The organism is Arthrobacter phoenicis, from assembly GCF_047238215.1.
In the GTDB taxonomy this organism is placed as follows: Bacteria; Actinomycetota; Actinomycetes; order Actinomycetales; family Micrococcaceae; genus Arthrobacter.
In genome coordinates this window covers 2,322,031-2,377,502 of the sequence record NZ_JBDFMK010000001.1, presented here as the reverse complement: position 1 = coordinate 2,377,502, position 55,472 = coordinate 2,322,031, and the positions used below count along the sequence as shown (strand labels likewise).

53 protein-coding genes (2 of these 53 only partly in view) are annotated in these 55,472 nt (G+C 70.0%); 21 read left to right on the top strand and 32 right to left on the bottom strand.

Translation table 11 applies throughout. The features are described 5' to 3' along the window. Both ABC337_RS11190 and ABC337_RS11185 read right to left on the bottom strand, forming a co-directional pair. On the bottom strand, positions 1–795 hold the beginning of the coding sequence (locus tag ABC337_RS11190) for a PhoX family protein (protein ID WP_412883891.1). It extends 1,278 nt beyond the left edge of the window; 795 of the gene's 2,073 nt are visible here — the first part of the coding sequence; its start codon is at positions 793–795; its stop codon lies beyond the left edge, outside the window. Between the two features lie 115 nt (positions 796–910). Beyond that, on the bottom strand, positions 911–1,939 hold the full coding sequence (locus ABC337_RS11185; protein WP_412883892.1) for an o-succinylbenzoate synthase: 1,029 nt from the start codon (positions 1,937–1,939) through the stop codon (positions 911–913). A 97-nt stretch (positions 1,940–2,036) separates the two neighbouring features. Between ABC337_RS11185 and ABC337_RS11180 the strand changes: the two genes are divergently transcribed. Beyond that, on the top strand, positions 2,037–2,951 hold the full coding sequence (locus ABC337_RS11180; RefSeq protein ID WP_412883893.1) for a phosphatase PAP2 family protein: 915 nt from the start codon (positions 2,037–2,039) through the stop codon (positions 2,949–2,951). Positions 2,952–3,006: 55 nt separating this feature from the next. Here ABC337_RS11180 and ABC337_RS11175 read toward each other — a convergent pair whose 3' ends face one another. From ABC337_RS11175 to ABC337_RS11145, 7 genes are all read right to left on the bottom strand, one after another. Further along, positions 3,007–4,221, bottom strand: coding sequence for an MFS transporter (locus ABC337_RS11175; RefSeq protein ID WP_412883894.1), 1,215 nt, complete (start codon positions 4,219–4,221; stop codon positions 3,007–3,009). A 90-nt stretch (positions 4,222–4,311) separates the two neighbouring features. Then, positions 4,312–5,046: a GAF and ANTAR domain-containing protein gene (locus tag ABC337_RS11170; protein ID WP_412883895.1), complete on the bottom strand. Its 735-nt coding sequence runs from the start codon at positions 5,044–5,046 to the stop codon at positions 4,312–4,314. 16 nt (positions 5,047–5,062) lie between these two features. Beyond that, the gene (locus tag ABC337_RS11165) at positions 5,063–6,415 is read right to left on the bottom strand and encodes a MinD/ParA family protein (protein ID WP_412883896.1); all 1,353 of its coding nucleotides are present in this window, start codon (positions 6,413–6,415) and stop codon (positions 5,063–5,065) included. Positions 6,416–6,679: 264 nt separating this feature from the next. Then, positions 6,680–7,495 carry an MBL fold metallo-hydrolase gene (locus tag ABC337_RS11160; RefSeq protein ID WP_412883897.1) on the bottom strand — a complete coding sequence of 272 codons (816 nt, stop codon included), beginning with the start codon at positions 7,493–7,495 and terminating at the stop codon, positions 6,680–6,682. 73 nt (positions 7,496–7,568) lie between these two features. Then, the gene (locus tag ABC337_RS11155; RefSeq protein ID WP_412883898.1) at positions 7,569–9,179 is read right to left on the bottom strand and encodes a dihydrolipoamide acetyltransferase family protein; all 1,611 of its coding nucleotides are present in this window, start codon (positions 9,177–9,179) and stop codon (positions 7,569–7,571) included. Between the two features lie 2 nt (positions 9,180–9,181). Continuing rightward, complete coding sequence (locus ABC337_RS11150; RefSeq protein WP_290256071.1) at positions 9,182–10,294, bottom strand: alpha-ketoacid dehydrogenase subunit beta; 1,113 nt, start codon at positions 10,292–10,294, stop codon at positions 9,182–9,184. After that, positions 10,291–11,508 (bottom strand): thiamine pyrophosphate-dependent dehydrogenase E1 component subunit alpha, encoded by a 1,218-nt coding sequence (locus tag ABC337_RS11145; RefSeq protein WP_412883899.1) that lies wholly within the window; start codon positions 11,506–11,508, stop codon positions 10,291–10,293. Before ABC337_RS11145 ends, ABC337_RS11150 begins: the two co-directional genes overlap by 4 nt. 159 nt (positions 11,509–11,667) lie before the next feature. Here ABC337_RS11145 and ABC337_RS11140 point away from each other — a divergent pair, with 159 nt between their 5' ends. Continuing rightward, the gene (locus ABC337_RS11140; RefSeq protein WP_290256073.1) at positions 11,668–12,129 is read left to right on the top strand and encodes an Lrp/AsnC family transcriptional regulator; all 462 of its coding nucleotides are present in this window, start codon (positions 11,668–11,670) and stop codon (positions 12,127–12,129) included. Between the two features lie 19 nt (positions 12,130–12,148). On the opposite strand, the gene ABC337_RS11135 is transcribed toward ABC337_RS11140, so the two are convergent. From ABC337_RS11135 to paaA, 6 genes are all read right to left on the bottom strand, one after another. Beyond that, a complete protein-coding gene (locus tag ABC337_RS11135; protein WP_412883900.1) occupies positions 12,149–12,928 on the bottom strand; it encodes an enoyl-CoA hydratase/isomerase family protein in 780 nt (259 codons plus the stop codon). 39 nt (positions 12,929–12,967) lie between these two features. Next, positions 12,968–14,188 carry a 1,2-phenylacetyl-CoA epoxidase subunit PaaE gene (gene paaE / locus ABC337_RS11130; protein WP_412883901.1) on the bottom strand — a complete coding sequence of 407 codons (1,221 nt, stop codon included), beginning with the start codon at positions 14,186–14,188 and terminating at the stop codon, positions 12,968–12,970. A 15-nt stretch (positions 14,189–14,203) separates the two neighbouring features. Further along, positions 14,204–14,767: a 1,2-phenylacetyl-CoA epoxidase subunit PaaD gene (gene paaD, locus ABC337_RS11125; protein ID WP_412884943.1), complete on the bottom strand. Its 564-nt coding sequence runs from the start codon at positions 14,765–14,767 to the stop codon at positions 14,204–14,206. An 11-nt stretch (positions 14,768–14,778) separates the two neighbouring features. After that, a complete protein-coding gene (gene paaC / locus ABC337_RS11120) occupies positions 14,779–15,651 on the bottom strand; it encodes a 1,2-phenylacetyl-CoA epoxidase subunit PaaC (RefSeq protein WP_412884944.1) in 873 nt (290 codons plus the stop codon). 74 nt (positions 15,652–15,725) lie between these two features. Further along, the gene (gene paaB, locus ABC337_RS11115; protein WP_412883902.1) at positions 15,726–16,088 is read right to left on the bottom strand and encodes a 1,2-phenylacetyl-CoA epoxidase subunit PaaB; all 363 of its coding nucleotides are present in this window, start codon (positions 16,086–16,088) and stop codon (positions 15,726–15,728) included. After that, positions 16,085–17,140, bottom strand: coding sequence for a 1,2-phenylacetyl-CoA epoxidase subunit PaaA (gene paaA, locus ABC337_RS11110; protein ID WP_412883903.1), 1,056 nt, complete (start codon positions 17,138–17,140; stop codon positions 16,085–16,087). The genes paaB and paaA overlap by 4 nt, the downstream gene beginning before the upstream one ends. Before the next feature lie 219 nt (positions 17,141–17,359). On the opposite strand from paaA, the gene ABC337_RS11105 reads away from it, so the two are divergent. From ABC337_RS11105 to ABC337_RS11090, 4 genes are all read left to right on the top strand, one after another. Continuing rightward, positions 17,360–18,478 carry an LCP family protein gene (locus tag ABC337_RS11105; RefSeq protein WP_412883904.1) on the top strand — a complete coding sequence of 373 codons (1,119 nt, stop codon included), beginning with the start codon at positions 17,360–17,362 and terminating at the stop codon, positions 18,476–18,478. 25 nt (positions 18,479–18,503) lie between these two features. After that, positions 18,504–20,744, top strand: coding sequence for a S9 family peptidase (locus tag ABC337_RS11100; RefSeq protein ID WP_412883905.1), 2,241 nt, complete (start codon positions 18,504–18,506; stop codon positions 20,742–20,744). A gap of 122 nt (positions 20,745–20,866) precedes the next feature. Next, positions 20,867–21,535, top strand: coding sequence for a peptidoglycan-binding protein (locus tag ABC337_RS11095; RefSeq protein WP_412884945.1), 669 nt, complete (start codon positions 20,867–20,869; stop codon positions 21,533–21,535). Between the two features lie 7 nt (positions 21,536–21,542). Then, positions 21,543–23,954 (top strand): hypothetical protein, encoded by a 2,412-nt coding sequence (locus ABC337_RS11090; protein ID WP_412883906.1) that lies wholly within the window; start codon positions 21,543–21,545, stop codon positions 23,952–23,954. Between the two features lie 128 nt (positions 23,955–24,082). Here ABC337_RS11090 and ABC337_RS11085 read toward each other — a convergent pair whose 3' ends face one another. Next, a complete protein-coding gene (locus tag ABC337_RS11085; protein ID WP_412883907.1) occupies positions 24,083–25,243 on the bottom strand; it encodes an acetate kinase in 1,161 nt (386 codons plus the stop codon). 9 nt (positions 25,244–25,252) lie between these two features. Further along, on the bottom strand, positions 25,253–27,379 hold the full coding sequence (gene pta, locus ABC337_RS11080; protein ID WP_412883908.1) for a phosphate acetyltransferase: 2,127 nt from the start codon (positions 27,377–27,379) through the stop codon (positions 25,253–25,255). 91 nt (positions 27,380–27,470) lie between these two features. On the opposite strand from pta, the gene ABC337_RS11075 reads away from it, so the two are divergent. The 3 genes from ABC337_RS11075 (at position 27,471) to ABC337_RS11065 (ending at position 30,018) form a co-directional block, all read left to right on the top strand. Beyond that, positions 27,471–27,965, top strand: a complete 495-nt coding sequence (locus tag ABC337_RS11075; RefSeq protein WP_412883909.1) for a hotdog fold thioesterase — start codon at positions 27,471–27,473, stop codon at positions 27,963–27,965. Between the two features lie 15 nt (positions 27,966–27,980). Next, entirely contained in the window at positions 27,981–29,330 is a 1,350-nt protein-coding gene (gene paaK / locus ABC337_RS11070; RefSeq protein WP_412883910.1) for a phenylacetate--CoA ligase PaaK, read from the top strand. A gap of 85 nt (positions 29,331–29,415) precedes the next feature. Then, complete coding sequence (locus tag ABC337_RS11065) at positions 29,416–30,018, top strand: TetR/AcrR family transcriptional regulator (RefSeq protein WP_412883911.1); 603 nt, start codon at positions 29,416–29,418, stop codon at positions 30,016–30,018. A gap of 16 nt (positions 30,019–30,034) precedes the next feature. On the opposite strand, the gene ABC337_RS11060 is transcribed toward ABC337_RS11065, so the two are convergent. The 4 genes from ABC337_RS11060 to paaZ all read right to left on the bottom strand — a co-directional run bounded on the left by ABC337_RS11060 (position 30,035) and on the right by paaZ (position 33,483). After that, positions 30,035–30,403: a hypothetical protein gene (locus tag ABC337_RS11060; protein WP_412883912.1), complete on the bottom strand. Its 369-nt coding sequence runs from the start codon at positions 30,401–30,403 to the stop codon at positions 30,035–30,037. After that, positions 30,400–30,741, bottom strand: coding sequence for a hypothetical protein (locus ABC337_RS11055; protein WP_412883913.1), 342 nt, complete (start codon positions 30,739–30,741; stop codon positions 30,400–30,402). The genes ABC337_RS11060 and ABC337_RS11055 overlap by 4 nt, the downstream gene beginning before the upstream one ends. A 56-nt stretch (positions 30,742–30,797) precedes the next feature. Further along, positions 30,798–31,205, bottom strand: coding sequence for a VOC family protein (locus ABC337_RS11050; protein WP_412883914.1), 408 nt, complete (start codon positions 31,203–31,205; stop codon positions 30,798–30,800). Positions 31,206–31,371: 166 nt separating this feature from the next. Further along, entirely contained in the window at positions 31,372–33,483 is a 2,112-nt protein-coding gene (gene paaZ / locus ABC337_RS11045; protein ID WP_412883915.1) for a phenylacetic acid degradation bifunctional protein PaaZ, read from the bottom strand. A 187-nt stretch (positions 33,484–33,670) separates the two neighbouring features. On the opposite strand from paaZ, the gene ABC337_RS11040 reads away from it, so the two are divergent. Next, positions 33,671–34,087: a PaaI family thioesterase gene (locus ABC337_RS11040; protein ID WP_412883916.1), complete on the top strand. Its 417-nt coding sequence runs from the start codon at positions 33,671–33,673 to the stop codon at positions 34,085–34,087. A gap of 47 nt (positions 34,088–34,134) precedes the next feature. On the opposite strand, the gene ABC337_RS11035 is transcribed toward ABC337_RS11040, so the two are convergent. After that, positions 34,135–35,193 (bottom strand): LacI family DNA-binding transcriptional regulator, encoded by a 1,059-nt coding sequence (locus tag ABC337_RS11035; protein WP_412883917.1) that lies wholly within the window; start codon positions 35,191–35,193, stop codon positions 34,135–34,137. Between the two features lie 138 nt (positions 35,194–35,331). Here ABC337_RS11035 and ABC337_RS11030 point away from each other — a divergent pair, with 138 nt between their 5' ends. Then, complete coding sequence (locus ABC337_RS11030) at positions 35,332–37,329, top strand: adenylyl cyclase (RefSeq protein ID WP_412883918.1); 1,998 nt, start codon at positions 35,332–35,334, stop codon at positions 37,327–37,329. 58 nt (positions 37,330–37,387) lie between these two features. On the opposite strand, the gene ABC337_RS11025 is transcribed toward ABC337_RS11030, so the two are convergent. The 3 genes from ABC337_RS11025 to ABC337_RS11015 are packed head-to-tail and all read right to left on the bottom strand — an operon-like array spanning position 37,388 to position 41,418. Next, positions 37,388–40,072: a S1 family peptidase gene (locus ABC337_RS11025; protein WP_412883919.1), complete on the bottom strand. Its 2,685-nt coding sequence runs from the start codon at positions 40,070–40,072 to the stop codon at positions 37,388–37,390. A gap of 9 nt (positions 40,073–40,081) precedes the next feature. After that, a complete protein-coding gene (locus tag ABC337_RS11020) occupies positions 40,082–40,792 on the bottom strand; it encodes a tyrosine-protein phosphatase (RefSeq protein WP_412883920.1) in 711 nt (236 codons plus the stop codon). After that, positions 40,789–41,418 carry a GNAT family N-acetyltransferase gene (locus ABC337_RS11015; RefSeq protein ID WP_412883921.1) on the bottom strand — a complete coding sequence of 210 codons (630 nt, stop codon included), beginning with the start codon at positions 41,416–41,418 and terminating at the stop codon, positions 40,789–40,791. Before ABC337_RS11015 ends, ABC337_RS11020 begins: the two co-directional genes overlap by 4 nt. Positions 41,419–41,488: 70 nt before the next feature. Between ABC337_RS11015 and ABC337_RS11010 the strand changes: the two genes are divergently transcribed. Next, a complete protein-coding gene (locus ABC337_RS11010; protein WP_412883922.1) occupies positions 41,489–41,935 on the top strand; it encodes an SRPBCC family protein in 447 nt (148 codons plus the stop codon). A 49-nt stretch (positions 41,936–41,984) separates the two neighbouring features. Here the strand turns inward: ABC337_RS11010 and ABC337_RS11005 are convergent, their stop codons facing one another. From ABC337_RS11005 to ABC337_RS10990, 4 genes are all read right to left on the bottom strand, one after another. Beyond that, a complete protein-coding gene (locus ABC337_RS11005; RefSeq protein WP_412883923.1) occupies positions 41,985–42,872 on the bottom strand; it encodes a 3-hydroxyacyl-CoA dehydrogenase family protein in 888 nt (295 codons plus the stop codon). A gap of 2 nt (positions 42,873–42,874) precedes the next feature. Then, positions 42,875–43,705 carry an enoyl-CoA hydratase/isomerase family protein gene (locus ABC337_RS11000; protein WP_412883924.1) on the bottom strand — a complete coding sequence of 277 codons (831 nt, stop codon included), beginning with the start codon at positions 43,703–43,705 and terminating at the stop codon, positions 42,875–42,877. Then, the gene (locus tag ABC337_RS10995) at positions 43,705–44,916 is read right to left on the bottom strand and encodes a thiolase family protein (RefSeq protein ID WP_412883925.1); all 1,212 of its coding nucleotides are present in this window, start codon (positions 44,914–44,916) and stop codon (positions 43,705–43,707) included. The genes ABC337_RS11000 and ABC337_RS10995 overlap by 1 nt, the downstream gene beginning before the upstream one ends. Before the next feature lie 133 nt (positions 44,917–45,049). Further along, positions 45,050–45,712: a pentapeptide repeat-containing protein gene (locus ABC337_RS10990; RefSeq protein WP_412883926.1), complete on the bottom strand. Its 663-nt coding sequence runs from the start codon at positions 45,710–45,712 to the stop codon at positions 45,050–45,052. 100 nt (positions 45,713–45,812) lie between these two features. Here ABC337_RS10990 and ABC337_RS10985 point away from each other — a divergent pair, with 100 nt between their 5' ends. Together ABC337_RS10985 and ABC337_RS10980 are read left to right on the top strand one after the other, a co-directional pair. After that, positions 45,813–45,989, top strand: coding sequence for a CsbD family protein (locus ABC337_RS10985; protein ID WP_290256103.1), 177 nt, complete (start codon positions 45,813–45,815; stop codon positions 45,987–45,989). Positions 45,990–46,148: 159 nt separating this feature from the next. After that, on the top strand, positions 46,149–46,868 hold the full coding sequence (locus ABC337_RS10980; protein ID WP_412884946.1) for a dienelactone hydrolase family protein: 720 nt from the start codon (positions 46,149–46,151) through the stop codon (positions 46,866–46,868). Positions 46,869–46,964: 96 nt separating this feature from the next. On the opposite strand, the gene ABC337_RS10975 is transcribed toward ABC337_RS10980, so the two are convergent. Continuing rightward, entirely contained in the window at positions 46,965–48,425 is a 1,461-nt protein-coding gene (locus ABC337_RS10975) for an amino acid permease (protein ID WP_412883927.1), read from the bottom strand. 201 nt (positions 48,426–48,626) lie between these two features. Between ABC337_RS10975 and ABC337_RS10970 the strand changes: the two genes are divergently transcribed. From ABC337_RS10970 to ABC337_RS10950, 5 genes are all read left to right on the top strand, one after another. After that, the gene (locus ABC337_RS10970) at positions 48,627–49,376 is read left to right on the top strand and encodes a CPBP family intramembrane glutamic endopeptidase (protein ID WP_412883928.1); all 750 of its coding nucleotides are present in this window, start codon (positions 48,627–48,629) and stop codon (positions 49,374–49,376) included. A gap of 61 nt (positions 49,377–49,437) precedes the next feature. After that, on the top strand, positions 49,438–49,878 hold the full coding sequence (locus ABC337_RS10965) for a VOC family protein (RefSeq protein ID WP_412883929.1): 441 nt from the start codon (positions 49,438–49,440) through the stop codon (positions 49,876–49,878). Positions 49,879–49,899: 21 nt separating this feature from the next. Further along, a complete protein-coding gene (locus ABC337_RS10960; RefSeq protein ID WP_412883930.1) occupies positions 49,900–50,865 on the top strand; it encodes a 1,4-dihydroxy-2-naphthoyl-CoA synthase in 966 nt (321 codons plus the stop codon). Between the two features lie 7 nt (positions 50,866–50,872). Then, positions 50,873–52,033 carry an AMP-binding protein gene (locus ABC337_RS10955; RefSeq protein WP_412883931.1) on the top strand — a complete coding sequence of 387 codons (1,161 nt, stop codon included), beginning with the start codon at positions 50,873–50,875 and terminating at the stop codon, positions 52,031–52,033. Between the two features lie 64 nt (positions 52,034–52,097). Further along, positions 52,098–52,979 (top strand): 1,4-dihydroxy-2-naphthoate polyprenyltransferase, encoded by an 882-nt coding sequence (locus ABC337_RS10950; RefSeq protein ID WP_412883932.1) that lies wholly within the window; start codon positions 52,098–52,100, stop codon positions 52,977–52,979. Positions 52,980–53,110: 131 nt separating this feature from the next. Here ABC337_RS10950 and ABC337_RS10945 read toward each other — a convergent pair whose 3' ends face one another. Then, on the bottom strand, positions 53,111–53,425 hold the full coding sequence (locus ABC337_RS10945) for a DUF4229 domain-containing protein (RefSeq protein WP_412883933.1): 315 nt from the start codon (positions 53,423–53,425) through the stop codon (positions 53,111–53,113). Positions 53,426–53,529: 104 nt separating this feature from the next. Here ABC337_RS10945 and ABC337_RS10940 point away from each other — a divergent pair, with 104 nt between their 5' ends. Further along, positions 53,530–53,937 carry a PLD nuclease N-terminal domain-containing protein gene (locus tag ABC337_RS10940; RefSeq protein ID WP_412883934.1) on the top strand — a complete coding sequence of 136 codons (408 nt, stop codon included), beginning with the start codon at positions 53,530–53,532 and terminating at the stop codon, positions 53,935–53,937. A gap of 300 nt (positions 53,938–54,237) precedes the next feature. Then, positions 54,238–55,227, top strand: a complete 990-nt coding sequence (locus tag ABC337_RS10935; protein WP_412883935.1) for a hypothetical protein — start codon at positions 54,238–54,240, stop codon at positions 55,225–55,227. Positions 55,228–55,335: 108 nt separating this feature from the next. On the opposite strand, the gene ccsB is transcribed toward ABC337_RS10935, so the two are convergent. Beyond that, positions 55,336–55,472, bottom strand: the end of a protein-coding gene (gene ccsB, locus ABC337_RS10930) for a c-type cytochrome biogenesis protein CcsB (RefSeq protein ID WP_412883936.1). The gene runs 973 nt beyond the window's last position; only the last 137 of its 1,110 coding nucleotides appear in the window; the start codon falls outside the window, past its right edge; the stop codon is at positions 55,336–55,338.

The window sequence follows — 55,472 nt, the reverse complement described above, 5'->3', positions numbered from 1 at the left end:
CTTGATGGTCCGTCCGGCGGGATCCGCGGCGGTGCGGACCAGGGCCGAGCCGGCGGCGGGACCGGTCAGTGCGTACGCCGTGTCGGTCAGGAAGCGGCGGTTCCGGGGCGCGCCTTTGACGTAGGTCCACGGTTTGGTGGTGTTCTGGCGCTCGAGTTCGACGACGGTGAGTCCGTGGGCGGCGCGGCCGAGGGCGCGGGCCTCGGCGGGGTCGAAGCCGGCCGGGAGCATGATGTTTTCGTTGGTGTACTCGTGGTTGGTGAAGAGCACGGCCCGGCGATTCTTGGCGTCGATGGGCAGGATGTCCGTGTAGTCGTTGTTGTAGCCGAACTGGCGGGCCTGGGCCGCGGCGCTTTGGCGGTCCACGTCGAAGTCCGGCGCATCGGCGAAGAGCGGATCCCCCCACCGGATCACCGGCTGCCAGGTGAACCCGGCGGGGACGGTGAGGGCATCGACGGCGGCGTCCACCGGGGCGATGGCGGTGAACTGCAGCTTCGAGGGGCCGAAGCCTGCCTTCGCGGCGCCGGCGAGTCCGGCCCCCTTGCCTTCCGTCCCGCTGATGGCGGCGTTGCCGAAGACGACGGCGAGCGCACCGGCGGCCCCGAGTCCGAGGGCGGAGCGGCGGGACAGGGTGGCTGAGGCGATGTCGCGGAAGTAGGCGTTGGAGCTGGTGTTGCAGACTTCACCGGAGCACGCGTTGTCGCACTTCAGGGCGCAGGTGACGGGGCTTCGCTTGCCCTTGGTGTGGCCGAGCATCGGCAGCAGCGGGAAGGGGCGTCCGGGACGTTCAGGCATGGCGGACCTTTCGAGAGGGTGGGGGTGCGGTACCGCCCACCCTGTCACCGGGACGCAACGTCCCGGCGGCCCGGCAGTGAAGTTCCGGTGAACTTCCTCAGTGAACCCTGGGAGCCTACCGAGTGCCGGCCAGCTCCCCGTACACCCGGCGGAGGCGGTCCACCCACCAATCGCGGCGCTCCGGGGACGCGGCGTGCTCCTCCAGCAGGGCCGGGTCCGCGGCCACGTCGCGGAGGTCGATGGCGCCGTCGTCGGGCACCAAGGAGTCACGGGTGACGTCGGCGGCCAGCAGCGAGACGGTGCCCAGGCCGCAGGCGTAGGGCAGCTCCGGCAGGCTGGCGGCGAGCGCCAGGCCCGCGCGGATGCCGACGGAGGTGTCCAGGGCGGAGCTGACGACGGCGGGGAGCCCGGCGGCGGCGACGATCTCCAGGGCGCGGCGCACTCCCCCGAGCGGGGCCACCTTCACCACGATCAGGTCCGCGGCACCGGCCCGGGCGACCTTGAGCGGGTCCTCTTCCTTCCGCACGCTCTCATCGGCGGCGATCGGCACCGGCACGCCCGCGGCCTTGAGCCGGCGGCGCACCGCGGCGAGGCCGGCGATATCGGGGACGGGCTGCTCGGCGTATTCGAGGCCGACGCCGGCGAGCCGGGTCAGGGCGGCCACGGCGGAGTCGACGTCCCAGCCGCCGTTGGCGTCGACCCGGACCGCGGCCTCAGGCAGGGCGTCCCGCACCGCGGCCACCCGGGCGGCGTCGTCCTCGAGCGTCTGCCCGGCTTCCGCGACCTTGATCTTGACGGCATCCACGCGGCCGAAGCGGGCCAGGATCTCCGGGACCCGCTCCGCGGAGATGGCCGGGACCGTGGCGTTGACCGGGATACTGGTCCGCAGCGGCTCCGGGAAGCCGTGCCAGCCGGCTTCGATGGCGGCGGCGAGCCAGCGGGAGGATTCGGCGTCGCCGTACTCCGGGAACGGGGAGAACTCGGACCAGCCGGCGGGTCCGTGGAGCAGCAGGGCCTCCCGGGTGGTGATGCCGCGGAACTTCACCCGCATGGGCAGGCTGACCACCCTTGCCGCGGCGAGGAGTTCGTCGAACCCGCCGGGGTTGAGCGGGAGCGGGGCGGGGTCCGGGACGCTGGTGGGCATGGCTGTACTCTACCGGCGGCCACCACCCCGGGCCGTGCGTCACCGGGCACCTCCGCCCTACCGCCCAGCGGAGTCAAAGGGTTCTGTGGGAACCTGTATGACGATGAGTTTTCGGTTCAAGAGCACCAGCCACGCGCTGACGGCTGCCCTCTTCGTCGTCGGCACGCTCGGTTGCGCGGTGGCCCTGGCGGCGACCTATCTTTTCTTCGTGCGCACCACCACCGGGCAGTTCATCGACGAGTCCGCCCTCGTGGAGGCGGTGCAGCTGTACGGCACCGCCGGCAAGGCGGCCACGCAGTTCCTGGACTGGCTGCCCGCGCTCTCCCTGCTGATCGCCACGCTGGTGGTCCTGGTGGTCACCGTGGTGAAGCGGCGCTGGGCGGCGGCGGGCATCGCCGTCGCAGCCGCCGTGGGCGCGAACCTGACCACCCAGCTGATCAAGAACCTGGTGCCGGACCGGCCCTACCGCGGGATCGAGACGCTGGAGCTGAATTCGTTGCCGTCCGGGCACACCACGCTGGCCGCGTCCGCCGCGGCCGCGGTCTTCCTGATGTCCTCGCCGCGGTGGCGCCCGCTGGCCGGGTTCCTCGGCGGCACCTTCGCCGTCGCCACCGGAGTCTCGACGCTGATCAACCAGTGGCACCGCCCGGCCGACGTCGTGGCCGCCTTCCTGGTGGTGGGCATGTTCACGCTGCCGGCCGGTTGGCTGGTCATGCGGACGGGTGCGCGGTGGAACGGCTGGGAGGGGTACAACCGGCATTGGGCCTCGGTGCGGCTGTGGGTTGCCCTGCCGGTGCTCGCCGGGCTGGCCTCGGCGGTGGTGGCGGCCTACTCGCTGTTGAAGATCGCCCCCGGCCCGGGCCAGGAGGGCAGCACCACCAACTACTTCTGGGCGGGCACGGCACTGATCGTCATCACCGGCTACCTCGCCACGGTGGCAGGCGTGTGGCTCTTCGGCCACGCCGCGCTGCGCCTGCGGCCGCGGCGCCCCGCCCAACTGACTCGCAGCTAAGGCCGTTTTGAGACCTCATAACGGCCTCATCTGCGAGTCAGATGGGTAAGGGAAGTCAGTAGTTCCGGCGGTGCTTCAGCCGGGGAATGGTGATGGCGAAAACTATGGCGGCGGCGAAGCCCAGCACGCCCGTGGAGGCCACGCCGGCGCCGAGTGAGGCCAGGGCGGTGACGCCGGAGAGCAGCACGGGCCCGCCGGTGGATCCGGCGTCGGCCAGGAACCGCCAGATCCCCAGGAACTGGCCGCGGCCGTTGTCGGGCGAGAAGTCGGCGCCCAGGGTCATGTTCAGCCCGGAGCTGATGCCGTTGCCGAAGCCGATCAGCAGCGAGGCCAGCAGTAACCCGACGAACCCGGCGCTCAGGGGGATCAGCAGCATCGCGGTGCCCATGATGAGGGTGGACGGGATGGCCACCCATTGCCTGCCCTTGCGGTCCATGAGCCTGCCGGCCGGGTAGAACACCAGCATGTCGATCGCCCCGGAGATGCCGTAAATCAGCGACGCCTGGGTGGCGTCGAGGCCCAGGTGCTCGGACCAGAGCGGGATCACCACCTGCCGGGAGGCCCGCAGCGCGCTGAGCAGCAGCACGCCCATGCCGATGGTGAGGAAGACCCCGGCGTGGGAGGCCGCGACGCTGCGCATGGTGGCCGCCTGCACGGGGGCGCCGGCGTCGTCCGCGGCCGGGGCTTCGAGGTCGGGGATGGTCAGCGACAACGCGGCCGCGGCGGCCATGCCGACGACGCCGGCCCAGTACGCGGCGGGGATGCCGCCGAACTGCATGACGGCGGCACCAATGAACGGGCCGATGAAGATGCCGATCCGATTTACGCCGCCCAGGCTGGACAGGGCGCGGGCGCGCAGGACCACTGGGACGGCCTCGGTAAGGTATTTCTGCCGGGCCAGGCTGAAGACGCTCGCGGCCATCCCGACCACCACCATCGACGCGGCCAGCAGCCAGAGACCGTGCGGCGCGAACGGGGCCAGGGCCGCCCCGACCAGGGCGACGGCGCTGGCGGCAGCTGCGCCGACGATCGCCCAGCGTTCGCCGAAGCGGAGGGTGATCACGGATGCCGGCAGGTTGAAGAACCAGGAGCCCAGCCCGATCAGCGTGACGATCAGCGCGGCGACGGCCACGGAGGCGCCGAGATCGCGGGCGGACAGGGCCACCACCGGCAGGATCGCCCCCTCCCCGAAGCTGAACAGCAGGGCCGGCCCGAACGCGGGAACGGCGATGCTGCGGAGGCTGAAGGGGGCGGTTTCTGTGCTGGTCATCCCCTTCATCCTAGGTCCGGGGTACCGGCCGGGAGGGTGTCCGGCGGTGTGTGACATCCGCCATGGAAACGTGTCGGCGCCGCCGGGGACCTAGCCGTCGAAGTGAGTGTGGACCTCGTCGGAGGTGACGCTGCCAAGGATGTCCGCGGCGACCACGCGCAGTTTCTGGTTGCGGTTGCTGGAAACGCTGGTGAGGATCCGCATCGCCTCGTCCTGGGAGCAGCGGTTCTGCGCCATCACTACGCCGCAGGCCAGGTCGATGGTGGTGCGGTGCTCCATGGCGGCCTGCAGGTCCTCGGCCCTGCCCTGGGCGGTGCCGATCCGGACGGCCAGCCGCAGCGCCCGGCCGGCAATGTCGGCCAGTCCGGCGGCCTCGGAGACCACCTCGGTGGTGAAGACGCCGGTGGCGGGGGCGAAGAAGTTCAGTGCGGCGGTGGAGTCATCGCCGATTTCGAGCGGGACGCCCAGGCTGCTGCGGCAGCCGTGGGCCGCCAGCTGCTTCTGGTACGCCGGCCAGCGAGGGTCCGTCACGACGTCGGCCAGCAGGATGACCTTCTTGGTCCGCAGCGCCTCGATGCAGGGTCCGTCGCCCAGGCTTTGCTCGATCTGGTCGAGGGCGACGGCGGTGCTGCTGGAGCCGGCCACGGTCATGGTTTTCCGGCGCCGCTGGAGCGTGACGCCGCATTCGATGTCGATCCCTGCGAAGTGGGTCAGCGTCGAAGCGGCGAATTCCGAGAGGCCGTCCAGGAAGTCCTCGACGGTTTCGGTTCCTGCAACAAGCTCCTGCAGGTGTGCGGTGGCGTCGTCCCCGACGTAGTTGCTCATGGCCTAAATGTAGCGGCTAAACGTACCCGTCCACGATTGCGGCCGCAATCTCCCGGTAGGCACGGCGGGTCTCGGGGCGCAGCGCGTCCAGGGTGACCAGGTCGCCGTCGGCCACGCCGCGGTCGTGGGGCACCGCGATCAGCTGCCGGCAGATGCCGGAGAGGTGGTCCTCGATGGCGTCCTTGTCTACGCGGGAGGACACCTCGTCCTTGTCCGTGATGACCACGACGGCGTTGCGCGCGAGGTCCTCGTAGCCGTGGTCTGCCAGCCAGTGGAGGGTGCTGCGGGCACGCTTGGCGCCGCTGACCGCGTAGCCGGCGGCGATGATGAGGTTGTCCGCGGACTGCAGGATCCCGCTCATGGCGTTGTGGGTGACGCCGGTGCCGCAGTCCGTGAGGGCCACGGAGTAGTAGCCGGAGATCAGCTTGCGGATGCGCAGGTATTCCTCGGCGGTGAGCGAATCCGAAACTTCCGGGTCCTGCTCGCCGGCGATCAGGTGCAGGCGGCCGGCGTGGTGCATGTAGCGGGCCAGCGCGGTCAGCGAATGGATCGAGTCGACGTTGCGGAGCAGGTCGCTGATGGTCCGCGGGGTCTGCTGCTGGTAGATGCCCTCGCCCAGGGCACGCTCCACCAGGTCGCCGGAGTCCGGGTTGGCATCGATGGCGCAGGGCGGATCGCCCCGGTATTCGGCCAGGGTCAGCCCGACGCCCACGGTGGTGGAGGTCTTGCCGATGCCGCCCTTGAGGCTCAGCACGGCGGTGTTGTAGCTGCCCTGCAACTGGCGCGAGATGCGGCGGGCGAGCTCGTCCTCCTCGCGCTGCTTGGCGCTGGGGCCCAGGTTCAGGCTGCCGCCGGTGAGCTTGTAGAGCGCACCGCGCAGGCCGCCGACGGGCCGGGGCTTCTGTTCGCGGACGAACAGGCCCGGGGAGTTGATGAAGTCCGGGGCGGGTTCGCTCAAGGCAGCGGCGCGCAGCCCGGCGCGGGTGGCCCGTGCGGGCGGCGGCGGGACGGTTCCGGATTCGGCGGGCTGGACTTCGTCCGACTCGTCCAGATCTGCCGGTTCCTCGGCCGGGGCTGCCGACGACGGCGGCGCGACGGGCTGGCGGGGCGTGGCCGGCTGCTGGGCGGGCTGTTCCGGGGCGAGCCGCCGGAAGGCCGGCTGGCCGGCGTCCGGTTGCTGGACGGGCTGTTCCGGGGCGGGTCGCTGGGCGGCCGGGACCTGCCGGATCACGGGGTTGGTGCCGGTGGCGGGGTTGCCGAAGCGCTCGTCGGCGGCTTCCGCGGCCTGGGCCCAGGAGCTGCTCCGGACCGGCGCCGGGCGGGCCGGCGCTGTCGCGTCGTCGGAGGCGCGGGGGTTGATGACCGGCATGGTTCCTGTCCGGGCAGCGAAGTCGTCGTTATCGCCGCGACGAAGGTCGCGGCGGCGCCGGAGTTCAGGCTGTCCTGAGTTTTCAGCAGTGGCAGCTGAGTTGTCTTCCACCGGTTCGGGCATAAGTTGGTTTCTCCCCCAGGACCCGCAGCGGTGACCGTTGCGGCGCGTGTTGGAACTTCTTTCAAGGACCCAGTCTAGGTGCAGTAGTGCGCACCCTTATCTTCTGTCACTACAGGACGGCCCAAACCGGCGCCGCGGAGGCTAGTGGTGGGCGCGGGTTTCCTGCAGCCGGCGGATGAACCAGCGCGACTGTTCGGGGCCGTAGGGCAGGATGGGGATGGCCTTGGTGGCGTCGTTGGGAGTCTCCCGGGTGGCCTGGGTGGCCTGCCGCACCGCGGTGCTCATGGTGTTCGCCATGGTCTTCACGAACTGGTCGCTGCAGGGTTCCCCGTGGCCCGGGATGAGGAACTCGTACCGGTGGCGCAGGGCGGAGATGTGCCGGAGCGCGTCTGCCCACTCCTCTGGGTAGGAATCCTCGAAGGACGGGTGCGCGCCCTGCTCCACCAGGTCGCCGGCGAAGAGGGTGGTGGACGTGCCCACCAGCAGGTCGCCGTCGGTGTGGCCGCGGCCAAGGAAGAACAGGGTGGCGCTCTGGCCGCCCAGGTCCACCAGGACGGGCTGGTCCTTGACGATCGCGTTCGGCACCACCAGTTCCACGGCGCCGCCCTCGGCGGCCGCCATCTCGGGTTCGGCGGCCGCGACCAGCCGGCGCTGGGCGTCCCCGTTCCCCTCAATCTCCGCCGCGCAGTTCTCGTGCGCCCAGAACTCGGTCACGCCGTCGTCTGCGAACACGGCGTTGCCGAAGAAGTGGTCGTAGTGGGCGTGGGTGTTGACCACTACCAGCGGCAGGTCCGTCTTTTCGCGGACGGCGTCGAGGATTTCGCGGCCCTGCCGGGGCCCGCCGCCGGTATCGATCACCATGGCACGTTCGGTGCCCACAATCAGACCCGTGTTGAGCAGCGATCCTTCGGTGGTCAGAACGTAGTTGTCCTGGCCGACTTCGAGCCATCGTGACATGAAATCTCCGTAGTCCGACGCTTGGTCGGCGTGGTTGGTGCGATGTTCAGGGCTCGATTCTACCCACCGGCGCTTAGAGATCCGCCAGCACGGCTCCCGGGTTTTCAATCGCGTCCGCGACGTAGCGCAGGAAGCCGCCCGCGGTGCCGCCGTCGCAGACCCGATGGTCGAATGTGAGCGTGAGCTCGGTGACCTTGCGGACGGCGAGCTCCCCGTCGACCACCCAGGGCTTGTCGATAATCCGGCCGACGCCGAGGATCGCCACCTCGGGGTGGTTGATGATCGCGGCGGAGCCGTCGACACCGAAGACACCGTAGTTGTTCAGCGTGAAGGTACCGCTGCCCAGTTCCGCGGGGGTGGCCTTGCCCTCGCGGACGACGGCGGTGAGCCGGCGGATCTCGGCGTCCAGTTCACGGGCGCTGAGCTTGTCGGCGTTCCGGACAGACGGGACCATCAGGCCGCGGTCCGTTTGCGCGGCGAACCCGAGGTTGACGCCGTCGAACGCCACGATCTCCTGGCCGGTTCCGCCGTCGACGTCGCCGGTGGTGACGATGCGAGTGTTCAGCTCCGGGTACTTCCTGAGGCCGGCGGTGACGAACCGGGCAATGAAGGCGAGCAGGCCCGGAGTGTGGTGCGGGTCCGCCTTCTTGAGGCCGGCGCGCAGCTCAACCAGCGCGGTCGCGTCCACGTCCACCCAGACGGTGGCCTCGGGGATTTCCGAGCGGCTGCGGCTCATGTTCGCGGCCACGGCCCTGCGCACGCCGCGCACCGGCGTCCGGCCGGTGATGCCGAGCCCGGTCCGGGAGTCGGTGCCGCCGGTAGAGGTAGTTTCCGGTGCGGAGACCGGTGCGGGCTGCTGTGCGGCCACGGCCTGTTCTCCGGCCGGCGCAGGGTTGATGGCCGCCTCGACGTCGCGCCGCATGATCATCCCGCTGGTCCCGGAACCTTGGAGTCCCCCCAAATCAACCCCATGGTCCCGGGCCATCCGCCGAACCAGGGGGGAAATCACTGCCCCCAGCTTCCCCGGCACCCGGGTCCGCATGAGGATCAGCTCATCGGCGGCCTTCTCGGCCTCCGAAACCTGGACGGCCCCGGCATCAATCCCGGAGGCCCGCTTAGGAGCCCGCGTCCGCCGGGCAACCCCATGCCCGCCCGGAGTCCCGTACCCAATGAGCACGTTCCCCGACCCGGCCTTCTCCTCCTCGCGGTACGTCTCGGCGGCAGCGGCGGCCGGCGATTCGGCCACAGCAGCCGGCGACGCGCCCACCGACTCCGCCGACGCAGGCAATGCCGCCCCGGGAGTGGCATCGGGCCTGTCGGAGCCGGCAGCATCGTCCGAAGGACGGATGCTGCCCGGCGAAGGGGCGGGGGCGGCATTGCCTGTGGCGGCGCCACCGGAAGCAGCCCCACCGGAAGCAGCGGCAACCGAAGCAGCAGCCCCAACCGGAGTCACCGAAATCAGCGGCTTCCCGACGTCGAGCGTCTGGCCGGGCTCGCCGTGCAGCACGGCGACGGTGCCGGCGTACGGGGAGGGGACCTCGACCATGGACTTGGCGGTCTCCACCTCGGCGATGGGCTGGTCGACGCGGATTTCGTCACCTACGGCGACGAGCCAGTTGACCAGTTCGGCTTCGGTGAGGCCTTCGCCGAGGTCGGGCAGGAGAAATACTTTCGGTTCGCTCATGGTCAGTCTTCCCACTGGAGGTCGTCGACGGCGTCGAGGATGCGGTCCACGCCGGGCAGGTAGTAGTGCTCGAGCTTGGGTGCCGGATAGGGCACGTCGAAGCCGGTGACGCGCCGGATCGGGGCGGCGAGGTGGTGGAAGCAGCGTTCCTGGACCCGGGCCACGATCTCGGAGGCGACGGAGGCGAAGCCGTGGGCCTCGGCGATGACGACGGCGCGGCCGGTCTTGCGGACGGAGGCGGCGACGGTTTCGTCGTCGAACGGGACGATCGAGCGGACGTCGATTACCTCGAGGGATCGGCCCTCCTCGGCGGCGGCCGCGGCGGCGGCGAGCGCTGTGGGGACCGAGGGTCCGTAGGCGATCAGGGTGGCGTCGGTGCCGGGGCGGGCGACGGCGGCGCGGCCCTCGGAGGAGGTGCCCCGTGCGGCGTTGGCGTCGTGTTCGGCCCGGAGCGCGCCCAGGTCCACCTGGTCCTTGGACCAGTAGAGCTTCTTGGGTTCCATGAACATGACCGGGTCGTCGGAGTCGATGGCCTCGCGGAGCATCCGGTAGCCGTCGGCCACCGTGGCGGGTGTGTAGACCTTGAGGCCGGCGGTGTGGGCGTAGTAGGCCTCGGAGGAGTCGCAGTGGTGCTCGACGCCGCCGATGCCGCCGGCATAGGGCACCCGGATGACGATGGGCAGCTTCAGGGCGCCCTTGGTGCGGTTGTGCATCTTGGCGACGTGACTGACGATCTGTTCGAAGGCCGGGTAGGCGAAGGCGTCGAACTGCATTTCGATGACGGGACGCATGCCGTTCATCGCCATGCCGACGGCCATGCCCACGATCCCGGATTCGGCCAGCGGGGTGTCGAAGCAGCGGTTCTGCCCGAAGGTTGCCGTCAGTCCGTCGGTGATGCGGAAGACGCCGCCGAGCATGCCGACGTCTTCGCCGAAGACCAGGACGGAGTCGTCGGCGCGCATGGCGTCAGCCATCGCGGTGTTGAGGGCCTTGGCCAGGGTGAGGGGCTGGGGACCGGTCTGCTCGGCTTCGACGGCGGCCTTGGCGGCGGCGCGGGCGGTGGCTGCGCTGACGTTGCCGTTGGCCTCGGAGGAGGTGGTGACGGTGGGGCTCATCGTGCGGACTCCTCGGAGGTTGCTGCGGCGTCGCGGGCCAGCTCGTCGGCGAGCTGCGCGGACTGTTCCTTCAGTTGCGGGGTGGGGGTGGAGAAGACGTAGGAGAAGAGGTCCTGCGGGTTCACCGGGACGTCCTCGCCCAGTCCCTCTCGGAGCTGGGCGGCGACCGCCTCGGCGCGGTCGGCGATCCGGGCGGCCCCGGCGTCGTCGAGCAGTTCGCGCCCCGTCAGGTAGGTCCGCATCCGGGTGAGCGGGTCCTTGGCCAGCCATTCGGCCACCTCGCTGTCCTGGCGGTAGCGGGTGGCGTCGTCGGCGTTGGTGTGGGCCTGCATGCGGTAGGTGTGGGCCTCCACCAGCAGCGGGCCGGAGCCTTCGCGGGCCAGCTTCACGGCCCGGCCCAGCACGGCGAGCAGCGCCACCAGGTCGTTGCCGTCGACGCGTTCGCCGGCCATGCCGTAGCCCACGGCCTTGTGCGCGAGCGACGGCGCCACCGACTGGTGTGCCAGCGGCACGGAGATGGCGTACTGGTTGTTCTGGACGAAGAAGATCACCGGGAGGTGGAAGACGGCGGCGAAGTTCAGTGCCTCGTGGAAGTCCCCTTCGCTGGTGGCGCCGTCGCCGCACATGGCGAGGACCACGGTGTCCTCGCCGCGCAGCTTGGCCGCGTGGGCGACGCCGACGGCGTGCAGCAGCTGGGTGGTCAGCGGCGTGCACTGGATCCCGACCTTGTGCCTGGCCGGGTCGTAGCCGCCGTGCCAGTCGCCGCGGAACAGCGTCATGGTCTGGACGGGGTCCACGCCGCGGGCCATCACGGCCACGGAGTCGCGGTAGGTGGGGAAAATCCAGTCGCCTTCGGCGAGGCAGAGGGCGGCGGCCACCTGGCAGGCTTCCTGGCCGTGGCTGGAGGGGTAGACGGCCATCCGTCCCTGCCGGACCAGCGCGGAGTTCTGGTCGTTGACCCGGCGGCCGACGACGAGCTCTTCGTAGGCGGCGAGCAGTTCCGCGTCGCCGGGGAGTCCGTATTCGTGGCCGGGCTGGGCGCCCTGTTCGGTGTGCGCGTTGGGTGTCCCGTCCGGGCTCACCATCTGGATCGGGTGCCGGGCGGGCAGCATGTAATCCTCGACCGTGATCCCGAATTTGCGTACCGCCTCGCTGGCGGCGCTGCCCTGCCGGGTCTCGGATTCCTGTGCAGCGGAGTCCGCGGAGATCGTCATTGGTCCGTCCTTCTGTAGCCACTATTCGCACCAAGTATGCTTCCGCGGACGCTTTCGTATCCACACCCGGGCGAAATCGTGGAGACTTCATCTCAAACGGCTTACTCTTGAAGACGAATCGTAAGTGTGAGCTGGGTTACCGGCGGGAGTTGAAGACAAATGGCAGGAACCGAATCGGAGCAGGCGGTGCCGCTGGACGAGGTGGACCGGAGCATCATCGCCGAGTTGACTCGGGACGGGCGCATGTCCGTGACCCAGGTGGCGGAAAACGTGCACATTTCCCGCGCCCACGCCTACTCGCGCATCTCCCGGCTTACCGGCGAGGGCGTGCTGACCAAGTTCACGGCCCTGGTGGACCCCATCAAGGCAGGACTGAAGTCCTCGGCCTACGTGACGCTCAAGGTGCGGCAGCATTCCTGGCGGGAGCTTCGCGAGCTGCTGCGGGCCATCCCGGAGGTGCACCACATCGCGTTGGTTGGCGGGGACTTCGACGTCATCCTGCTGGTGCGGGCCGTGGACAACGTGGATCTGCGCCGGGTGATCTTCGACCAGCTGCAGTCCATGCCGGGGGTGCTGGATACCCAGACGTTCCTGGTCTTCGAGGACCTGGACACGCGCTAGGCTCCCGGCGTGCTAAGCCTCAGCCCTTGAAGACCGGCGTGCGCTTCTCCTGGAAGGCCAGGAAACCCTCGGCGTAGTCCTCGCTCTTGCAGAGCCGGGCCTGTTCGGAGTTCTCCTCCGCCATGGACTGCCAGAGGCCCAGCCGCTGATCGCGGATGTGGGCCACCAGTTCCTTGCTGGCGGTGAAGGCGCCGGTGGGCCCGGCGGCGACCTTGGCGACGATGCCGCGGGTGGTCTCCAGCAGCTCGTCCGCCGGGAGCGCCCGGCTGAAGAGCCCCTGCGCCACCGCCTCGGTGCCGGAGATCAGCTCGGCGGTGTAGATCAGGTCCAGGGTGCGGTGCATCCCGAGGCGCTCGGTGAAGTACCAGTGGCCGCCGGAGTCCAGGGTGGCGCCGAGCTTGGCGAACGGCGAGCCGAACTTCGCGTTCTCCGCCACGTACACCACGTCCGTGGCGAGCAGCAGTCCCAGTCCCACGCCCAGGCAGGCGCCCTGCGCGGCGGCGAAGGTGGGGGCCGGGAAGGCGCTCATCTTCTCCATCAGCGGCTGCACCAGCCCGCCGAGGTAGGCCTCGGCGTCGTCGTTCGCAGGGGTGACGCCGGCGATGTCCCGGCCGGCGCAGAACGCCCGGCCCTCCCCGCGGAGCAGCAGCGCCCGCACCTCGCCGCGCGCGGCGGCGGCCGCCGCGTCGTCGTAGGCCCGGTCCAGGTCCCGCAGCGCCTGCTCGTCGAGCGAGTTCAGCTTCTGCGGGGCGTCCAGGACGATCTCGGCGACGGCGTCGGCGATGGTCAGGGAAATCATGCGGCTCCTCGGGTAGGGAAAGGCGGGCGTCGAAACGACTTAGACGTCGAAGTCGACGGTGACGCTCGGCGTGGTGGGGTGCGACTGGCAGGTCAGGACGTAGCCCTTGTCCAGTTCATCCTGTTCCAGCGCGTAATTCTCGTCCATCGTGACGGACCCGGTGACCACCTTGGCCCGGCACGTGCCGCAGACGCCGCCGGCGCACGCGAAGGGGACGTCCGGGCGGACCCGGAGCGCGGCGTTGAGGATGGACTCCCGGGCGTGGGTCGGGCTGGCCACCTCGCCCTGCAGCCCGTCGAGGGTGAAGGTGATCTTGTAGGTTTCCTGGGATTCGTCGGCCACCACCGGCCGGCCGATGTTGCCCTCGGGACGGTCCGGCTTGCCGGAGGTGAACAGCTCGAAGCGGATGTGCTCGGGCTTGACCCCGCGGGCGGCGAGGGTGTCGCGGCACAGCTGGACCAGTTCGAACGGGCCGCAGAGGAACCATTCGTCCACGTCGTCGGCGTGGATGGCGGTGCCCAGCAGCGCCTCGAGCTTCTCGGCGTCGATCCGGCCGCTGAGGAGCGGGGCGATCCGCTGCTCGCGGGAGAGTACGTGGTGCAGGGCCAGCCGGGACGGGTACTTGTCCTTGAGGTCCGCGAGTTCCTCGAGGAACATCACGTCCATGGCCGCCTTGTTGGCGTAGATCAGGTCGAAGCGGGTGTCCGGGTGCGCGGCCAGCAGGGTCCGGGCGATGGCGATCACGGGGGTGATGCCGGAGCCGGCGGCGATCGCCACGAAGTTCCCGGCCTCCCCGGCGAGCTGCTCGGGGTTGTTCATGGACGTCATGAGGTTTTGTTCCTGGCCGTCCCGGCCGTGCTTTGAGACGAACGCGCCCATCGGGCTCATCACGTCCAGCACGTCCCCGGTCTTGAGCTCGGCGTTGGCCCAGGTGGAGAACAGGCCGCCCAGGTCCTTCTTGATGGCCACGCGGATCTCGCTGCTGCCGTCCGCGAAGCTGCGCGGCTCCGCGCAGATCGAGTAGCTGCGGCGGATCTCGTGCGGTTCCCCGGCGGCGTCCGGCAGGGTGGTGCGCAGGGCGACGTACTGGCCCGGGAGGTAGTCGAACTGGCCGGCGAGTTCGGCCGGGACGGCGAAGGTGACCTCGATCGCGTCGTCGGTGAGCCGGCGGACCTGGTCCACGGTCAGGGGGTGGAAGGACGCACGACGGCGGCCGGTGGCTGCCGCCGTCTCGGCGGCGGTCTGGCGGACAACGGTCATGGGGGCACCTGTTCCTTACAAGACTTTGAAGTAATCGAACGGTTCCTTGCAGTCCTGGCAGACGTAGAGCGCCTTGCAGGAGGTGGAACCGAAGCGGGTGAGTTCCTTGGTGTGCAGCGAGGAGCACTGCGGGCATTTCACGGCCAGGCTCAGCCGGACCGGGCCGGAGTGGCCGCCGGCGCGGGAGTGGCCGGAGGGCGGGGCGATGCCGTACTGCTCCAGCTTGGCCTTGCCCTCCTCGCTCATCCAGTCGGTGGTCCAGGCCGGGGAGAGCACCAGGTCCACGTCGACGCGCGGGTAGCCGGCGGCGTGGAAGGCCGCGGTGAGGTCGTCGCGGATGGTGTCCATGGCGGGGCAGCCCGAGTAGGTGGGCGTGATGGTGACCCGTACCGCAGGGACCATGCCGCCGTCGTCCGTGTCCGGTTCCTTCGCCACCTCGACATCCCGGAGGATGCCGAGGTCGGCGATGGTCAGGACGGGGATTTCGGGGTCGCAGACCGTCGCGGCGAGGTCCCAGGCCTTCTGCTCCGCGGACTTCGGGCTGGGGGCAGCGTCCGCCGTCGGGTGGCTGAGGTACATCTCGGCCATGGTTACCAGCTCGCTCCGGGATGCTCGCGGGCCAGGACCTGCATCTCGGCGAGCAGGTAGCCCAGGTGTTCGGAGTGCAGGCCGCGGCGGCCGCCGCCGGGGGCAGGCTGGACCTTCGGGACCTCGAGTTCGGCCTCGGCCAGCACCTCTCCGGTCAGCCGGTCGAAGTCGGCGCGCAGGCTGGAAGGCTGGACGGCGACGCCGGCGTCGCTGAGCCGGCCGGTGAGCTCGTCGTCGCGGAACAGTTCGTCCACGTAGGGCCAGACCACGGCCAGGCCGTGGATCATCCGGGTCCTGGATTCCTCCGTGCCGAGAGCCAGGCGCAGCACCCACTGGGCGCTGTGGTCCCGGTGGTAGTCGACTTCCTTGACCGCCTTCGCGGCGATGCCGGCGATCATGGCGTCGCTGGACTGGGCCAGCCGGCGGTACAGCTCGAACTGGTAGTAGCTGACGGCGAACTGCCGGGCGATGGTGACGGCGAAGTCGCCGTTGGGCTGTTCGAAGAGCTGCACGGAGCGGAACTCGTGCTCGCGGCGGAAGTAGGCCAGGTCGTCCTCGCTGCGGCCGTCCAGGCCGCCGGCGTAGGTCAGGAAGGACCGGGCGTGGCCCAGCTGGTCCAGGGCGATGTTGCCCAGGGCAATGTCCTCTTCCAGCTCGGGGGCGCGGGAGATCCAGTGGCTCAGGCGCTGGGCGAGGATCAGGGCGTCGTCACCTAGGCGCAGGGCCAGCTCGGCGGCGTCGGCGTCCGGCGTGGCGGTGCCGCGGCTGACGGCGAGGGCGATGTCCTCGGGGCGGAGGGCGTTGCCGGGGGTGATGCGGGTGGCGCTGGCCATGCCGTCGCCGCCCGCTCCCGCACCCGCGACGCCGACGGAGATATCTCCGTGGCCGGCTGATTCTTCTGCAGGGGCGGGCGATTCCGGGGCGTTAGTGGTGGCTGCTTCGGGGGTGCTCACAGGTGCTTCACGCCCTCGCTCTTGGTGTAGTACGTGGCGTGCCTGTAATCCTTGCCCTGGGGGGACTCGAAGAAGGAGCCCTTGGCGTCCGGATCGGAGGAGGCGATGGCCTCGGCCGGGACCACCCAGATGGAGACGCCCTCGTTGCGGCGGGTGTAGAGGTCGCGGGCGTTACGCAGCGCCATTGCCGCGTCCGGGGCGTGCAGGGATCCGGCGTGGACGTGGGACAGGCCGCGGCTGGAGCGGACAAAGACTTCCCAGATCGGCCAGACGTTGCCGGCGTGGGGTTCGGGGGTTGGGGCCACGGCGACAGGGGTCCCCGGCCGAGCCTGCGAGGTTGGGGCGTCGTTGGGGATCATGCTGCGGCTTCCTTCTCTGCGTTCTTCTTGGCCTGCTTGTCGGCGTAGGCCGCTGCGGCCTCGCGCACCCAGGCGCCGTTCTGGTGGGCTTCGCGGCGCCGTTCCAGGCGCTGGGCGTTGCACTGGCCGCGGCCGGCGATGACCTCGTGGAATTCATCCCAGTCCAGCGGGCCGTGTTCCCATTTCTTCGTTTCCTCGTTGAAACGGATGTCCTCGTCCGGCAGGGTCAGGCCCAGGACCTTCACCTGCTCCATCATCATGCCGACGAAGCGGTTACGGAGCTCGTCATTGCTGAAGCGCTTGATGTTCCAGGCCATGGACTGCTTGGAGTTGGGCGAATCGTCGTCCGGCGGCCCGAACATCATCAGGGCCGGGGCGTACCAGCGGTTCACGGCGTCCTGGGCCATCTGCTTCTGCGCGGGGGTGCCGTGGGAGAGTTCCAGCAGGATCTCGAATCCCTGGCGCTGGTGGAAGGACTCTTCCTTGCAGACACGGACCATGGCGCGGCCGTAGGGTCCGTAGGAGGCCCGGCACAGCGGCACCTGGTTCGCTATCGCGGCGCCGTCGACCATCCAGCCGATCGCACCCATGTCCGCCCAGGTGCGGGCGGGGTAGTTGAAGATGGAGGAGTACTTGGCCTTGCCGTCCATCAGGTCCTGCATCATCTGGTCCCGCGGCTGGCCGAGGGTCTCGGCGGCGGAGTACAGGTAGAGTCCGTGGCCGGCCTCGTCCTGGACCTTGGCCATCAGGATGGACTTGCGCTTCAGACTGGGGGCGCGGGTGATCCAGTTCGCCTCCGGCTGCATGCCGATGATTTCGGAGTGCGCGTGCTGGGAGATCTGCCGCACCAGGGTCTTGCGGTACGCCGCCGGCATCCAGTCCCGGGGCTCAATCCGGGAATCGTCCGCCATCACCTTGTCGAAGTAGGCCTGGCCTTCGGCATCACGGCGGGCCGCGTCCTCGGGGCTCATTTCGTGCCGGCTCTCGAGCCGTGAATCGTGCCGTGCCGGCGAGGGCTCGGCGGGCACTGACTGCAGGGTGTGCGATGCCATGGTTGCTCCTATGCGTTTCCGATAAATAATTACCGACCGTTCGTTCAGGATATGCGGAAGGTTCGGAGCGCGTCAAGCACCGGGCGCCGCGGCGCAGGCGTGTTTCCGGGCCGGGCCGGGCGCCGGTGGTAGCGTCTGCTCCACGCGGACCGGCAGTGCGCCCGGGCCGCGAGGACCACTCCGTGGCGCCGGCAACGGGCCGCGGTGGGAGGGGGCGACGTGAACGACGATGTTCAGGGCGGACAGGGAGAGTCCGGCGGCGAGGCTGGGTCCGGCGGCGCGGCTGCGGCCGACGCCGGGCCGGCCGGTGCCGGGCCGGGCGCGGGTCTTCGACGGCGGCGCATCCTGCTGATCGCCGCCGCGGCCCTGCTGGTGGCAGTGCTGGCGGTGGCCGCCATCCTGCTGGGGCGTCCCCAGCCCGAGCCCGTCCGGCCCGCCGCGCAGCCGACCCCCACGCCGTCGGCCTCCCCCACCCCTACCCCCTCCCCCACATCAACGCCGGAGCCACCGGCGACCGACCTCAACCTCCTGATCATCGGCAGCGACAGCCGGGGCAATGCCCGGGCAGACGCGGTCGCGGGCGCGCCGTCGGACCAGCGCGGCGACGCCCTGATCTTCGTCCACCTGCCCGCGGACCGGCAGCACGTCTACGGCATCTCGATCATGCGCGACCTCTGGGTGGACATCCCGGACCACGGGCAGGCCAAGGTCAACGCGGCATTGGAACTCGGCGGTATCGACCTGCAGACCAGGACGGTCGAGGCCCTGCTGCAGACTCACATCGACCACACGGTGATGGCCGACTTCGAAGGATTCGCCGCCCTGGCGGATGCCGTCGGCGGCATCGACGTGGACGTGACGCTGCCGTTCACCTCCACCCTGGAATCCGGCCACACGTTCACACCCGGGATCAACCACCTCACCGGTCCGCAGGCCCTGGACTTCGTCCGCGAGCGCAAAGCCTTCGCCGACGGCGACTATCAGCGGGTCAGGGACCAGCAGACTTTCCTCAAGGCGGTCCTGGCCAAGGCGGTGGGCGGCGGCGCCCTGGCGGACCGGGCCACGGCGCGCGCCTTCGTCACGGGCGTCCTGCCGCACGTGTCGGTCACCCCGGGACTTACCCTGGACACCCTGGAACGGCTCTCCTACAGCATGCGCGGCACCCCGCCCGGGAACGCCGCCTTCTTCACGTTGCCGACGGCGGGAATAGGCACCAGCACGGACGGGCAGTCGATCGTGCTCCAGGACCCGGCGGCCACCGCCGAGGTGGCTGCCGCCCTGGCGGCAGGGACCCTGCCGGACTACATCGCCGCGCACGGTTTGCAGAACGGGAACTGACGGGGGTCACGGGTAGATTGGGTCCATGACTGAGACTCCCGCCGCCGGCAGCCCGTCCGCCCCCACCCAGGCCGCTCCGCAGCCGCCCGTCGCCCGGAAGGTTCCCACGCTCCGCACCCACCACGGGGATGTGTTCGAGGACAACTACGAGTGGCTGCGGGACAAGGAATCCGCCGAGGTCGTGGAACTGCTGAAGGCCGAAAACGCCTACCAGGAGGCCGTCACCGCGCACCAGGAGCCGCTGCGGCAGGCCATCTTCGAGGAGATCAAGGGCCGGACCCAGGAAACGGACCTCTCGGTACCCAACCGCAAGGACGGCTGGTGGTACTACACCCGCTCGGTCGAGGGCAAGGAATACGGCATCCAGTGCCGTGTCCGCGCCCAGGACAGCGGCGACCCGGTAGCGGACTGGACTCCGCCCGCCGTCGAGGTCGGCGTCGACATCCCCGGCGAGGAGGTCCTGCTCGACGGCAACATCGAGGCCGAGGGCAAGCCGTTCTTTTCCATCGGCGGCGCCGCCGTCACCATCGACGGGAACCTCTACGCCTACGCCGTGGATAACGCCGGCGACGAACGCTTCACGCTGCGGATCAAGGATCTGCGGACCGGCGAACTGCTGCCGGACGTGATCGAGAACGTCTTCTACGGGCTCTCCTTCTCCCCCGACGGCACCCGGATCTTCTACACCGTGGTGGATGCCTCCTGGCGGCCCTACCAGGTGAAGTCCCACGTCCTCGGCACCCGCGTGGCGGAGGACGAAGTGATCTACCAGGAGGACGACGTCGCCATGTGGCTCGGCTTCGAGCTCTCCGCGGACCGCCGCCACCTGGTCCTGGGCATCGGCTGCTCCGAGTTCAGCGAGACCCGGCTGCTGCGCTTCGATGACCCCGCCGCCGGCCTCACCACCGTCATCTCCCGCGACGAACGCATCCTCTACGAGGCCGAGCCGTTCCTGCTCGCCGACGCCTCCGGCGCCCCGCGCGAGACCATCCTGCTGACCCACAACAAGGACGCCATCAATTCCATGGTGTCCCTGGTGGACCCGGCCGAGCTCGCCAAGCCGCTCGCGGAGCAGCACTGGCAGACCGTCGTCGCTCACTCCGACGACGTCCGCGTCAACGGCGCCGGCGTCACCGCCACCCACCTGGTGCTCTCGATCCGGAAGGACACAATCGAACGCGTCCAGGTGGTGCCGCTGGCCGGCCTCGGCACGCCGGACCAGGCCCCCGCCGTGGAACCGGCCTTCGACGAGGAGCTCTACACCGCCGGAGTGTCCGGCTCGGACTACGAGGCGCCGGTGATCCGGATGGGCTACACGTCCTACTTCACCCCGTCCCGCGTCTATGATTTCGTGCTGCCGACGCCGGAGCGGCCCGCCGGCGAACTGCTGCTGCGCAAGGAAAGCCCGGTGCTGGGCGGCTACTCCGCCGCCGACTACGTCGCCACCCGGGAATGGGCGGAGGCCTCCGACGGCACACGGATCCCGCTCTCGGTGCTGCGGCACGCCTCCGTGGCCCGGGATTCCAGCGCGGCCGGCCTGGTCTACGGCTACGGTTCCTATGAGATGAGCATGGACCCGGGCTTCGGGATCGCCCGGCTCTCGCTCCTGGACCGCGGGATCGTGTTCGTCATCGCGCACATCCGCGGCGGCGGCGAGCTGGGCCGGCACTGGTACGACGACGGCAAAAAGCTGCACAAGAAGAACACGTTCACGGATTTCATCGCCGCCACGGACTGGCTGGCCGGCTCCGGCTGGGTGGACCCGGCCCGGATCGCGGCGATGGGCGGCTCGGCCGGCGGGCTGCTGATGGGCGCCGTCGCGAACCTCGCGCCGGAGAAGTACGCCGCCATCGTCGCCGCTGTCCCGTTCGTGGATGCGCTGACCACCATCCTGGACCCGGAGCTGCCGCTCTCGGCCCTGGAGTGGGAGGAATGGGGCAACCCGATCACGGACCCCGAGGTGTACGCGTACATGAAATCGTACACCCCGTATGAGAACGTCCACGCCGCCGCGTACCCGAAGATCGCGGCCGTGACCTCGTTCAACGACACCCGGGTGCTCTATGTCGAGCCCGCCAAGTGGGTGCAGCGGCTGCGCGAGGTCAACACCGGGAGCGAGCCGATCGTGATGAAGATCGAGATGGACGGCGGCCACGGCGGCGCGTCCGGCCGGTACGTGCAGTGGAAGGAACGGGCCTGGGACTACGCCTTCGTGGCGGACTCCCTGGGCGCCACGGAACTGCTTCCGGGTGCCGGGCTGAAGTAGCCCGCCTGGGTGGTAGTAAAAATTCATCACCATGCTTACTATTGAGCGTCGCTAGGCGCCTTGGGGACACTGCCCGCTGGGGGCAGCAGAACCGGCGCCGGGAAATGGAGCCAATCGTGAGCATGGAATCTGCCGCCAACGGACTGTCCGATGAGGAACTAATGGCCGAGGGTGCCACCCCGCTGCCGGATAAGGAAGTCGCCTCCGTCCTGGACCTCAACGCCGACCTCAACCTCGGCATCAGCGCCGCGGCGCCGATCGACCTCGGCGTCGCGGCCAACGCCAACGTCGCCGCCCCGATCGACGCCGCAGCCTCCGCCAACGTCCTCTCCTTCGGCTCCGAGTCCCAGGCGCTGGCCGATCAGGGCACCCTGATCACCCAGGGCATCACCGGCGACGCCACCGCGCACTCGGTTCAGGACAGCGGCATCGACCAGGGCACCGCCACCCCCACGGACACCACCGGAACGACCGATCCCGCCGGCACCACCGCCGCCACGGATCCGACCACCACCACGACGGCCGACCCGACCGCCGCCGGCGCCCTGAACGGCAACCTGCTCAACGTCGACGTCAACCTCGACGCGAACGCCGGCATCGCCGCCCCGATCAACGGTGCCGTGGCCGCCAACGCCAACGTCGCCGCCCCGATCGACGCCGCCGTCGGCGCCAACATCGGCTCGATCGACAGCAACGCGACCGCCGTCGCCCAGCAGGACGCCATCATCAACCAGGACATTAACGGCAACGCCACCGCCGGTGCCGAGCAGCAGTCCACCCTGAAGCAGTAATCGGTTCATGACAAGTGTGCAGGGCGGGCCGTCCACGCAGGACGGCCCGCCGGCTACTGCCCCCGGCCCCGCCGCTCCCGCCGGCACGCTCCCGCCGCCGGCATTGGCCGACGGGGTCCAGCTCCTGGGCGAGACCAAGGGCTCCGGATACAAGCAGGCCCCTTCCCTGGTCCGGCGTGCCGACGGCCAGACCATCCAGCTGACCAGGCTCCTGTACCTGGTGCTTGAGGCCGTGGACGGCCGACGCGGCCTCGAGGAGATCGCCGCCCACGCCGGGGCTGCCGCCGGCAAACCGATCAGCGCCGCGAACGTGCGGACCCTGATCAACCAGCAACTGCTGCCGCTGGGGCTGTTGCGGCTGGCGGACGGCTCGCAGCCGGAGGTCCGCAAGGCCAACCCGCTGCTGGGCATGAGGTTCCGCTACTCGGTCACGGATCCCGAACGCACCCGGAAGATCACGGCACCGTTCGCCGCCCTGTTCAACCCGCTGATCGTCGTGGCGGTGACCGTGGCCTTCCTGGCGATCTGTTGGTGGGTCCTCATGGTCAAGGGCCTGGCCTCGGCCACGCACGAGGCCTTCGCCAACCCGGGGCTGGTGCTGCTGATCTTCGTGGTCACCGTCCTGTCCGCCGGCTTCCACGAGTTCGGCCACGCGGCCGCCGCCCGCCGCGGCGGCGCCACGCCCGGGGCCATGGGCACCGGGCTGTACCTGATGTGGCCGGCCTTCTACACGGACGTCACCGATTCCTACCGGCTGGGACGGGCCGGCCGGATCCGCACCGACCTCGGCGGCCTCTACTTCAACGCCATCGTCGCGGTGGCCATCATGGGCATCTGGTGGGCCACCGGCTTCGACGCCCTGCTCCTGGTGGTAGTCACCCAGATCCTGCAGATGGTCCGCCAGCTCATGCCCATGGTCCGCTTCGACGGCTACCACATCCTTGCGGACGCCACCGGCGTGCCGGACCTTTTCCAGCGGATCAAGCCCACCCTCCTGGCGCTGATTCCGTGGCGCAAAACCGACCCGCAGGCGCAGCTGCTCAAACCTTGGGCCCGCGCCGTCGTCACGATCTGGGTCCTGGTCACCGTGCCGTTGCTGCTCTTCAGCCTGGTGACCATGGTCCTCACGCTTCCCCGCGTCGTGGGCACCGCCTGGGACAACGGCGGAAAACAGCAGGCCGCCCTCGCCCACAGCCTGTCCACCGGCGACCTCACGGACGCCGCCGTGCGGGTCCTGGCCCTGATCTGCATCGCGCTGCCCGTGGCCGGCATCTTCTACATCCTGGTCCGGTTGGGCCGGCAGCTCGTCACCGGGCTGTGGCAGAAAACCCGGGGCAAGGCCTGGCAGCGCGGTGTTGCCCTCACCGCGGTCGCCGCCCTCGTGGCAGGCCTGGCCTGGGCATGGTGGCCCGCCGGAGGGACCTACCGGCCCGTCCAGCCGTACGAGCGCGGGACGCTCACCGACGCCACCACCGCCATCTTCCCAACCACCGCCGGCCACGACCTGAAGCAGGGCCAGGCGGGTCGGACCGTGGCGCTCTGGCCTCAGGGCGCCCGCAAGCCCACCCGGGAAGACCCGCAACTGAGCATGGTGCTGGTCCCGCGGAATGCTGCGACGGCTCCCGGCTCCGGCCAGTCCGGGGCGGCGGCGCCGTCGTGGGTCTTCCCCTTTGATAGGCCGGCCGCCCCCGACGACGGCGGGAACCAGGCCCTCGCCGTGAACACCACAGACGGATCTGTCGTCTATGACGTCGCCTTCGCTTTGGTGTGGGCCGACGACGGCGCCGACGTCCTGAACACCAACGAGGCCTACGCGTTCGCGAGCTGCAAGGACTGTGCGGCCGTGGCGGTGGGATTCCAGGTGGTGCTGATTGTGGGGCAGGCCGACGTCGTGGTGCCGCAGAACCTCTCCACCGCCGCGAACTACAACTGCGTCCGCTGCCTCACCTATGCCCTCGCAAACCAGTTGGTCCTGACCCTGGACGGACCGCTGAGCGCCGATGGCATGGCCAAACTGAACGCGCTCTGGCAGCAGATCGCCGACTATGGCCGGAACCTGCAGAACGTGCCGCTCTCGGAGATCCAGGGGACGCTGGAGGGCTTCAAGAAGCAGATCATGGAGGTGGTCCAGTCCGACCCCAGCGCCAAGCCGCGCGGTGCAACGGCTACGGCATCTCCGGGTGGGACGGGCACTCCGACGGCGCCGGCAACCGCTTCCCCGGAAGCCACGCAGACGCCAACCACCGGCGCCACGGAGCAGTCCGCTCCGGGTGAAACGGTCGCGCCCGGACCGGCCGAAACGACCGTCCCGGCTCCCACTGTCTCGGCCGTCCCCAGCCAGCCGGCCGGCGGCGCCGTCGCACCCGCCCCGGTCGCGACGTCGGCCGCCCCCACGGGCACAGCCGCCCCGTCGCCGTAGGGGGCTGAGCACGGGTCTGTATGCCAGAAATGGCCGCTATGGCACTCCCATAGCGGCCGTTTCTGGCAAGTCGACGGCTTCACTAGCGCGAGCGTTCCAGCGGCGCCGGCCCCGAAACCGCTCCGTGCCTACCGGGAAGCGGAGACGACGGCGGCGGTCGCCTCGGCGATGGCGCGCTCCTCGTCGGTGGGGACCACCAGCACCGGGATGGCGGACTCCGGCGTCGAGATCACCCGCGGTTCCTTTGAGCGTTCCCGGTTCAGGGCGGTGTCCAGTTCGATGCCCAGCGCGCCGAGCCGTTCGGCCACGAGGTTCCGGAACTGGTGGGAGTTCTCCCCGATGCCGGCGGTGAAGACCAGCGCCTTCGCCCCGCCGACAGCCACGTGGTAGCCGCCGATGTACTTGGCCAGCCGGTAGGAGGCCACCGCGAGCGCCATGGCGGCCTTCGCGTCCCCGGCCTCAGCGGCCTCGACCACGGAGCGCATGTCGTTGTTCCCGGCCAGGCCCTTGAGCCCGGACTGGCGGTTGAGCATGGAGTCGATGTCCTCGGCGGACCAGCCCGCGCGGCCCAGGAAAACCAGGATCGAGGGGTCCAGGTCGCCCGAACGGGTGCCCATCACCAGGCCCTCGAGAGGCGTGAACCCCATCGACGTGTCGATCGACTTCCCGCCGTGGATCGCGGTGACGGAAGCACCGTTGCCCAGGTGGGCAATCACGGCGTCGAACTCCTCCACCGGCACGTCCAGCAGGGCTGCGGCCCGGTGCGCAACGTACTCGTGCGAGGTGCCGTGGAAGCCGTACCGCCGGATGCCGTGGTTGGTGTACAGCACATCCGGTACCGCGTACCGCCAGGCGTGCTCGGGCAGGGTGCGATGGAAGGCGGTGTCGAACACGGCCACCTGCGGCAGGTCCGGCCACTTCTTCGCGATGGCCCGGATGCCCAGGACATTGGCCGGATTGTGCAGCGGCGCCAGCGGGTTGAGCCGCTCGATGGCACGGGTGATCTCGTTGTTGATCAGTTCCGGCTCGGCGAACCGTTCGCCGCCGTGCACCACGCGGTGGCCCACGGCGTCCAGGGCGCGGTCCCCCAGCGCCTCGTGGATGGCGCCGTCGACCAGTTCCAGCGCTTCGGCGTGGTCCCGGGGGCCCTCGACGGCGCCGTCGCCGCCACCGCCGTTGCCCATGCCGATCCGTTCCACCAGCCCCTCGGCCAGGACACTGCCGGCCTCCACGTCACGGACCTGGTACTTCAGCGAGGACGAACCGGAGTTGATGACGAGCACGAGCACGGGGGCCTCCTAGGCCTGGGCGTCGACGGACTGGGCGGGCTGGGGCACTTCGCGGGATGCGGCTGCCGGAACGGACTGGGCCTGGATGGCGGTGATAGCGACGGTGTTCAGGATGTCGTCCACCGTGCAGCCGCGCGAAAGGTCGTTGACCGGCTTGCGCAGGCCCTGCAGGACCGGCCCGACGGCGACCGCCCCGGAGGACTGCTGCACCGCCTTGTACGTGTTGTTGCCGGTGTTCAGGTCCGGGAAGATGAACACCGTCGCCTGGCCGGCCACGGTGGAACCGGGCATCTTCGAGGCCGCGATCGATGCGTCAACGGCGGCGTCGTATTGGATGGGCCCCTCGACGGCCAGGTCCGGACGGCGTTCTCGGACCAGCTCGGTGGCCTTGCGGACGGCCTCCACGGCCTCCCCGGAGCCGGAGCCGCCGGTGGAGTAGGACAGCATCGCCACCCGGGGTTCGACGCCGAACTGCGCGGCGGTCTCGGCCGAGGCGAGGGCGATGTCGGCGAGCTGTTCGACGTTCGGCTCGGGGTTCACGGCGCAGTCGCCGTAGACCAGTACGCGGTCCGGCATTAGCATCAGGAACACGGAAGAAACGATCTTGACGCCCTCGCGGGTCTTCACGAACTCCAGGGCCGGCCGGATGGTGTGCGCCGTGGTGTGGGCGGCGCCGGAGACCATGCCGTCAACCACGCCCAGCTGCACCATCATGGTGCCGAAGTAGCTCTCGTCCTGCATCACCTCCAGCGCCTTCGCCAGGTCCACTCCCTTGTGCGCGCGCAGCTCGGCGTACTTCTCCGCGAAGCCCTGGCGCAGCTCCGAGGTGGCCGGGTCCACGATGTTGATCCCGGCCAGGTCGATGCCCTGGGTGGCGGCGAGCTCGCGGACCTCGGCCTCGCGGCCCAGCACCGTCAGGTCGCAGACGTCGCGGCGGTGCAGGATCTCCGCGGCCCGCAGGATCCGCACGTCCTTGCCCTCGGGCAACACGATGTGGCGGCGCTGCGAGCGGGCCCGCTCGATCAGGTCGTGCAGGAAACGCAGCGGTGTCATCCGCTCCGGCCGCGGCAGGTGCAGCCGCTCCAGCAGTTCGGCCTCGTCCACCTGCTTGGACCACAGGCCCAGCGCGGAGGCCACCTTGCGGCGGTGCCCGGACCAGATCTCGCTGCGGACCTCGGAGACGCGCTTGGCGGTCACATAGGTGTCATCCGGGGCGGCGAAAATCGGGAACGGCGCCTGCGCCAGCAGAGAGTAGATGGTGGGATCGGGGGCCAGGCCGCCGGTAAGGATGAGCGCGGACGGGACCGGGAACTCCGGCGAGAAGGAGGACGCCAGGCAGGCAACCAGCACGTCGGCGCGGTCGCCCGGGACGATCACCAGGGCGCCGTCGTCGAGCACGTGCAGGAAGTTCGCCACGTTCATGGCCGCCACCTTCACCGAGTGCACGTCCCGCTCCAGGTCAGGCAGGCCCGCCACCTGGCCGAGGCCCAAGGCGGAGGCCACCTCGCCGGTGGTGGGCCGGGCAATGTCCTCCAGCTCCGGGAAGACGTAGACCGGGCGGCCAGACGCGCCGGGCCGGACCGCGGCCGCGATCCCCTCCAGGTCCTCCGGTTCGGCGCGGTTGACCATGATCGCCAGCAGCGTGCAGCGCTCGGCGATGAGTTCCTTGCGGGCCACCTCGACGGCGTCGGCGGTCTCCGCGACGGTGCGGCCCTTGGCCCCCACGACGGCGACGACGGGTGCTGACAGGTTGTTGGCGAGCCGGGCATTCAGGTCGAATTCGACGGCGGCGTCCTGGCCGGTGAGGTCCGTGCCCTCGATGATGATCACGTCGGAGTGCCGGCCCATCTCGGCGAAGATCTCGACGCAGCGGGAGTCGATCTCCTCCCGCTTGCCCTCGGCGAGGAGGCTGCGGACCTCCTCGAACGTCAGCCCGCTCCGGCACCGGGCGTCGTCGAGGTCGAAGCGTGCCTTCATCAGCGACACCATGGGGTCGACGTCAGCGTGGCCGTGGACGACGGGTTTGAAAAAGCCGATGCGGTCCGCGTGCCGGTGCAGCGTGTCCGCGAGGCCCAGGGCGACGAGGGACTTGCCGGATCCCGGCGTGGTTGCGCTGACGTAGATTCCCTTGGCCATGTGTCCCAGCATACTTACACCCCTTGACAGCGGGGCCCGCGATGGGATTACCTAATGAACATTCGGTAAATAAAGCTGGAGGCAACGACGCATGGCTGAACTGACAATTCCGGGGAAGACCCACCCGCTCCTGAACAACGACTATGCCTCCGAGTGGATGGGCATTGAAGTCCTCGGACTCGCCGACGGCCACGCCACGCTGCGGATGCCGCTGCGTCAGGAAATGCTCAACGGTTTCGGGATGGCCCACGGCGGGATGATCTTCGCCTTCGGGGACACCGCCTTCGCCCTGGCCTGCAACCCCGCCGCACCCGCACCCGGCGGAGCCGGGGATGACACTGGGACTATGACGGTGGCCTCCGGCGTCGACATCAACTTCATCAAGTCCGCCTACCGCGGCCAGGTCCTCACCGCCGTCGCCAACCGCCGCGCCAGCACCGGCCGCAGCGGCATCTACGACGTCCAGATCTACGCCGCCGATCCCGACGCCGTCGACCTCACCGCAGCATCCCCCTCCACCCCCGCCGGCGCGGGAGAACTCATCGCCGAGTTCCGCGGCCGCAGCCGCACCATCTCCAAGAAATAGAAACGTAGGACGCAGATGACCACCCCCACCGCTGAATCCGCCCTCGCCACCAGCGACGCCGTCCTGGACCGCGAAGAAACCATCTCCCGCGACGAGCTCGAGGCCCTCCAGCTCTCCCGGCTCCAGCACACCGTGGCCTACGCCTACGACAGGGTCCCGCTGTACAAGCGGAAGTTCGACGAGGCCGGGGTGCACCCCACCGACCTGCGCGAACTCTCGGACCTGGGGAAGTTTCCGTTCACCACGAAGGAAGACCTCCGCCTGGAGTACCCGTTTGGCATGTTCGCGGTGCCGCAGAACGAGGTAGCCCGGATCCACGCCAGCTCCGGCACCACCGGCCGCGCCACGGTGGTGGGCTACACCAAGCAGGACCTCGCCGACTGGGCCAAGCTCGTGGCCCGCTCCCTCCGCGCCTCCGGCGTCCGGCCCGGCATGAAGGTCCACAACGCCTACGGCTACGGCCTGTTCACCGGCGGCATGGGCGCCCACGCCGGCGCCGAGGCCCTGGGCTGCACGGTCATCCCGATCTCCGGCGGCCAGACCGAACGCCAGATCCAGCTCATCCAGGACTTCGAGCCGGACGCCATCCTGGCCACCCCCACCTACCTGCTGACCATCGCCGACGCCATGATCAAGCAGGGCATCGACCCGGCATCCACCTCGCTGAAGTACGCGGTGCTCGGGGCCGAGCCGTGGACCGAGGAGATGCGGCACGAACTCGAGGTCACCATGAACCTCAAGGCCTGCGACATCTACGGCCTCTCCGAGGTCATGGGCCCCGGCGTCGCCGGCGAGGCCGTCGAGACCCAGGACGGCAGCCACATCTGGGAGGACCACTTCCGGCCCGAGATCATCGACCCGTTCAACCCGGCCGTCGGCGTCGAGTCGGTGCTGGGCGACGGCCAGCACGGCGAACTGGTCTTCACCTCGCTGACCAAGCAGGCGCTGCCGATTATCCGCTACCGCACCAAGGACCTCACCCGGCTGCTGCCCGGCACGGCGCGTCCCGCGCACCGCCGCATGGGCCGGATCACGGGCCGTAGCGACGACATGATCATCCTGCGCGGCGTGAACCTTTTCCCGTCCCAGATCGAGGAAATCGCGCTGCGGATCCCGGAGCTCAGCCCGCACTTCCAGCTGGAACTTACCCGTCCCGAGGGCCAGCGGATGGACCAGCTCACGGTCAAGATCGAACGGCGCGACGCCGTCTCGGTGGAGAGCAGCGCTACGGCGGCGAAGGTGCTGCAGCAGCAGATCAAGATCCACGTCGGCTCCTCCTGCGCCGTCGACGTCGTCGAACCCGGCTCCCTGGAGCGCTCCAACGGCAAGCTCCGCCGGATCTACGACATGCGCCCCAAGGGCTGAGAACCGCCCGAACTATTCCGGCCCGGCAGCCGCGTCGCACCCCGGCGCGGCGGCCGGGCCGGCCCGTCATGAGAAACTAGCGAGTATGCCCACTTCAGCTACCACCAAGCGCGGCCGGCCCGGCTACGACCAGCAGTCCGTGCTGATGATTGCCGTCGATGTCTTTAACCGGCACGGCTACGACGCCACGTCGATGGGCATCCTCGCCGAGAACCTGGGCATCTCCAAGTCCGCGATCTACCACCACGTCCCCTCCAAGGGTGACCTGCTGAAGCTCGCGCTCGACCACGCCCTGGGCGGCCTCGAGGCCATCCTGGACCGGCCCGAGGCGCAGACCGGTTCCGCGGACGCCCGGCTGGAGTTCGTGCTCCGCGAGACCATCTCGGTGCTCGTGGAGCGGCTGTCGTTCGTCACCCTCCTGCTGCGGCTCCGCGGCAACACCGAGATCGAACGGGACGCCCTGGCCCGCCGCCGCACCTTCGACCACAAGGTCGCCGCACTGATTTCCGCCGCCCGCGACGAGGGCTCGCTCCGCCAGGACATCGACCCGCGGACCGTTACCCGCCTGCTGTTCGGCACCATCAACTCGATCGTCGAGTGGTACAAACCCGGCGGCTCCCTCTCCCCCGAGAAGCTCGCCGACGACGTCATCACCATGGCCTTCCACGGCCTCCACGTGCCGGACTAGCCCCTCGGCGGAGGCCCTAGCCGGGAACGATTCCCGGGAACCCGCGGACGGCCGCCACCCAGCCCATGTAGGCCAACACCCCGGACAGCGGGATCACCGCCATGACCAGCACCACGGAGCGGTCCCTCGCCAGGACCAGTGCCGCAAGGTTGGTGAGCGCGGCGACGGCCACGACGGCGGCCTGGAACACGCTGTTGGCAAACACCGCCCGGGGCGATTCAAAGAAGGTCCCGGCGCCGGCGAGGTACGTCACCAGATACCACGACGGGAACAGCCAGAGCGGAAATCCGAGCATCACGACGTCGACGGCGAGGGCCACCCTCCCGGTGCGGGTGGTGGGCCACCAGGTCCTCGGACGTCCGCCCGGCTTGGCCGCCGTCGTCACAGGACGGCTCCGCCCCGGGCGGTCACGATCCACCAGATGAGGCTCATCAAGGCCGCGGACAGGATCACGGTAAAGGCAGCGACCAGGAGGGACCGCTCCTTCGCCAGCAAGATGGCGCCCCAGAGCGCGGCCACGGAGCAGGCCAGCATGGCGACCACCACGTCGTCGGAAGCTCCCGCCATGAACACAGCCTGACCCAAACCCACCAGAGTCCAGAAGGGCGACAGCACCGCGAGGTAAGCCAGCATCAGGGCCACCTTGCCGGTGCGGGTGGTGGGGAACCAGACACGACGCCGGCTGCGGGAGTCGCCTGCCGGCCGGGGAGTCGACTGCGTCATGCGCGCACCACTCCCCGCCGTCCCGCCAGCGTTGGCCCGCACCGAAGTCGGCCCGCTCAGAGCTGGTAGTCAGCCGGGCCGGGCAGGTTCTCGTGGATGCAGAGAACGTTGTGCTCGGTGTCCATGAACCACGCGCACTTCTCGGAGTCCGTGGTGCAGATGTGGTTCTCGGTCTTGAGTCCGGGAAGGTCGTAGTCCTGGAACGTGACGCCCCGGGCTTCCATGTCCTGAACCGTGCGTTCGATGCCGCTGACCTCGAAGCTCAGGGCGGTGTGCTCGGAGTGCTTTCCGTCCGTGACCGGCATGAGCTGGAGCAGCGGGCCGCCGTCCGAACCGAAGATTTCGCTGCCGTCGCCTGCCACGCCGCGGTGTGGGAGTCCCAGGGTGTCCGCGTAAAAGTGCCGGGCACGCGCCGCGTCGTCGACGGGCAGGATGGTTGTGGCTTTGTTGAGTACCAGGGACATGACGCCACCTCCTACGGGCACGATGGTACGCCGGAGAGGGGCTGGAGGAACGGGCACTTCGCCCCGTCCTCCCTCACATCCGGTGGCCCGACGACGGACGCCCCCTCACAGCGTGAGGGGGCGTCCGGTGGGAAGACGCCAGATCTGAGGGAACGCCGGGATGGGGTTACTTTTCGACCAGGGTGAGGACGTCGTACGTGGCCACGATCTCATCGTTCTGGTTGGTCAGGACGGCATCCCAGGCCACCTCGCCGTATTCGTCGGTCTCGCGCGGGGTGATCTTCTTGGCCGTCAGGGTGACCCGGATGGAGTCCCCGGCGGCCACCGGCGTGATGAAGCGCAGGTTCTCCAGGCCGTAGTTGGCCAGCACCGGACCCGGGGCGGGTTCCACGAACAGCCCGGCTCCCCAGGAGAGCAGCAGGTAGCCGTGCGCCACGATGCCGGGGAAGAACGGGTTGGCCTCGGCCGCTTCCTGGTTGGTGTGCGCGTAGAAGGTGTCGCCGGTGGAGTTGGCGAACGTGGTGATGTCCTCCAGCGTCACCTCGCGCAGCCCGGAACGGACGGCATCGCCGATGCGCAGGGTCGCCAGCGGCTTGCGGAACGGGTGCAGGCCCTCGGTCTCGACGGTGAAGTTGCGGTCCGCGCCGGTGTGCCAGACGCCGGTGACGGCGGTGAGCATGTTGGGCGAGCCCTGAATGGCGGTGCGCTGCATGTGGTGCATCACCGAGCGGATGCCGCCGAGTTCCTCACCGCCGCCGGCCCGGCCGGGGCCGCCGTGGACCAGGTGCGGGACCGGGGAACCGTGGCCGGTGGAGCTGCGGGCATCCTCGCGGTTGAGCATCAGCACACGGCCGTGGTGCGCGGCGATGCCGGTGACCAGTTCGCGAGCCACGTCGGGGTCGTTGGTGCAGACGGAGGCGACCAGGGAGCCGCCGCCGCGGGCGGCGAGGCGGACGGCGTCGGCGATGTCGCTGTAACCGATCACGGACGAGACCGGGCCGAAGGCCTCCAGCGAGTGGATCTCCTCGGCCTCGGGGTCGGCCCAGCGCAGCAGCACCGGCGACATGAAGGCGCCCCCTTCGACGACGCCGACGCTCCCGTCCGCGCTGGTGACCTTCGGGGCGTCGAGGGAGCCGTAGGCCAGCTCACCGCCGGCGTCGAGCATGGACTGGACGGCGGCGCGCACATCGGCGAGCTGCTCAAGGGAGGCGAGGGCACCCATCGTGACGCCCTCGGCCCGCGGGTCGCCAAGGACGACGCGTTCGTTGATCCGCTCCCCCACCGCGGCGGCGACGTCCGCGACAAGCTCCTGCGGCACGATCGCGCGGCGGATCGAGGTGCACTTCTGGCCGGCCTTGGCGGTCATCTCGGTGACGAGGGACTTGACGAAGGCATCGAATTCGGGCGTGCCCTTGACGGCGTCGGGGCCGAGGATGGCGGCGTTGAGCGAGTCCGTCTCGGAGGTGAAGCGGACGCCGCCCTTGACCACGTTGGGGTGGGACTTCAGCGTGTTGGCGGTGGACGCCGAGCCGGTGAAGGCGACCAGGTCGCGGTAGTCGAGGTGGTCCAGCAGGGTGCGGACGGAGCCGGACACCAGCTGCAGGGAGCCCTCGGGCAGGATGCCGGACTCATCGATCGCCTTCACCACGGCCGCGGCGACGTAGCCGGTGGGGGTCGCGGGTTTGACGATAGTGGGGACACCGGCGATGAAGGCCGGGGCGAGCTTCTCCAGCATGCCCCAGACCGGGAAGTTGAAAGCGTTGATCTGGACCGCAACGCCGGGGATCCGCGTGTAGATGTGCTCGCCGGCGAAGGAGCCGTCCTTGGACAGGATCTCCATCGGCCCGTCCACCACCACCTGGGAGTTGGGCAGCTCGCGGCGGCCCTTGGAACCGAAGGTGAAGAGCACGCCGATGCCGCCGTCGATGTCGATCATGGAGTCGACCTTGGTGGCGCCGGTCTGGGCGGAGAGGGCGTAAAACTCGTCCCGGCGGCCGTTGAGGTACTGGGCGAGTTCCTTGAGCTTGAGGGCACGCTGGTGGAACGTCAGCCGGCCGAGTGCCGCCTGCCCGGTGGTGCGGCCGTAGTCGACGACGGCGGCGAGGTCCAGGCCCTCGGTGCTGACCCTGGCGAGCAGCTCCCCCGTGCTGGCGTCCAGGACCGGGGCGGCGGAGGCGGCGGCTGCTGCGTCCGGCGTCCACCAGGAACCCCGGACGAAGCTGGGGACGATTTCGGCGGTATCCACGGCGGATGCGGGAGCTGTTGCAGTGGTGGTCATCGTTGACGGGTCCTTCCAACGCGGGGCAAGAGCAGCACGTCCGGAACATTACTGACCGGCCGTTCGGTAATATGACCACAGTACATGACTAAGGCCTGCGGCACACTAGTACCGCGGGACCATTGCGGGCCCGCCCCGGCCCTGTTCCGGTTCCGCCCCGACCCGTCCCGAACCTGAGGAGACCCCGATGACCACCCAGCCCGGCGCCAACGAGCCCTGGAAGATCATCCTCGGCGAGCTCGACGAGAAGATGGGCGTGAAGATCGTCGAGGAATCGGTTCAGCGCGTGGTGGCCACCATGCCCGTGGAGGGCAACCGTCAGTCGTTCGGCCTGCTGCACGGCGGCGCATCGCTGGCCGTGGGCGAGGCCGTCGGCTCCTGGGCCGCGGTGAAGCACGCCAGCACGCTGGGCAAGACGGCCGTCGGCGTCGACGTCTCCGCCACCCACCACAAGTCCGCCCGGGAGGGCCTGGTCACCATCACCGCGACGCCCATCCACCTGGGCGGCACCGTCACCACCCACGAGGTGGTCATCAGCAACGCCGCCGGCGAGCGACTGTGCACGCTCCGGATCACCAACCTGCTGCTGGACCGGAAGGGCTGAGCCGGGGCGCCGAGGCTGAGGTCGGGGCCCCTTCAAGGGGGAACCGGCTAGCGGGCGGCCGGCTCCGTGCTGGCCCGGGCCACCAGGCGTGCCGGGAAGATCAACGGCTCGCGGCCGGCCCCGGGGTTCTCGATGTCGGCCAGCAGCAGGCGCCCGGCCTGCGCGGCCATGTCCACGGTGGGCTGGTTGACCGTGGTCAGGGGCAGTTCCCCCGGCCCGGACAGGTGGTCGTCAAAACCGACGACGGCGACGTCGCCGGGCACCGTGCGGCCGGCCGCCTGCAGGGCCGTGATGGCACCCCGGGCCATCAGGTCGGACGCGGCGAAAATACCGTCGATGCCGCGATCGCGGGCCAGCAGCCGGGCGGCGGCCTCGGTGCCGCCGGCCGCCGTGAAGTCGCCCGGCTCCTCAGGGCCGGCCGGCAGCCCGGCATCCTTGAGGCCCGCCCGCCAGCCCTCGAGCCGGTCCGCCGCGGCGGTCATGTCCAGCGGACCGGTGATGGTGGCCAGCCGGCGGCGCCCGGTGGCGGCCAGGTGCAGCGCCGCCTGCCGGGCGCCCTCGAAGCTGTCCACGTCCACGTAGTGGATGCCCAGCCCGGTGTCCCAGGGCCGGCCGATGAAGACGGTGGGCAGCCCGGAGGCCGCCAGCTCTTCCGTCCAGCCGTCCGTCTTGTGGTGCGAGACGACAATGGCGCCGTCGACGTGGCCGCCGCGCAGGTAGCGGACCGTCCGGGACGGGTCCCCGCCGGCCCGGGACATCAGCAGGACCAGCTGCATGTCCGTCTCCCGCAGCGCCTCGGTCACCCCGGTAATGACCGCGGCAAAGAACGGGTCCATCATGACCCTGGCATCGGGTTCGTTGATGACGAGCGCGATCGAGGACGTCCGGCGCGTGACCAGGCTGCGGGCCGCCCGGTTCGGGGTGTAACCCAGGGAGATCACGGCGGCGTCCACGGCGGCTTTGGCCTCCGGGCTGACCCTGGAGCCGCCGTTGATCGCCCGGGAGGCGGTGGAACGGGACACGCCCGCCGCCGTCGCCAGGTCTTCAAGCGTGGGAGTGGGACGGGCCGCTCCCGGCCGGGATCCGTGGTGGGTCTGTGCGCTCATCACCTTGAGAATACGGGATCCGGCCGGGGATGAGGCCTTGTCCGGGATCCGGGGCCGGTGTTACGCTTCCCCGGATGGGAGCGCTCCCACAACCTTCCGCACGGAGCCCCGCCACCCCCACAGAGAGCAGGCCGAGCAATGCCGCTAGCCCACTTCCCGTCCCACCCGGCGTCCCCGCCGGGCCTCCGCACCTCCCCGCACGGCGCAGGCCGGCTAATCGTCGGGGGTGTCGTCGCCCTCGCCGCGGCCCTGGCCGGCAGCACCGCGGCCACCGCCGCCGTACCCGCCGGGACCGGCCCCGCGCCAGCCGCCGTCGTCGTCCCGGCAGCCCCCGCCACCCCTGCGGCGCAGCCCACTCGGGCGCAGTCCGCTCCAGCGCAGCCCGCCGCGGTGGGCAAGCCGGCACCCGGCGCCGCGTCCGCGTTCGGCCCCAACGTCCGGGTCTTCGATCCGAGCATGCCGGTGGCGCAGATCCAGGCCACCGTCGACGCCATAGCCGCCCAGCAGGTCGACGACGAGATGGGCACCAACCGCTACTCGCTGCTCTTCAAGCCCGGCACCTACGGCACCGCGCAGACACCTCTGATCATCCAGGTGGGCTACTCCACCGAGGTGGCGGGCCTGGGCAACTCCCCCACCGACGTGACCATCAACGGCCACGTGGACACCTACAACCGCTGCCTGACCGCGGACAACTGCATCGCCCTGAACAACTTCTGGCGGTCCGTCTCCAACCTCACCATCAACGTCACCGGCCTGGATGGCTGCCGCGCCTCGGCCAACTTCTGGGCCGCATCGCAGGCCTCGCCGATGCGGCGGGTCAACGTCACCGGCGGAAACCTCACCCTGATGGATTACTGCACCGCCGGCCCGCAGTACGCCAGCGGCGGCTTCATCGCCGACTCCAAGACCGGGTCCGTGATCAACGGCTCCCAGCAGCAGTACTACGTCCGCGACAGCAGCCTCGGCGGCTGGTCCAACGCCGTCTGGAACCAGGTCTTCTCCGGCGTCAACGGCGCACCGGCGCAGTCCTTCCCGGACCCGCCGTACACCACACTGGCCAACACCCCGGTCAGCCGCGAAAAGCCGTACCTGGCCATCGACGGCGCCGGCAACTACAGCGTGTTCGTTCCCTCCGCGCGGCAGAACTCCTCCGGCACCACCTGGGAGAACGGTCCGACGGCGGGACGCAGCGTGCCGCTCTCCGACTTCTACGTGGCCACGCCCGCCGATTCGGCCAAGGACATCAACGTCCAGCTGGCCCGCGGCAAGAACCTGCTCTTCACCCCGGGCGTGTACAACATCGACCGCACCCTCGAGGTCAAGCGTGCCGACACCGTGGTCCTGGGGCTCGGCATGACCACCCTGACCGCCGTCGGCGGCGCCGTTCCACTGGAGGTCGCGGACGTCTCCGGCGTCCAGGTCGCCGGCCTCACCATCGACGCCGGCACCGTGAACTCCCCGGCGCTGATGCGGCTGGGTAAGGCCAAGGGCAACGCCTCCCACACGGACGCCTCCGGCAAGCACGGGGACCCGGCCAACCCCACGGCCCTGCACGACGTGTTCTTCCGCATCGGTGGCCCGCACGTGGGCAAGGCCTCCGTCAGCCTCGAGGTCAACAGCGACGGCGTGCTCCTGGACCACATCTGGGCCTGGCGCGCGGACCACGGCAACGGCGTGGGCTGGGACACCAACACGGCGGACAACGGCGTCACCATCAACGGCGACGACGTCACCGCCACCGGCCTGTTCGTGGAGCATTACCAGAAGTACAACGTGACCTGGAACGGTGAGCGCGGACGGACGGTCTTCTTCCAGAACGAGCTGCCCTACGACGCTCCGAACCAGGCCGCCTGGCAGCACGACGGCGTCCTCGGCTGGGCCGGGTACAAGGTGGCCGATGCGGTCCGGTCCCACGAGCTCTGGGGCGGCGGCAGCTACGTCTACACCAATGTGAATCCCTCGATCCACGCCACCCGCGGCTTCGAGGTCCCGGTCACCCCGGGCGTGAAGCTGCACGGGCTACTGACCGTGAACCTGGGCGCGGGAACGCTGGACCACGTGGTCAACGACACCGGCGCCCCGGTGACCACCGCCGAGGTGGGCAAGCCAAGCTACGTCGCGAACTTCGGCTAAACGCAAAGCGCGGCCGGACCCTGGAGGCCCCGTCCCACCGGGCTTTGTTGTGTCCGATTTACCGGGCAGATTCCGGCGCCGCCGGCTTCCGGCGGCGGCCCAGGACCAGCATGACGGTGCCCAGCAGGACCGCGGCCGCGGCGGCGCCGGCAGCGGGCACCAGTCCGCCGGCGCCGGTGCTGGCGAGCACGGGCGTCCCGGCGGAACGGTCCGGGGACGCGGCCGCGGCGGCGGCCGCCACCGGTGCGCTGATCGAGAACGTGGAGGACAGCGGCGGGGAGGCAATGCCGTCCAGGGACTGGGACACGGTCAGGGTGTGCTGTCCCGCGGCCAGCCCCGTGGGGAACGGCACGGACCAGTGCCCGCCGGTGGCGAGGACCGCCAGGGCCAGTGAGCCGGAGACGGCCTTACCGCCGACGCCGGGGCCGCCGCCCTGGCCGGCATCCAGCGGGACGCCGTCGATGCTCACGCTGACCGAGGCGCCCTCCACCCCGGTGCCCGAGATGGTCTTGGGCAGCGCATCCTGCCGGAACGTGGCCCCGTCGAGGGACTGTGCCAGGGCGGGGACCGGCGGCTGGACCAGGTACACGGCGGTGGCCGCGGGACCGTCCTCATGGCCCGGGGAGGTCTGCACCGCCGAGACCGCGAGCTTGCCGTACAGCGGGCCGCTCCCGAACGGGACGCTCCAGCGGCCGTCGGCGGCGACCGTGGAGGAGCCGGTGACGGCGCCGGTCACCGCGACGGTGTTGCCCGGCGTTCCGGTGCCCTCGATCAGGGCAGGTGCCGAGGCGGTGGGGACCGCGGCGGGGGTGGTGATGGCGGGGGCGGTCAGCACCGAGGCCGTCAGGGCGAACGCGGTGGTCTCCGAGTGGCTGAAACCGTTGACGGTTGCCGCGGTGTAGGCGAACTTCCCTTCGGTGGCCGGCAGTGTGAAGGACCAGTTGCCATCCTTGTCCACAGGAAGGTCGACGCTGGCGCCCTCGCGGGTCAGGCGGACCGAGGAGCCGGAAGCGACGGCGGAGGCGGGGGCAGCCGCCACCTTGCCGTGGATCGTGGTCCCGGGCTGGAGCGTGGCGCCGCTGACGGTCCCGTCGAGCTGCGGTGCGTTGAGGAACAGCTGCAGCTGGACGTTGTCCTTCAGTGGGACCGTCTCCATGGCGTCCCGCAGGGTTGCGGCGATGGCGCGCAGCTGGGTCCCGTTCTGGGTCTCGGCCCCGGTGTGGGTGCCGACGGCGAAGTTGCCGCTGATCCAGGGCCCGCCCGAGTCGCCGCCGGCGGACTTCACCGTGGTCGAGTCGAAGGCGCGTACGGCGCGCAGATCGTTGTCGTAGTTCGGCGCAACGCTGGCCCGTCCCGGGATGAGCATGATGCCCACGGTGTCGACGGTGCCGCACTTCCAGCCGCTGGTCCGGCCCGAGTGGCAGACCGCCTGGCCCTGGACGGGGGCGAGTGTGCCGATGATCTTGACCGACGACGGCGCCGGGTTGGCCACGTTGTCCCAGGTGGTGGCGGCGGGCCGGGGCGTGACGCCGGCAGCGAGGCCCTGGATGACGGCGATGTCGGTGCCGATGTTGCCCGGGTTGTCCTGCGTTCCCGTGATGGCTGTGTTGCCGGGGCCGCCGAACTGGCTGAAGCCAAAGGTGCCCAGCGGGTCGCGGGTGGTCGGGAGGGGCATGGTCGCGCCGCCCGCCGTCGCCGCGGCGGCCGGCTCCACGGTGGTGGTCTTACTGATGCCGTCTTCGGCGCAGTGGCCGGCGGTCAGGATCAGCGGGAGCCCGGTCGGATCATAGGCGCCGAACCCGGCGGAGCAGATGGTGCTCACATCCGTAACGTAGCCCTGGCCGCCGAAGTAATCGGTGCTGGCCTCGGTGGTGATCGGGGCGGATTTCTCCAGCTGGACGTTCTTGTAGCGGGCCACGAACGCCGCCGGGGAGATCTTGCCGGGGGCGGCCGTGGTCAGGGCCGGGCTGGCGCCCGCCGGGACGTTCGTCGCTCCCGCGGTGGGAGCGGACGTCGCCGTCGCCGCGGGAGCCGGGGCGGGGGTGGCGGGGGTTTCCTCGGCGGCGTTCACGCCGCCGGCCCGGATGACGAAGTGGCCGCCGGCGTAGGCCACGGCCTGCAGTCCTGCGGGTCCGACGTCGTGGACGTAGGCGGCGAAGAGCTGGTCGGTGCTGGCAGCTATGAGGTCGGCGGCGCTGGGTACCGGGGCCGGTGCGGCCGGGGCTGCGAGGGTGAACACGGCCGTGGGCCCGGCCGCGTTGAGGGCATCTACCCGGGCCTGCAGCTCGGCGCCCTGTCCGTCAATGATGATCCTGCCGTTGCTGATGCTGATCCCGACGTAGCCGGGCAGCCCGGACAGGGAGGGGAGGGCGTCGGCGGCGCGGCGGGCGAGCTCACCGGCGGCGTTGAACTGCTCAAGGGTCATGCCGAGGTCGCGGAGGGTCGCCTCGGCGAGGCCGTCCGCACTGATGCCCGGGGCAGGCTGCGTCGTCGGAGCAGTCGGGGCGGAAGCCGCCGTTGTGGGAGAGGCAGTCGCGGGAGAGGCAGGCACGGGGGACCTCGTCGGAGAGGCCGTCGGCGCGGCAATTACCCCGGCAGAGGCGGAGGGGCTGGAGGTGGCGGCGGGGGCCGGCTGGACGGAGCCCGTTTCGGCGAGCGCGGGAACGGCCAGGGACGCTCCGGCGAGCGCGACGGCCACGGCGGCCGTCATCCGCAGCGCAGGAACGCTTTTTGCTATCTTCACCCGGTCACTTTAGCGTCCGAGTTTGGCCCGAATGGCCGCCAGCTCCCCCTCCGTTACGCCATTGTGGCCCAAAAATGTGGAAGTCCTGAGGTTGCGCAGGAAACTCAGGAGACTGGCCTGCCGGGCGGCCAGCAGCGGTGTCAGTTCGGACTCGGTCAGGTAGCGCTCGTGCGGGTGCTTCACCAGGGAGACGCGGTGGTGTTCGTTGATGCCGCGCATGGCCCGTTCGTAGGCGAGGGCGATGGTGTGTTCTCCCGCCCCGGCGAGGTCCTGGAGCATCGCGGCGATCATGCCGCTGCGGTCCCGGCCGGCGGAGCAGTGCAGCACGACGCCGGCGGGCGCGGCCGCGATGGCCCGGAACGCCCGGACCATCCGGTCCGGGAAGAGCCGGGCGTTGTCCGGGTAGGACGCGGGGTCGTTCAGGTAGGGCACGCAGAGGGCCCGGAATTCCTCGTTGGCGGGGTCCTCGGTGGGCGCATGGACGACGTCGAACGGCGCCAGCGCCGCCTCCGGCACCCGCGGATCCGTCTCGCGGCGGCGGATCTCCTCCGGGTTGCGCAGGTCGATAACGGTGCGGATCCCGGCGTCGTACGCCTGCCGCCAGCCGGCCTCGGTGAGCCACTCGCGCCGGCCCATCCGGTAGACCGCGCCGCCGACGTGCCAGGCGTTCACCGCCCCGTCCCAGGTGACCGCCCCGCCGACGGCTCCCTCGGCGCTCATTGGGCCGGTACCCTGCCGGGCCGCTGCCGGGCGAGGCGGTACTCCAGGTTGTTCCGGACCATGGGCCATTCGTGCTCCAGGATCGAGAACACCACGGTGTCCCGCAGCGCGCCGTCGGCGCTCCTGGTGTGGCTGCGCAGCACCCCGTCCTGTTTGGCGCCGAGCCGGGCGATCGCCTCGCGGGACTGGTGGTTGAGCCAGTGCGTGCGGAATTCGACGGCGGGGCAGCCCAGGGTCTCGAAGGCGTGCCGGAGCAGGAGCAGCTTGGAGTCGGGGTTGCTGCCGGTGCCGTGCGCGGAGGCGGCGTTCCAGGTGGAGCCGATCTCCAACCGGGGCACGGCGGCGTCGATGTTCATGTAGGTGGTCATCCCGATGATCCGGCCAGGTTCGCCGGTGGCGGGATCGAGCAGCCGTGTGGTGAACGGCAGCATGGAGCCGGCCGCCTGCAGAGTCAGCCGCCGGTCGATCTCGGCGCTCATGGCCTCCGGCGCGGGGACCGCGGTGTACCAGAGCTTCCACAGCTCCCCGTCGCGAACGGCGTCCACCAGCCCGTCGTGGTGGCTGGGGTCCAGGGGTTCGAGGGCAACGTAGCGGCCGGTCAGTGTGAGCGGCTGGAAGGGGTTCACGGCACCATCCTAGGCCCGTGGCGGCGGCCGACCCCCGGCCGGGGCTGGACGCCGTGGGTAGGCTGGGCCCATGATCACAGTCACCGGCACGGTCCGCACCCCGCTGGAGGCCGGCAAGGCCTTCGCCTACCTCTCCGCCTTCGAGCACACGCCCGAGTGGGACCCCGGAACGCCGGTGGTCAAGAAGCTCACCGACGGTCCGGTCGCGGTGGGCCACCGGTACCACGCGGAGGCGGAGTTCCGCGGCAAGCGCCAGAGCCTGACCTACGAGGTGGTGAAGCTCTCCGGTTCGGAGATCGTGCTCCGCGGTGAGAACAAGAGCGTCATCTCGGTGGATACCATTGAGGTCCGGCCCGCGGGCTCCGGCAGCGAGGTCCAGTACACCGCGGAATTCCAGCTCAAGGGCTGGATGAAGCTGGCCGAGCCGATCGCCCGGCCGATGTTCCAGAAGCTCGCTGACCCGGCCATGGACGGGATGAAGCGGACGTTGGACTCACTGGCCACGCACGCCAACTAGGCGCCGCGGCTCAAGGGGGCCGGGCAACCTCCCGGCCCCTGGGGCCGGTTCAGCTGATCCAGTCGAAGAATCCCTTTCCGGTCTTCCGGCCGAGCTCGCCCCGGGCCACCTTGTCGCGCAGGATCTGCGGCGGCGCGAAGCGGTCACCCAGGGTCGAGGCGAGGTACTCGGCGATGCCCAGGCGGACGTCCAGGCCCACGATGTCCGTAGTCCGAAGCGGGCCGGTGGGGTGCTTGTAGCCCAGGACCATGGCGTTGTCGATGTCCTCGGCGGACGCGACGCCTTCCTCGACCATGCGCATCGCTTCCAGCGCGATCGCGACGCCCAGCCGGGAGGATGCGAAGCCGGGGGCGTCATTGACGACGACGGCGGTCTTGCCGAGCGCCTCGACCCAGCCGCGCGCCGCGGTGGCCACCGCGTCAGAGGTCTGCTCGCCCAGGACCACCTCGATCAGGGTGGAGGCCGGCACCGGGTTGAAGAAGTGCAGGCCCAGGAAATTTTTCGGCCGTGCCAGTTCGCGCGCCAGCCCGTTCACGGAGAGTGAGGAGGTGTTGGAGGCGAGGTACGCGTCGTCGGCCAGGCGCTCCTCGATGCCGCGCAGCGAGGCGACCTTGAGGTCCCAGTCTTCCGGAACGGCCTCGACCACCAGCTGACGGTCCTTGAAGTCGTCGTAATCCACGGAGACGGCGAGGCGGGAGACCATCTCGTCGAGGTTGCCGTCGACGGCTCCCCGCTCGATGCTCTTGGCGGCGGCTGACTCAACCCGCTCGCGGGCGGCCTCGGCCGACTGCTCGTCGCGTTCGACCACCAGCACGTCCGAGCCCTTGATCAGGAAGGCGTGGGCGATACCGGCGCCCATGCGGCCGCCGCCGAGCACCCCGACGAACCGGGGAAGAACGCCGTCGAACGTGGGGGCGGACTGTGCGGAATTGCTCATAGTTACTTCGTCCCGTCGTGCTGGTCTTGAGGTGTGGAAGTTGCTTTAGCGTTTTTCTTGTCGCTCTTCTTGTCGCTTTTCTTGTCCAAGAACGCCTGCATCCGGTCGAACTTGGCCTGGGATTCGAAGAGGATGCCCTGGGCCAGTTGGTCGATCAGCGGGTGCGCCTCGGCGGGGGCGTGGAAGACGGACTTGGTGATCCGCACCGCCAGCGGGTCCTGCCGGCCGATCCGGTCCGCGAGATCGTGGGCGGCATTCATGAGCCGGTCCGCTTCGTGGATTTCGGTGATGAGGCCGACGGCGAGGGCCCGGTCGGCGCGCAGGACGGTCCCGGCCAGCAGGATTTCCTTGGCCACGGGCTCGCCGACGAGTTCCTTGAGCCGCCAGCTGGCTCCGGCCGCGGCCAGGATGCCTAGGCCGGTTTCGGGGTTGCCGATCCCGACCTCGGGCGTGCCGATGCGGAAGTCGGCGGCGTAGGCCAGCTCCGCGCCGCCGCCGAGGCAGAAGCCGTCGAGGGCCGCGATGACCGGCATGGGCAGCTTGGCGATCCGGACGAAGATCGTCGAGTTGATGCCCTGCAGTGCGTCGTCGCGGCGGCGTTCGCGCAGCTGAGCGATGTCCGCACCGGAGGCGAATACGCCGTTGGTCCCGGCGATGATCAGCACCTTGGGGGCCTGTTCCAAGTAGGCGCAGACCCGGTGAAGCTCGTCGACCATCTGCTGGTCGATTGCATTGCGGACCTCGGGCCGGTTGAGCAGCACCACCAGCCTATCGGGGTGCTCCTCGACCAGGAGCGTTACGAAGCCAGAGGTGTCCAGCCCGGCGACCGCCATTAGACCCGCTCCAGCAGCATCGCGGTGCCCTGTCCGACGCCCACGCACATGGTGGCGAGGCCCACCTTGGCGTTCTCGCGTTCCATCCGGCCCAGCAGGGTGATGGCGATCCGCGAGCCGGAGGAGCCCAGCGGGTGGCCCAAGGAGATCGCGCCGCCGTCGCGGTTCACGATTTCCGGGTCCAGGTCCAGCCGGCGCATGCTGGCCAGCGACTGGGTGGCGAAGGCTTCGTTGAGTTCGACGGCGCCGAGGTCGCCGACGCCGAGCCCGGCAGCCGCGAGGGCCTTGCGGGTGGCCGGGACCGGGCCAATGCCCATGATCTCGGGCTCGCAGCCGGCGGAGGCCCCGGCGATGATGCGCGCCCGCGGGGTCAGGCCGAGCTTCCGGATGGCGGCCTCGGAGGCGACGATGATCGCGGAGGCGCCGTCGTTGAGGGTGGAGGAGTTGCCCGCGGTGACCACCGAGCCGCCCGCGACGACGGGGCGCAGCCCGGCGAGCACCTCTGCGGTGGTGCCGGGGCGGGGGCCCTCGTCGGTGTCCACCACGGTCTCGCCCTTGCGGGTCTTGACGGTGACGGGAACGATTTCGTCGGCGAACCGGCCTGCGGCGATCGCGGCGAGGGCCCGTTCGTGCGAGCGGACGGCGAACGCGTCGGCGTCGTCCCGGGTGATCCCGTCGACCCGGGCCACCTCCTCCGCGGTTTCCGGCATGGAGTAGGTCATCTTCCCGTCGCGGGAGAGCTCGCCCTTCTGGAACAGCGGGTTGGTGAAGCGCCAGCCGATGGAGGTGTCGAAGATCTCGCCGGGCTTGGCGAAGGCTGTCTGCGGCTTTTCCTGCACCCAGGGCGCGCGGCTCATGGACTCGACGCCGCCTGCGATCACGATGTCCGCGGCGCCGGCCTTGATCATGTGGCTGGCCATGATGATGGCGCTCAGGCCGGAGGCACAGAGCCGGTTGACGGTGATTCCGGGGATGTGCAGCGGGAGTCCGGCCAGCAATGTGGCCATCCGGGCGACGTTGCGGTTTTCCTCGCCGGCTCCGTTGGCGTTGCCGAGGATGACCTCCTCCACTGCGTCCGGATCGACGCCGGCGCGGGCGACGGCCTCACGCACCACCAGCGCCGCCAGGTCATCGGGACGGACCGCGGACAGGGCTCCCCCGTACCGGCCAACCGCGGTGCGGGCACCGCCAACGAGAAAAGCCTCGACCATGAGAACATCCTTCACCAGAGAGGGGGCCGGCAGCAGAATAAATTACCGACCGTTCGTTCTATAAAGATTACACGGCGGGTCAAGAGGGTCAACCGGGGACGCCTGCATGACGTTCCGGCAGATCCCCTACGGCTCAGGCGACGGTGATCGCCAGGTGCGCGGCCAGCAGCGGCGCGAGCAGGTCCAGCTGGCGCTCGTCAACCACCAGCCCGGCCACGCTGCCCAGGCCGCTGACCGCGCGGAATTCACTGCCGCGCAGGTCCACGTCCTTGAGCCGGGCGCCGGTGAAGTCCAGCGCTCCGATGGTGCAGTCCTTCAGGACCACCCGGGTGGCCGCGGCGGCGCCGAGGTCCAGCTCCCCGATGATGCAGTCGCTGATCTGCACGTCCACCAGGGTGGCGCCGCGGAGGTTGACGTAGTCGAGCTTTCCGCCGTCGATCCGCACCGATTGCCAGCGCCCCTCGTAGAGTTCGGCGGAGCCCCAGCGCGGATTGCGGATCTCCACCTCCGTCAGCCCCGCCCGGGCGGCGGTAAGCACGGGCGCATTCGGGTCGGACAGGACGCAGTCCCGGAACCCGGCGCCGCGCAGCTGCGTCTCGTGGAAGGAGACCCCGGCGAACGAGCACTCGACGAAGTCCGTACCTGCAAGGTCCAGCCCGTCGGCCACGGCCTGCCGGTAGGCGCGGCCCTCGTAGCGCTCCCCGCGGCGGAAGTCAGGGTCCGCGTCCTCCTGGAGATCATCCAGCCGGAGGTCCGGGAGGCGCGGTGCGGTGATTCGGGGCTTACCGGGTTTCATGACGTCGAGCCTAGCGCTGACCGGAAAAGACTTGATCTAGTAAGCATGCTTTGCTTATGCTGGAACCGAAGCAGTCAACCGGAGAGAAGGGCGGTTCCCCATGGGTCTCGGCGACAAGATTCAGCACGAAGCGCAGCACCTTGGTGGCAAGGCCAAGGAGGCTGCCGGAACCGCCACCGGCAACGACCGCCTGAAGGCCGAAGGCCAGAAGGACCAGGTGGTCTCGGATGCCAAGAAGGTTGGCGAGAACGTCAAGGACGCGGTCCGGCGCGACTAGCCGCTCCGCCGCGATGACCGACGACGCCGGGCGCTCCTTTGGGGGCGTGCCCGGCGTCGTTTTTTATCCCTCACCCAGCCAGTACACCGCCCCGCACCGATGAACCGAGGAGCCCCCGTGGCCAGCACCGCCAACCGCCCCACCGCCGGCAGTACCGACCTGCGCAACGTCGACCTCGGCCCGGCCGGGCGGGACGGTTCCCCGAGGCTTCGGGGCTATTTGGCCACCCCGGACGGGGAAGGTCCCTTCCCGGCGGTGCTGATGATCCACGAGGTCTTCGGGCTGGACGACATCACCGTCCGCCACGCGGACCGGATGGCCGCCGCCGGCTACCTCACCCTGGCCGTAGACCTCTTCAGCGACGGGGGCGCGCGCCGATGCCTGGTCTCCACCATGCGCTCCCTGGCCTCGGGCCAGGGCAAGGCGTTCGCCGACCTCGAGGCGGCCCGGCGGTGGCTTCTCGACTCGGGCCGGACCAACGGGAAGGTGGGCGTGATCGGCTTCTGCATGGGCGGTGGCTTTGCCCTGTTGCTGGCCAACGACGGCTTCGACGCGGCCGCGGTGAACTACGGCAAGCTGCCCTCCAACCCGGAACGGGAACTGGCCGGGGCGTGCCCGATCGTAGCCAACTACGGCGGCCGGGACCGGGGACTGCCGGGAGCCGCAGAGAAGCTCACCGACGTCCTGGAGCGGCTCAACGTCAGCCACGACGTGAAGGAGTTCCCGACGGCGGGGCACGCCTTCCTCAACGACGTCGAGGCCGGCCCGCGGCCGCTGCGCCCGCTGCTGCGCGTGATGGGAGTGGGCCCGGACCCGACGTCGGCTCCGGAGGCCTGGCGGCGCATCGAGGATCACTTCGCCCGGCACCTCAAGGGCTGACGGCGGCTTAAACGGCGACGGCGGCCACCGCGCCGCAGCGCGGGTGACCGCCGTCGTCCGGGTTCGGCTGAACCCTGTGTGTCCGACCCGGAGAGCCTAGCTGTAGAGCTCGCTCTTCGGGGCGTTGTGCTTGACCTTCTGCCAGCCCAGCCACAGCACCACCGCGAAGAACGGGATCGTGGCCAGCGTCCAGAGTCCCAGCTGGAAGACCTCGCCGGTCTTGCTGGTCATGGTGTCGAAGCCGATCAGCACGGTGATGGCCAGCAGCGCCACGAGGCCGGCCCAGCTGGTCCACGGGGAGCCCGGCATGGGCAGCGAGGAGGCGTCGTTGCCCTTGATCCTGCGCAGTGCGATCTGGCTGGCGAAAATCGATCCCCAGGTGAAGATGACGCCGATCGAGGCCGTGTTCAGGGCCAGGTCGAAGGCGTGCGAGCCGCCCAGCCAGATGTTCAGCAGGATGCCGACCAGGTAGACCGCGCCGATCGCCAGGATGGCGGCGTAGGGCACGTGGGTCTTGGACATCCGGGTCAGCCACTGCGGGGCGTGGCCGTTGTTGGCCATGGTGCGGAAGATCCGGCCGATCGAGTACAGGCCCGAGTTGCAGGAGGACAGCGCCGCGGTGATGACGATCATGTTCATCACGTCGCCCATCCAGGGCAGGCCCATCTGGCCGAACACGGTGACGAACGGCGAGGTGCCGGCCTTGTACTGGTCCGAGGGCAGCAGCATGGCCAGCAGGGTCACGGAGCCGACGTAGAAGACCACGATGCGGATGACGACGGCGCGGATGGCCTTGGGGACCTCCTTGGCCGGGTCCTCCATTTCACCGGCGGTGATGCCGACCAGTTCGATGGCGTTGTAGGCGAAGATCACGGCGTTGAGTACCAGGATCATCACCAGGGCGCCCTTGGGGAACATGCCGCCGTCGCCGGCGAAGAGGTTGGTGACGGAGGCGTGCCCCTCGCCCACCTTGGCGTTGGTGACCACCATGAAGGTGCCCACGGCCAGGAAGATCACAATGGCTCCGACTTTCAGGACGGAGGCCCAGAATTCGAACTCGCCGAACGCCTTCACGCTGAGCAGGTTGACGCCCACCAGGAGCAGCAGCGCGGCGACCGCGGTCAGTTCGACCGGGACGTTGGGGAAGAAGAACTGGAAGTAGAGGCCGATCGCGATCAGCTCGGCGATGCCGGTCATGGCCCAGTTGATGAAGTACATCCAGCCGGAGAGGTAGGCGCCCTTGCGGCCGAACATCTCACCGGCGTAGCTGACGAAGGAGCCGGAGGTCTGGCGGTACATGATGAGCTCGCCGAGGGCCCGCATCAGCAGGTAGGCGATGACGCCGGCGATGGCGTAGGAGAAAACCAGGGCGGGGCCGGTGGAGGCGAGGCGCCCGCCGGCTCCCATGAAGAGGCCGACGCCGATGGCGCCGCCCATGGCGATCATGGTGACCTGGCGGCCGCTCAGCGACTTCTTGTAGCCCTCGGCGCTGAGGGAGGAGTCGACGGCGGTGGGGGCGGCCGCGGTTTGCTTGTCTGTGGAGGTACTTTGAGGCACAGCTGTTCCTTGCGGTTGGGGTCTGGCCGGGACAGGGCGGCGTTTTCCGGGCGTTCGGCAGCAGGGGCGGCCCGGAACGGGGCAGCCGGTGGTACCGGAGCTGGCTGCGGCTCGGCGTCGCGCGGCTCATCTATCGTACTAGCTCGGCCGGGCCCGCCGTGACGCGGGCAACACCGGGCCGCCGCCGGATAGTCTGTTTCCATGGGCACCGATCTCCGCCGCATCCCGGCACCGCGACCGGATTTCTACGTGTTTTCCCGGCTGGATTTCACTGCCGCCGGCATCTACGTGGCCGTGGCCGCTTTCTTCGCCACCGCCGCGGATCTGTTGACGCCGGTGGTGCTGCAGCTCTCCCCCAACCCCGCAGCCGCGTCGTACGCGATCAACCTGGTCTTCTACGGCGTGATCGGTGCGCTGGCGCTGACCGCGGCACGCCGCGTGGTCCGGCGGGACCTGCAGGTGCTGGCCACCCGGCCGTGGTTCACCCTGCTGATGGTGCCGGCCTCCGTGGTGGCCGCCATGATCCTGACTGCCGTGCTGGTGGCGCTGCCCGGGCCGCCGCAGACCTCCGCCAACCAGGCCGGGCTGCAGGCGCTGATGCAGCAGGTGCCGGCCTGGCTGGTGGTGCCGCTGCTGGTGGTGGTGGGCCCGTTCGTGGAGGAATACATCTTCCGGCATCTGTTGATCGGCAAACTTAGCCGGAAGCTCAACATCTGGGTCTGCAGCGCGCTGTCCGTGGTGCTCTTCGCGGGGCTGCACATCGTGGGCCAGGAGGCACTGACGCTCCCGGTGCTGATGCCGTACATCGCGATGGGCGCCGTTCTGGTGTTCGTATACGTCTGGACAGGCCGGAACCTGATGTTCTCCTATTTCGTGCACGCCGCCAAGAACCTGCTGGCCGTCATCTTCATCTACGCGATCCCGCCGGACGTCCTGGACCGGCTGCAGTAGCTAGCTGGTTGCCGGGCCGCGGCCTCTGGCGCCCCGCGGGCCGCCGTCGTAGGTTTCTGCCATGACACTGAACATCCAGATCGCCGTCGACTGCACCGACCCGCACGCCCTCGCCGACTGGTGGGCCGAGACCCTGGACTGGGCCGTGGAGCCGCAGGACGAGGACTTCATCCGGTCCATGATCGAGCAGGGCTTCGCGACGGAGGCGGACACCCTCCGGCACGGCGGGAAGCTGGTGTGGCGGACCGGCGCCGCCATCCGGCCGCCCGAGGACCTGGCCAGCAAGCCGGCCACGCGGAGGATCCTGTTCCAGACCGCCCCGGAGCCCAAGACCGTCAAGAACCGGGTCCACTGGGACGTGAACCTCGCCGGCGGCGACAAGGACGAGGCCCGCGCCACCCTCGAAGCCCGCGGCGCCACCTACCTATGGACCGCCAACGAGGGACCGCATTCCTGGTACACGATGGCGGACCCCGAGGGGAACGAGTTCTGCATCAGCTGAGCCGATTACTAGACTCGGTCTGTGAGCAACGAAATCCCCGCCAAGGTATCCGACGTCTTCGACCCCTCCCGCTGGCGCACCGTGTCCGGGTTCGACCTGCAGGACATGACCTACCACCGGCAGGTGGAGCGCGCCGCGGACGGCACCGTGGTCCGGGACCTGCCCACCGTGCGGATCGCGTTCAACCGGCCGGAGGTGCGCAACGCGTTCCGGCCCGGAACCGTCGATGAGCTCTACCGCGTGATGGACCACGCCCGGATGACCCCGGACGTGGCCACGGTGCTCCTGACCGGCAACGGCCCCTCCCCCAAGGACGGCGGCCACTCGTTCTGCTCCGGCGGTGACCAGCGGATCCGCGGACGGGACGGGTATCGGTACGTAGTACAAAACACAGCCGGCGGCGAGACCCAGGAGAGCATCGACCCGGCCCGCGCCGGCCGGCTGCACATCCTGGAGGTCCAGCGGCTGATGCGGACCATGCCCAAGGTGGTTATCGCCGTCGTCAACGGCTGGGCGGCCGGCGGCGGGCACTCGCTGCACGTCGTCTCCGACCTCACCATCGCCTCCCGCCAGCACGGCAAGTTCAAGCAGACCGACGCCACCGTCGGCAGCTTCGACGCCGGCTACGGTTCGGCGCTGCTGGCCCGCCAGATTGGGCAGAAGGCCGCCCGCGAGATCTTCTTCCTGGCCCGCGAATATTCCGCCGAGGACATGGTCCGGATGGGCGCCGTGAACGAGGCCGTGGACCACGAGCGGCTCGAGGAGGTGGCACTGGAGTACGCCGCGGACATCGCCCGGCAGTCCCCGCAAGCCATCCGGATGCTCAAATTCGCCTTCAACCTCGCCGACGACGGCCTGGCCGGCCAGCAGGTGTTCGCCGGCGAGGCGACCCGCCTGGCCTACATGACCGACGAGGCGGTGGAGGGCAAGGAAGCCTTCCTGGAGAAGCGGGACCCGGACTGGTCCCAGTTCCCCTACTACTTCTAGGCCCGCCATGACTGCCGCCCCGCCAAACCTGGACCAGGTCCTGACCGCCCTCGCCGCCGCCCTCGGCGGGGAGGGCCCCGCCGTCGAACTCTCGGCCGGCCCGGACGGCTCCCCTGTGGCCCGCTCCGTGGACGTCCCCGGAGTAGAGGGGGCCGCCGTCGTGGTCCGCACCTCCGGGTCCACCGGCACCCCCAAGGCCACCATCCTGACCGTCGACGCGCTCGCCGCCTCCTCGATGGCGACGGCGATCGCGCTCTGCGGCGAGGGCCAGTGGCTGCTGGCGCTGCCGGTGCAGTTCGTGGCCGGGGTGCAGGTGCTGGTCCGCTCGCTCTTCGCCGGCACCCGGCCCTGGGCCATGGACCTCTCCGACGGTTTCACCCCCGAGGCGTTCACCGCGGCCGCCGGGGAGCTGACCGACACCCTCCGCTACACCTCCCTGGTGCCCACCCAGCTGCAGCGGCTGCTCGATGACCCCTCAGCTGACACGCTGGCCGCGCTGCGCCGCTTCAACGCCGTCCTGCTCGGCGGCGCCCCCGCGTCGCCCGAGCTGCTGGCCGCGGCCCGGGAGGCCGGCGTCCGCGTGGTCACCACCTACGGCTCGGCCGAAACAAGCGGCGGCTGCGTCTACGACGGCGTCCCGCTGGAGGGCGTCGAGGTGGCGGTCGACGCCGACGGGCGGATTCTGCTCGGCGGTGCCACGGTGGCCGCCGGCTACCTGGGCGAGCCCGACCTGACGGCGTCGGCCTTCGTCGAACGCGACGGCCTCCGCTGGTACCGCACCAACGACCTCGGCACCCTGGCCCCCGACGGGACCCTCACGGTGCAGGGCCGCGCGGACGACGTCGTCATCACCGGCGGCGTCAAGGTTTCGGCCGCGCACGTGCAGGCGGAGCTGGAACGGCTCGACGGCGTGCGCGCCGCGTTCGTGACCGGTGTCCCGTCCGCCGATTGGGGGCAGGCCCTGGCCGCGTACGTCGTCCTGACCAACGGATCCGAGGAGGCCGCGGCGGAATTCCGCGCCCTCCTGGGCTCCGGCGCGGGTCCGCTGACCGGCGCGCTGGCACCCAAGACCATCCACCTTGCCGACGACTTGCTGATGCTCCCCAACGGGAAACCGGACCGGCTGGGCATGGCCATTCGGCTGGACGCCCTGCATCAGGGAAAATAGTAAAAGCTTCCACCAGGCTTGTTCCCCAGCAGGCCGCCACCCCCCAAGCAACGAGGTACTGAACGTGGCCACAGCCGCACAATGGATCCAGGGCGCCCGTCCCCGCACCCTCCCGGCCGCGATCGCGCCGGTGCTGATCGGGTCGGCCGCAGCCTACGAGATGGACGCGTTCCGTCCGGTGAATGCCCTGCTGGCGGCCCTGGTGGCGCTGTTCCTGCAGATCGGCGTGAACTTCGCGAACGACTACTCCGATGGAATCCGCGGCACCGACGAGGACCGCGTGGGCCCGCTCCGGCTGGTGGGATCCGGCGCCGCGGAACCGGCCCTGGTGAAGCGGGCGGCCTTCGGGGCCTTCGGCCTGGCCATGCTGTTCGGGCTGGTGCTGGTCATCATCACGCAGGCGTGGTGGCTGATCCTGGTGGGCGTGGGCTGCGTCCTGGCCGCCTGGGGCTACACCGGTGGCAAGAACCCCTACGGGTACCTGGGCCTCGGCGACCTGTTCGTCTTCGTCTTCTTCGGCCTGGTGGCCACGCTCGGCACCACGTACACGCAGGCCGGTCAGGTCAGCCTCGCGGCGGTCATCGGTGCGATCGGCACCGGCCTGATCGCCTGCGCGCTGCTGATGGCCAACAACGTCCGGGACATCCCCACAGACACGGTGGCGGGCAAGAAGACCCTCGCCGTGCGCCTCGGCGACAAGCACGCCCGGGAAAGCTACGTGCTCATGCTGGCCGTCGCCATCCTGCTGGTGATCGTGCTGGCCCCGGCGAAGCCGTGGATGCTGATCGTGCTGCTGCTGATCCCGGCCAGCCTGATGCCGTCCTGGCTGATGATCGCCGGCCGGCGCCGCAAGAGCCTGATCCCGGTGCTGAAGCAGACCGGCCTGATCAACCTCGGCTACGCGGCACTGTTCTCCATCGGGCTGGTCCTCAGCCACGGTTTCTAGGCGGGGCTAGGCCGGGGTCGTGGCCGCCGGCACGCGCTGATCGGCTTCGTGCCCAGGGCCAGCCGGTCCGCTCAGACCGGCTGAAGGCTCAGGCCGGACGGTCCGCACAGGATGCCCGGCCGGCTTTCGGCCTAGGACTCTTCGGAGTCCTTGCGGCGCTCGGTGCGGACCGTGACGTCCGGGTGGGCCTCTACCAGGCGGTCCTCGGCCTCGGCGTCGTCAACCTCGCCCGCGGTGCGCAGGGGCTTGGCCTTGCCGGAGAACCGGTTGTGCAGCGACGCGGTGGCCTGGTCGCGCTGCTTCTGGAAGAACAGGAAGCTGATCGCGAACGCCATCATTCCGGCGCAGAGCGCGGCCAGCAGCCAGCCCAGCTGCAGGTAGACGAAGAGCGCAAAGAGCGGCGCGAACAGCACCAGGCGGATCAGGGAGTATTTCAGGAAAGCCACGGTCCCAGTTTAGCCGTCCGGGACCCGCCGGGCCGCGGCAGAGTGTTATTGCTCCGTGCCCTGGCCCCGCCGCCGAACGGCCGGGCGGCGGCTAGACTGAAAGTATGCTCCGCGTGGTGGTACCAATCGTTGTTTTGGTGGTCTTTGTCTACGGACTCATCGACCTGATCCGCACGGACGCCCGCGACGTGAAGGGCATTTCCAAGCCCGCCTGGATCGCGGTCCAGATCGTCCTGCCGGTGCTCGGTGCCGTGCTCTGGTTCCTGATCGGGCGTCCCCGTGGCAACGCAGGGCCGGCCCCCGCGACGTACCGCCACCCCACCGCCCCGGACGACGACCCCGAGTTCCTCCGCAACCTGGAGGTGCGCCGGCGCAATCAGGCAGAGGCGGACCGGCTGAAGAAGCTCAAGGACGACCTCGAGGCCCGGGAACGGGACCTGCGCGACGATTCAGGATCCGGGGAGGCCCACGGCAGCGGTGATCCCGCCCCGGGCACCGACGAGGTCAAGTAGCTCCTGCTCGCTGAACAGCCCGCCCCTCGGACCCCGCCCCTCGGACCCCCGCGCACGAACTTGCTGATGTTCGCCAGGGCCACCTACCGCGGCCATTCGCCACAAACGGTCGCTAAAGCAGCCTCAGAACAGCCGTCTCCGGCAAACCAGCGGCCCCGGTAACTTCTCCGGCATAACGTCTCGGCCGCGATCCGCCGGTCCTGCGCCGGCTCGCCAAGGCCGGTCCGGCGTGGACCACTCCTCCCCCACATTCGGGGTTGCCTGTGGACAACGGACCTGCCTTGCTTCAACCGGCGCAGAATGGCCTCCAAGCGCCAACCCAGCACGCTCCCACCCCAGCTTCTGCACCGGCCCTTCAGCACGGCCGAAGCCCGGGCGGCGGCGGTCACCCGGGGCCGGACCCGTGCGCGGGATCTTGTCAGCCCCTGTCACGGCGTCCGAACGGACAGCACCGAACCGGACACGCTCCTCGGCCGGGCCCGCGCCCTGGCCACGGTCACCGACGCCGTCGTGAGCCACCTCTCGGCGGCACTCCTGTGGGGCTTCCCGCTGCCGTTAGCGTCCGCCGGCACCGCCGTCGTCCATCTGACGAGCCAGCCCGGGCACCGTGCCGTGCGGCGGAGCAACGTCGTGGGCCATCAGCAACTCCTGGCCCCGGACGAGATTGTCGCCGGCGTGCACGTCCGCTGCACCTCTCCGCTGCGGACCTGGTTCGACCTCGCCGGCATCCTGGGCCTCGATGACCTGGTGATCGCCGGGGACTTCCTGCTCGGGCGCCGCAACCCGCTGTCAACGCCCCAAGCCCTGGACGCGTACCTTGACGGGCGGGCCGGGAAGGCCGGTTACCGGAAGGCGATCCGGGCGCGGGCGCTCATGCGTCCGGGCACGGACTCCCCCAAGGAGACCGAACTCCGGCTCCTGCTGCTCCGTCACGGGCTGCCGGAGCCCGGGATCAACGTCCCGATGCTGGATGAAACGGGCGGCTGGATCCAGGAGCCGGACATGTCCTACGAACGGGAGAGGGTGGCGGTCCAGTACGACGGCGGACACCATGCCGAACCCCGTCAACGCCGGAGTGATATTTTCCGGGACGAGCGGGCCCGGGACGCCGGGTGTCGGGTGGTAGTGCTGACCCAATGGGACCTGACGCCGTTCGCCCCGGGGCTGGAGCCGACGGCGGTCAGCCGCGTGCGGGCGGCCCTGCTGGGCCGCGGGTGGACACCGCAACCTGCCCCGAAGAGCAGATCACGTCCGCGGACAGACCACCCAGCTGACAGACCGCCCATCTGACAGAAATGGCCGCTAAGCGCTGTGGCTTAGCGGCCATTTCTGGCAAACGGATGGATCAGCGGACCGGCCCGAGAGACCGGGACCAGCGCCCCGAGAGGGTCCCCGCCCCTACAGCCCCGAGTAGGAGTGCAGGCCGTTGAAGAACTGGTTCACGATGGTGAAGTTGAAGACCACGCACAGGTAGCCGACGATCGAGAGCCAGGCCGCACGGGTGCCGGTCCAGCCGCGGGTGGCGCGGGCGTGCA

Excerpts from the sequence above, each read along its gene's own strand:
- ABC337_RS11065 (WP_412883911.1), top strand. The coding sequence starts at position 29,416 with ATGCCCACTTCAGCTACCACCAAGCGCGGCCGGCCCGGCTACGACCAG.
- ABC337_RS11170 (WP_412883895.1), bottom strand. The coding sequence starts at position 5,046 with ATGAGCAACTACGTCGGGGACGACGCCACCGCACACCTGCAGGAGCTT.
- paaK (WP_412883910.1), top strand. The coding sequence starts at position 27,981 with ATGACCACCCCCACCGCTGAATCCGCCCTCGCCACCAGCGACGCCGTC.
- ABC337_RS11135 (WP_412883900.1), bottom strand. The coding sequence starts at position 12,928 with ATGATTTCCCTGACCATCGCCGACGCCGTCGCCGAGATCGTCCTGGAC.
- ABC337_RS11145 (WP_412883899.1), bottom strand. The coding sequence starts at position 11,508 with ATGACGATCTCCGCGGACTCCGCTGCACAGGAATCCGAGACCCGGCAG.
- ABC337_RS10940 (WP_412883934.1), top strand. The coding sequence starts at position 53,530 with ATGCTCCGCGTGGTGGTACCAATCGTTGTTTTGGTGGTCTTTGTCTAC.
- paaA (WP_412883903.1), bottom strand. The coding sequence starts at position 17,140 with ATGGCATCGCACACCCTGCAGTCAGTGCCCGCCGAGCCCTCGCCGGCA.
- paaB (WP_412883902.1), bottom strand. The coding sequence starts at position 16,088 with ATGATCCCCAACGACGCCCCAACCTCGCAGGCTCGGCCGGGGACCCCT.
- paaZ (WP_412883915.1), bottom strand. The coding sequence starts at position 33,483 with ATGACCACCACTGCAACAGCTCCCGCATCCGCCGTGGATACCGCCGAA.
- ABC337_RS11075 (WP_412883909.1), top strand. The coding sequence starts at position 27,471 with ATGGCTGAACTGACAATTCCGGGGAAGACCCACCCGCTCCTGAACAAC.
- ABC337_RS11030 (WP_412883918.1), top strand. The coding sequence starts at position 35,332 with ATGCCGCTAGCCCACTTCCCGTCCCACCCGGCGTCCCCGCCGGGCCTC.
- ABC337_RS10935 (WP_412883935.1), top strand. The coding sequence starts at position 54,238 with ATGGCCTCCAAGCGCCAACCCAGCACGCTCCCACCCCAGCTTCTGCAC.
- ABC337_RS11005 (WP_412883923.1), bottom strand. The coding sequence starts at position 42,872 with ATGAGCAATTCCGCACAGTCCGCCCCCACGTTCGACGGCGTTCTTCCC.
- ABC337_RS11180 (WP_412883893.1), top strand. The coding sequence starts at position 2,037 with ATGACGATGAGTTTTCGGTTCAAGAGCACCAGCCACGCGCTGACGGCT.
- ABC337_RS10955 (WP_412883931.1), top strand. The coding sequence starts at position 50,873 with ATGACTGCCGCCCCGCCAAACCTGGACCAGGTCCTGACCGCCCTCGCC.
- ABC337_RS10970 (WP_412883928.1), top strand. The coding sequence starts at position 48,627 with ATGGGCACCGATCTCCGCCGCATCCCGGCACCGCGACCGGATTTCTAC.
- ABC337_RS11040 (WP_412883916.1), top strand. The coding sequence starts at position 33,671 with ATGACCACCCAGCCCGGCGCCAACGAGCCCTGGAAGATCATCCTCGGC.
- ABC337_RS10990 (WP_412883926.1), bottom strand. The coding sequence starts at position 45,712 with ATGAAACCCGGTAAGCCCCGAATCACCGCACCGCGCCTCCCGGACCTC.
- ABC337_RS11100 (WP_412883905.1), top strand. The coding sequence starts at position 18,504 with ATGACTGAGACTCCCGCCGCCGGCAGCCCGTCCGCCCCCACCCAGGCC.
- ABC337_RS11175 (WP_412883894.1), bottom strand. The coding sequence starts at position 4,221 with ATGACCAGCACAGAAACCGCCCCCTTCAGCCTCCGCAGCATCGCCGTT.
- ABC337_RS10995 (WP_412883925.1), bottom strand. The coding sequence starts at position 44,916 with ATGGTCGAGGCTTTTCTCGTTGGCGGTGCCCGCACCGCGGTTGGCCGG.
- pta (WP_412883908.1), bottom strand. The coding sequence starts at position 27,379 with ATGGCCAAGGGAATCTACGTCAGCGCAACCACGCCGGGATCCGGCAAG.
- ABC337_RS11150 (WP_290256071.1), bottom strand. The coding sequence starts at position 10,294 with ATGAGCCCCACCGTCACCACCTCCTCCGAGGCCAACGGCAACGTCAGC.
- ABC337_RS11140 (WP_290256073.1), top strand. The coding sequence starts at position 11,668 with ATGGCAGGAACCGAATCGGAGCAGGCGGTGCCGCTGGACGAGGTGGAC.
- ABC337_RS11160 (WP_412883897.1), bottom strand. The coding sequence starts at position 7,495 with ATGTCACGATGGCTCGAAGTCGGCCAGGACAACTACGTTCTGACCACC.
- ABC337_RS11035 (WP_412883917.1), bottom strand. The coding sequence starts at position 35,193 with ATGAGCGCACAGACCCACCACGGATCCCGGCCGGGAGCGGCCCGTCCC.
- ABC337_RS11185 (WP_412883892.1), bottom strand. The coding sequence starts at position 1,939 with ATGCCCACCAGCGTCCCGGACCCCGCCCCGCTCCCGCTCAACCCCGGC.
- ABC337_RS11000 (WP_412883924.1), bottom strand. The coding sequence starts at position 43,705 with ATGGCGGTCGCCGGGCTGGACACCTCTGGCTTCGTAACGCTCCTGGTC.
- ABC337_RS10965 (WP_412883929.1), top strand. The coding sequence starts at position 49,438 with ATGACACTGAACATCCAGATCGCCGTCGACTGCACCGACCCGCACGCC.
- ABC337_RS11095 (WP_412884945.1), top strand. The coding sequence starts at position 20,867 with ATGGAATCTGCCGCCAACGGACTGTCCGATGAGGAACTAATGGCCGAG.
- ABC337_RS11010 (WP_412883922.1), top strand. The coding sequence starts at position 41,489 with ATGATCACAGTCACCGGCACGGTCCGCACCCCGCTGGAGGCCGGCAAG.
- ABC337_RS11020 (WP_412883920.1), bottom strand. The coding sequence starts at position 40,792 with ATGAGCGCCGAGGGAGCCGTCGGCGGGGCGGTCACCTGGGACGGGGCG.
- ABC337_RS11165 (WP_412883896.1), bottom strand. The coding sequence starts at position 6,415 with ATGCCGGTCATCAACCCCCGCGCCTCCGACGACGCGACAGCGCCGGCC.
- ABC337_RS10985 (WP_290256103.1), top strand. The coding sequence starts at position 45,813 with ATGGGTCTCGGCGACAAGATTCAGCACGAAGCGCAGCACCTTGGTGGC.
- paaE (WP_412883901.1), bottom strand. The coding sequence starts at position 14,188 with ATGACCGTTGTCCGCCAGACCGCCGCCGAGACGGCGGCAGCCACCGGC.
- paaD (WP_412884943.1), bottom strand. The coding sequence starts at position 14,767 with ATGTACCTCAGCCACCCGACGGCGGACGCTGCCCCCAGCCCGAAGTCC.
- ABC337_RS11155 (WP_412883898.1), bottom strand. The coding sequence starts at position 9,179 with ATGAGCGAACCGAAAGTATTTCTCCTGCCCGACCTCGGCGAAGGCCTC.
- ABC337_RS11090 (WP_412883906.1), top strand. The coding sequence starts at position 21,543 with ATGACAAGTGTGCAGGGCGGGCCGTCCACGCAGGACGGCCCGCCGGCT.
- ABC337_RS11055 (WP_412883913.1), bottom strand. The coding sequence starts at position 30,741 with ATGACGCAGTCGACTCCCCGGCCGGCAGGCGACTCCCGCAGCCGGCGT.
- ABC337_RS11050 (WP_412883914.1), bottom strand. The coding sequence starts at position 31,205 with ATGTCCCTGGTACTCAACAAAGCCACAACCATCCTGCCCGTCGACGAC.